At 63.2% G+C, this 56,607-nt stretch carries 52 protein-coding genes (1 of these 52 running past the window's edge); 25 read left to right on the top strand and 27 right to left on the bottom strand.

Annotated elements, in window-relative coordinates:
- The 5 genes from BSY16_RS08670 to BSY16_RS08650 all read left to right on the top strand — a co-directional run.
- Positions 1-220, top strand: partial view of a phosphatidylserine decarboxylase gene (locus BSY16_RS08670; protein ID WP_069059286.1) — the 3' end only. 479 nt of this gene lie to the left of the window's left edge; the window shows 220 of its 699 coding nt (coding positions 480-699); its start codon lies off the left edge, out of view; it ends in the stop codon at positions 218-220.
- A 118-nt stretch (positions 221-338) separates the two neighbouring features.
- The gene (gene pssA, locus BSY16_RS08665) at positions 339-1,190 is read left to right on the top strand and encodes a CDP-diacylglycerol--serine O-phosphatidyltransferase (protein ID WP_069059285.1); all 852 of its coding nucleotides are present in this window, start codon (positions 339-341) and stop codon (positions 1,188-1,190) included.
- 135 nt (positions 1,191-1,325) lie between these two features.
- On the top strand, positions 1,326-1,781 hold the full coding sequence (locus tag BSY16_RS08660; RefSeq protein WP_069059284.1) for a MarR family winged helix-turn-helix transcriptional regulator: 456 nt from the start codon (positions 1,326-1,328) through the stop codon (positions 1,779-1,781).
- Between the two features lie 110 nt (positions 1,782-1,891).
- Positions 1,892-3,466 (top strand): MFS transporter, encoded by a 1,575-nt coding sequence (locus BSY16_RS08655; protein ID WP_353652377.1) that lies wholly within the window; start codon positions 1,892-1,894, stop codon positions 3,464-3,466.
- Positions 3,467-3,471: 5 nt separating this feature from the next.
- A complete protein-coding gene (locus BSY16_RS08650; protein WP_069059282.1) occupies positions 3,472-4,509 on the top strand; it encodes an HlyD family secretion protein in 1,038 nt (345 codons plus the stop codon).
- 88 nt (positions 4,510-4,597) lie between these two features.
- Here BSY16_RS08650 and BSY16_RS08645 read toward each other — a convergent pair whose 3' ends face one another.
- Positions 4,598-5,704, bottom strand: coding sequence for a branched-chain amino acid ABC transporter substrate-binding protein (locus BSY16_RS08645; RefSeq protein WP_069059281.1), 1,107 nt, complete (start codon positions 5,702-5,704; stop codon positions 4,598-4,600).
- A 302-nt stretch (positions 5,705-6,006) separates the two neighbouring features.
- On the opposite strand from BSY16_RS08645, the gene BSY16_RS08640 reads away from it, so the two are divergent.
- Positions 6,007-6,579, top strand: a complete 573-nt coding sequence (locus BSY16_RS08640; protein ID WP_069059280.1) for a transglycosylase SLT domain-containing protein — start codon at positions 6,007-6,009, stop codon at positions 6,577-6,579.
- Between the two features lie 129 nt (positions 6,580-6,708).
- On the opposite strand, the gene BSY16_RS08635 is transcribed toward BSY16_RS08640, so the two are convergent.
- The 5 genes from BSY16_RS08635 to alr all read right to left on the bottom strand — a co-directional run bounded on the left by BSY16_RS08635 (position 6,709) and on the right by alr (position 12,548).
- The gene (locus BSY16_RS08635; RefSeq protein ID WP_069059279.1) at positions 6,709-7,449 is read right to left on the bottom strand and encodes an SDR family NAD(P)-dependent oxidoreductase; all 741 of its coding nucleotides are present in this window, start codon (positions 7,447-7,449) and stop codon (positions 6,709-6,711) included.
- Between the two features lie 11 nt (positions 7,450-7,460).
- On the bottom strand, positions 7,461-8,954 hold the full coding sequence (gene purF, locus BSY16_RS08630) for an amidophosphoribosyltransferase (protein WP_069059278.1): 1,494 nt from the start codon (positions 8,952-8,954) through the stop codon (positions 7,461-7,463).
- Between the two features lie 188 nt (positions 8,955-9,142).
- Entirely contained in the window at positions 9,143-9,772 is a 630-nt protein-coding gene (locus tag BSY16_RS08625; protein WP_069059277.1) for a CvpA family protein, read from the bottom strand.
- Between the two features lie 131 nt (positions 9,773-9,903).
- Positions 9,904-11,307, bottom strand: a complete 1,404-nt coding sequence (gene radA, locus BSY16_RS08620; protein WP_069059276.1) for a DNA repair protein RadA — start codon at positions 11,305-11,307, stop codon at positions 9,904-9,906.
- Positions 11,308-11,378: 71 nt separating this feature from the next.
- Positions 11,379-12,548 (bottom strand): alanine racemase, encoded by a 1,170-nt coding sequence (alr, locus tag BSY16_RS08615; RefSeq protein ID WP_069059275.1) that lies wholly within the window; start codon positions 12,546-12,548, stop codon positions 11,379-11,381.
- 100 nt (positions 12,549-12,648) lie between these two features.
- Here alr and BSY16_RS08610 point away from each other — a divergent pair, with 100 nt between their 5' ends.
- Positions 12,649-13,251 (top strand): hypothetical protein, encoded by a 603-nt coding sequence (locus BSY16_RS08610; RefSeq protein WP_069059274.1) that lies wholly within the window; start codon positions 12,649-12,651, stop codon positions 13,249-13,251.
- A 143-nt stretch (positions 13,252-13,394) separates the two neighbouring features.
- Here BSY16_RS08610 and BSY16_RS08605 read toward each other — a convergent pair whose 3' ends face one another.
- From BSY16_RS08605 to BSY16_RS08575, 7 genes are all read right to left on the bottom strand, one after another.
- Positions 13,395-14,894: a replicative DNA helicase gene (locus BSY16_RS08605; protein ID WP_069059273.1), complete on the bottom strand. Its 1,500-nt coding sequence runs from the start codon at positions 14,892-14,894 to the stop codon at positions 13,395-13,397.
- 186 nt (positions 14,895-15,080) lie between these two features.
- Positions 15,081-16,367 carry a cyclopropane fatty acid synthase gene (locus tag BSY16_RS08600; RefSeq protein ID WP_069059272.1) on the bottom strand — a complete coding sequence of 429 codons (1,287 nt, stop codon included), beginning with the start codon at positions 16,365-16,367 and terminating at the stop codon, positions 15,081-15,083.
- A 208-nt stretch (positions 16,368-16,575) separates the two neighbouring features.
- Complete coding sequence (gene rplI, locus BSY16_RS08595) at positions 16,576-17,151, bottom strand: 50S ribosomal protein L9 (RefSeq protein WP_069059271.1); 576 nt, start codon at positions 17,149-17,151, stop codon at positions 16,576-16,578.
- A gap of 22 nt (positions 17,152-17,173) precedes the next feature.
- Entirely contained in the window at positions 17,174-18,148 is a 975-nt protein-coding gene (locus BSY16_RS08590) for a YybS family protein (RefSeq protein ID WP_069059270.1), read from the bottom strand.
- A gap of 210 nt (positions 18,149-18,358) precedes the next feature.
- A complete protein-coding gene (gene rpsR, locus BSY16_RS08585) occupies positions 18,359-18,607 on the bottom strand; it encodes a 30S ribosomal protein S18 (RefSeq protein WP_069059269.1) in 249 nt (82 codons plus the stop codon).
- Between the two features lie 24 nt (positions 18,608-18,631).
- Positions 18,632-19,093, bottom strand: coding sequence for a 30S ribosomal protein S6 (gene rpsF, locus BSY16_RS08580; RefSeq protein WP_069059268.1), 462 nt, complete (start codon positions 19,091-19,093; stop codon positions 18,632-18,634).
- A 267-nt stretch (positions 19,094-19,360) separates the two neighbouring features.
- Positions 19,361-21,946: a tetratricopeptide repeat protein gene (locus BSY16_RS08575; RefSeq protein ID WP_150129904.1), complete on the bottom strand. Its 2,586-nt coding sequence runs from the start codon at positions 21,944-21,946 to the stop codon at positions 19,361-19,363.
- Between the two features lie 269 nt (positions 21,947-22,215).
- Here BSY16_RS08575 and BSY16_RS08570 point away from each other — a divergent pair, with 269 nt between their 5' ends.
- Together BSY16_RS08570 and BSY16_RS08565 are read left to right on the top strand one after the other, a co-directional pair.
- A complete protein-coding gene (locus BSY16_RS08570) occupies positions 22,216-22,581 on the top strand; it encodes a hypothetical protein (protein WP_150129903.1) in 366 nt (121 codons plus the stop codon).
- Between the two features lie 294 nt (positions 22,582-22,875).
- Positions 22,876-24,264, top strand: a complete 1,389-nt coding sequence (locus BSY16_RS08565) for a nucleobase:cation symporter-2 family protein (RefSeq protein ID WP_069059265.1) — start codon at positions 22,876-22,878, stop codon at positions 24,262-24,264.
- Between the two features lie 42 nt (positions 24,265-24,306).
- Here the strand turns inward: BSY16_RS08565 and BSY16_RS08560 are convergent, their stop codons facing one another.
- The gene (locus BSY16_RS08560) at positions 24,307-25,350 is read right to left on the bottom strand and encodes an aldo/keto reductase (protein WP_069059264.1); all 1,044 of its coding nucleotides are present in this window, start codon (positions 25,348-25,350) and stop codon (positions 24,307-24,309) included.
- A 192-nt stretch (positions 25,351-25,542) separates the two neighbouring features.
- Here BSY16_RS08560 and fabD point away from each other — a divergent pair, with 192 nt between their 5' ends.
- The 10 genes from fabD to gmk all read left to right on the top strand — a co-directional run bounded on the left by fabD (position 25,543) and on the right by gmk (position 35,829).
- Positions 25,543-26,487 carry an ACP S-malonyltransferase gene (gene fabD, locus BSY16_RS08555; protein WP_069059263.1) on the top strand — a complete coding sequence of 315 codons (945 nt, stop codon included), beginning with the start codon at positions 25,543-25,545 and terminating at the stop codon, positions 26,485-26,487.
- Between the two features lie 25 nt (positions 26,488-26,512).
- Positions 26,513-27,250 carry a 3-oxoacyl-[acyl-carrier-protein] reductase gene (gene fabG / locus BSY16_RS08550; RefSeq protein WP_069059262.1) on the top strand — a complete coding sequence of 246 codons (738 nt, stop codon included), beginning with the start codon at positions 26,513-26,515 and terminating at the stop codon, positions 27,248-27,250.
- A 283-nt stretch (positions 27,251-27,533) separates the two neighbouring features.
- Positions 27,534-27,770 (top strand): acyl carrier protein, encoded by a 237-nt coding sequence (locus BSY16_RS08545; RefSeq protein ID WP_018327362.1) that lies wholly within the window; start codon positions 27,534-27,536, stop codon positions 27,768-27,770.
- Positions 27,771-27,882: 112 nt separating this feature from the next.
- On the top strand, positions 27,883-29,142 hold the full coding sequence (fabF, locus tag BSY16_RS08540) for a beta-ketoacyl-ACP synthase II (protein ID WP_069059261.1): 1,260 nt from the start codon (positions 27,883-27,885) through the stop codon (positions 29,140-29,142).
- A gap of 224 nt (positions 29,143-29,366) precedes the next feature.
- Positions 29,367-30,548, top strand: coding sequence for an endolytic transglycosylase MltG (gene mltG / locus BSY16_RS08535; RefSeq protein ID WP_069059260.1), 1,182 nt, complete (start codon positions 29,367-29,369; stop codon positions 30,546-30,548).
- Between the two features lie 235 nt (positions 30,549-30,783).
- Entirely contained in the window at positions 30,784-32,367 is a 1,584-nt protein-coding gene (locus BSY16_RS08530; RefSeq protein ID WP_069059259.1) for an amino acid adenylation domain-containing protein, read from the top strand.
- Positions 32,364-33,848, top strand: a complete 1,485-nt coding sequence (locus BSY16_RS32325) for a hypothetical protein (RefSeq protein ID WP_069059258.1) — start codon at positions 32,364-32,366, stop codon at positions 33,846-33,848. The genes BSY16_RS08530 and BSY16_RS32325 overlap by 4 nt, the downstream gene beginning before the upstream one ends.
- A 1-nt stretch (position 33,849) precedes the next feature.
- Positions 33,850-34,101, top strand: a complete 252-nt coding sequence (locus BSY16_RS08520) for a phosphopantetheine-binding protein (RefSeq protein ID WP_069059257.1) — start codon at positions 33,850-33,852, stop codon at positions 34,099-34,101.
- A 177-nt stretch (positions 34,102-34,278) separates the two neighbouring features.
- Positions 34,279-35,166 (top strand): YicC/YloC family endoribonuclease, encoded by an 888-nt coding sequence (locus BSY16_RS08515; protein WP_069059256.1) that lies wholly within the window; start codon positions 34,279-34,281, stop codon positions 35,164-35,166.
- Positions 35,167-35,169: 3 nt separating this feature from the next.
- A complete protein-coding gene (gene gmk / locus BSY16_RS08510; protein ID WP_069059255.1) occupies positions 35,170-35,829 on the top strand; it encodes a guanylate kinase in 660 nt (219 codons plus the stop codon).
- 23 nt (positions 35,830-35,852) lie between these two features.
- Here the strand turns inward: gmk and rsmA are convergent, their stop codons facing one another.
- From rsmA to lptF, 6 genes are all read right to left on the bottom strand, one after another.
- On the bottom strand, positions 35,853-36,680 hold the full coding sequence (gene rsmA / locus BSY16_RS08505) for a 16S rRNA (adenine(1518)-N(6)/adenine(1519)-N(6))-dimethyltransferase RsmA (RefSeq protein ID WP_069059254.1): 828 nt from the start codon (positions 36,678-36,680) through the stop codon (positions 35,853-35,855).
- Complete coding sequence (gene pdxA, locus BSY16_RS08500; protein ID WP_069059253.1) at positions 36,680-37,714, bottom strand: 4-hydroxythreonine-4-phosphate dehydrogenase PdxA; 1,035 nt, start codon at positions 37,712-37,714, stop codon at positions 36,680-36,682. Before pdxA ends, rsmA begins: the two co-directional genes overlap by 1 nt.
- A 58-nt stretch (positions 37,715-37,772) precedes the next feature.
- Positions 37,773-38,711 (bottom strand): SurA N-terminal domain-containing protein, encoded by a 939-nt coding sequence (locus tag BSY16_RS08495; RefSeq protein WP_069059252.1) that lies wholly within the window; start codon positions 38,709-38,711, stop codon positions 37,773-37,775.
- Positions 38,712-38,832: 121 nt separating this feature from the next.
- Complete coding sequence (locus tag BSY16_RS08490) at positions 38,833-41,184, bottom strand: LPS-assembly protein LptD (RefSeq protein ID WP_069059251.1); 2,352 nt, start codon at positions 41,182-41,184, stop codon at positions 38,833-38,835.
- Positions 41,184-42,263: an LPS export ABC transporter permease LptG gene (gene lptG / locus BSY16_RS08485; protein ID WP_069059250.1), complete on the bottom strand. Its 1,080-nt coding sequence runs from the start codon at positions 42,261-42,263 to the stop codon at positions 41,184-41,186. The genes BSY16_RS08490 and lptG overlap by 1 nt, the downstream gene beginning before the upstream one ends.
- Positions 42,260-43,441, bottom strand: a complete 1,182-nt coding sequence (gene lptF, locus BSY16_RS08480) for an LPS export ABC transporter permease LptF (RefSeq protein ID WP_069059249.1) — start codon at positions 43,439-43,441, stop codon at positions 42,260-42,262. The genes lptG and lptF overlap by 4 nt, the downstream gene beginning before the upstream one ends.
- 267 nt (positions 43,442-43,708) lie before the next feature.
- Between lptF and BSY16_RS08475 the strand changes: the two genes are divergently transcribed.
- From BSY16_RS08475 to BSY16_RS08450, 6 genes are all read left to right on the top strand, one after another.
- Positions 43,709-45,199 (top strand): leucyl aminopeptidase, encoded by a 1,491-nt coding sequence (locus BSY16_RS08475; RefSeq protein WP_069059248.1) that lies wholly within the window; start codon positions 43,709-43,711, stop codon positions 45,197-45,199.
- A 7-nt stretch (positions 45,200-45,206) separates the two neighbouring features.
- Positions 45,207-45,656 carry a DNA polymerase III subunit chi gene (locus BSY16_RS08470; RefSeq protein WP_069059247.1) on the top strand — a complete coding sequence of 150 codons (450 nt, stop codon included), beginning with the start codon at positions 45,207-45,209 and terminating at the stop codon, positions 45,654-45,656.
- Positions 45,657-45,787: 131 nt separating this feature from the next.
- The gene (locus BSY16_RS08465; protein WP_069059246.1) at positions 45,788-46,525 is read left to right on the top strand and encodes a hypothetical protein; all 738 of its coding nucleotides are present in this window, start codon (positions 45,788-45,790) and stop codon (positions 46,523-46,525) included.
- Positions 46,525-46,908 (top strand): hypothetical protein, encoded by a 384-nt coding sequence (locus BSY16_RS32320; protein ID WP_069059245.1) that lies wholly within the window; start codon positions 46,525-46,527, stop codon positions 46,906-46,908. The genes BSY16_RS08465 and BSY16_RS32320 overlap by 1 nt, the downstream gene beginning before the upstream one ends.
- 40 nt (positions 46,909-46,948) lie before the next feature.
- Positions 46,949-47,392, top strand: coding sequence for a DUF4826 family protein (locus BSY16_RS08455; RefSeq protein ID WP_069059244.1), 444 nt, complete (start codon positions 46,949-46,951; stop codon positions 47,390-47,392).
- Between the two features lie 35 nt (positions 47,393-47,427).
- Positions 47,428-48,261, top strand: coding sequence for a DUF2199 domain-containing protein (locus tag BSY16_RS08450; RefSeq protein WP_069059243.1), 834 nt, complete (start codon positions 47,428-47,430; stop codon positions 48,259-48,261).
- Between the two features lie 16 nt (positions 48,262-48,277).
- On the opposite strand, the gene BSY16_RS08445 is transcribed toward BSY16_RS08450, so the two are convergent.
- The 7 genes from BSY16_RS08445 to BSY16_RS08415 all read right to left on the bottom strand — a co-directional run bounded on the left by BSY16_RS08445 (position 48,278) and on the right by BSY16_RS08415 (position 56,397).
- Entirely contained in the window at positions 48,278-49,204 is a 927-nt protein-coding gene (locus tag BSY16_RS08445) for a Gfo/Idh/MocA family protein (protein WP_069059242.1), read from the bottom strand.
- A gap of 92 nt (positions 49,205-49,296) precedes the next feature.
- On the bottom strand, positions 49,297-50,745 hold the full coding sequence (locus tag BSY16_RS08440; protein ID WP_069059241.1) for a TRAP transporter large permease: 1,449 nt from the start codon (positions 50,743-50,745) through the stop codon (positions 49,297-49,299).
- The gene (locus BSY16_RS08435) at positions 50,742-51,350 is read right to left on the bottom strand and encodes a TRAP transporter small permease subunit (RefSeq protein WP_069059240.1); all 609 of its coding nucleotides are present in this window, start codon (positions 51,348-51,350) and stop codon (positions 50,742-50,744) included. Before BSY16_RS08435 ends, BSY16_RS08440 begins: the two co-directional genes overlap by 4 nt.
- Positions 51,351-51,507: 157 nt before the next feature.
- Positions 51,508-52,617, bottom strand: a complete 1,110-nt coding sequence (locus BSY16_RS08430; protein ID WP_069059239.1) for a TRAP transporter substrate-binding protein — start codon at positions 52,615-52,617, stop codon at positions 51,508-51,510.
- 228 nt (positions 52,618-52,845) lie between these two features.
- A complete protein-coding gene (locus tag BSY16_RS08425) occupies positions 52,846-54,735 on the bottom strand; it encodes an ABC-F family ATP-binding cassette domain-containing protein (protein WP_069059238.1) in 1,890 nt (629 codons plus the stop codon).
- 99 nt (positions 54,736-54,834) lie between these two features.
- Positions 54,835-55,914, bottom strand: coding sequence for a GGDEF domain-containing protein (locus tag BSY16_RS08420; protein ID WP_069059237.1), 1,080 nt, complete (start codon positions 55,912-55,914; stop codon positions 54,835-54,837).
- A gap of 186 nt (positions 55,915-56,100) precedes the next feature.
- On the bottom strand, positions 56,101-56,397 hold the full coding sequence (locus BSY16_RS08415) for a hypothetical protein (RefSeq protein WP_069059236.1): 297 nt from the start codon (positions 56,395-56,397) through the stop codon (positions 56,101-56,103).
- Positions 56,398-56,607: the final 210 nt, after the last annotated feature.

Below are 56,607 nucleotides of genomic sequence, written 5' to 3'. Positions count from 1 at the left end.
CGGCCTCGTCGCACGCCGCATCCTGTGCTGGACCTCGATGAACGACAGCCTGGAGGCCGGAGAGCGTTTTGGTCTCATCCGCTTCGGCTCGCGTCTCGACGTGTTCCTGCCGGCGGGCGTCCAGCCGCGCGTCAGCGTCGGCCAGATGGCCATTGCCGGCGAGACGGTGCTGGCGGAATTTGGTTCGGACAAGGGCCCGGTCATCAGCCGTCGGGGGTAGAAGCTTGGGCGCGGACTGCGAATAGAGCAGGTCTGAGGATGCGAACGCCTCTTTGCTCTTCCCTATTCGCCAGCCGCTACTGATTGTTCACTCACTAAAACGAGCGAAGCGAAAAGACATGGACACTCCGTTTCCGCCCTATGAGCCGAATGGCCCGAACGACGAGGCCCGGGGCCCGCGCCTGCGCGAAATCCCGTTCCGCATCATCATTCCCAATCTCATCACGGTTCTTGCCATCTGCGCGGGCCTCACCGGCATCCGGCTGGCCTTCGAGAACCGCTACGAGCTGGCCGTCGGCATGGTGCTGCTCGCGGCCTTCCTCGACGGCATCGACGGGCGTGTCGCACGCCTTCTGAAGGCAACGTCGAAATTCGGCGGCCAGATGGACTCGCTTGCCGACATCGTCAATTTCGGCGTGGCGCCCGCACTCGTGCTCTACGTCTTCATTCTCGACCAGGCGCGCTCCTTCGGCTGGATCGCGGCGCTGATCTACGCCATCGCGGCGGGCCTGCGTCTCGCCCGCTTCAATGTCATGGCCGAGCGCGAGACCAAGGCGAAATGGCAGTCGGAATACTTTGTCGGCGTACCGGCGCCGGCGGGCGCCATGCTGGTGCTGCTGCCTGTCTATCTCGGTTTTCTCGGCATCACTCCAAGCCCGCTCTTCGGTTTCCTGGCATCCGGCTACACGGTGTTGATCGGCTTCCTGCTGGTGAGCCGCCTGCCGGTCTGGTCGGGCAAGTCGGAAGGCAGCCGCGTGCGCCGCGATCTCGTTTTGCCGATCATCCTGCTCGTCGTGCTCTATGTCGCCACCCTTATGAGCTTCACCTGGGAAACCATGGTGATCACCGTCGTCGCCTACCTTGCCACCCTGCCGTTCGGCGCCCGCTCCTGGCAGCGCAAGTATGGCGGCTGGAGCGCGCCGACCACCCACGGCGCAAGCGAATTCCCCGAGGAGCCGGACGGCTCCTAATCGCCCGATAATCACATCCGCGTGAGCCTGACAAAAGCCCTGTCCACAGTCCGTGGGCAGGGCTTGATTTTTTATTGCCTGTCGACTAATTAGTGAGAAAATAGATAGTAAGCTAATAATATTTGGACTAGCAAGATGAACGCTACCGATCCGCGCGAACGCCTCCTCGATGATCTCTCCCGCGTCCAGCGCAAAATGCGCGCTTTGTTCGACGCGCGGGTGAAGGAGAGGGGGCTGACGCTTCCCCGCGCTCGTGCGCTTTTGATCCTCGGCCGTGGCGCCGAGCTGAACCAGCGGGAACTTGCCGAGGAACTCGATATCGAGACGCCGACGCTTGTGCGCCTGCTGGACGGCATGGAAAAGCAGGGCTTCATCGAGCGCCGATCCGTCGAGGGCGACCGCCGTGCCAAGCAGATCGCCATGACGCCGCGCGGCGCCAAGGTTGCTGAAGAGGTGCTGGATCTCGCCAGGTCGCTGCGCGCCGACGTTTTGAAGAGCATCCCGACCGGCGACATGTCGACCACCGTCAAGGTGTTTGCCGTCATGTCTGAAAACATCGCCAAGAGCTGTCGCGAGAGCGTCGAGGCATGAGCACCGTTCCCGCCAACGAGCCGCGCGGGACGGAGGAAGAGGCGTCGGAGCTAGTCGAGAAGGAGCCTGTCGAGGACAAGCCGGCCGCCCCGCCGCCGGCTCCACCGCCGATGGCACCGCCCCGCGCCGCCGCCTACATGGCGGCGTCGACGTTGCTCGCCATGACGCAGGGTTTCGGGCTGAATCTCGTCGCCGCCAACATTCCGCAGCTTCAGGGGCCGTTCGGCGCGACGAGCGCCGAGGCGGTCTGGCTGATGGCCGCCTACATGGCGCCCAACGCCTCGCTGTCGATCATGCTCATCAAGATCCGCAACCAGTATGGCCTGCGTCCCTTCGCCGAACTCGGCATTGCGGTCTTCCTCGTCGTATCGGTGCTGCACATTTTCATCACGGACCTCCAGTCCGCCATCGTGCTGCGCTTCTTCGCCGGCATCGCTGCCGCCCCGCTGTCCTCGCTCGGCTTCCTCTACATGCTGGAAGCCTTTTCGCCGGCGCGAAAACTGACGGTCGGCATTTCGCTGGCGCTGACCAATATCGGCCTTGCCGCCCCGCTGACGCGCCTGATCTCCCCAACGCTCATCGAACTCGGCGGGGTGAGGGCGCTCCTCCATTTCGAGATCGCTCTGGCCATGCTTTCCTTCTCGGCGATCTACCTTCTGCCCTTGACGCCGCCGCCGCGGGTCAAGGTCATCGAGAAGCTCGATATCCTGAGCTACCTCTTCATCGCCGTCGGTTTCGGGGCAGGCGCCGTCATCCTGGTGACGGGGCGAACCTACTGGTGGCTGGAGGCGCAATGGATCGGCGAGCTGCTGGTGGTCATGGTCGGTGCGCTCACCATTGCCGCCGTAATCGAACTCAATCGCAAGACGCCACTCATCGACCTGCGCTGGCTCTTTAGCCGCGAAATGCTGCATTTCACCGCCGTCTTGATCCTGTTCCGGCTGATGCTCGCCGAACAGACCGCCGTCGCCGGCAATTTCTTCCAGATCACCGGGCTGTTGAACGACCAGCTGACTGGCCTCTACGGTTTCGTGGCGCTGGCGACGGCTGCGGGCGGTCTCGTCTGCGCGGCGATCATGAAGCCCGGCCGCGAGCCTGGCCTGCACATGGTCGCGTTGCTCCTGATCGGCTGGGGCGCCTTTCTCGACAGCCATGCGACGAACGTGACGCGGCCCGAACAGATGTATCTGAGCCAGGCGATGATCGCGGCCGGCGGGAGCCTGTTCCTGCCTCCGGCCATCGCCTCCGGCTTCACGCTGGCGCTGCGCAAGGGGCCGCAATACATCCTGAGCTTCATCGTCGTCTTCCTGGTGACGCAGAGCCTCGGAGGCCTTGCCGGTTCCGCGATCTTCGGTTCCTTCATCACGCTGCGCGAAAAATTCCATTCGAATATCCTCGCCCAGACGATGACGCTCGCCGATCCGCTGGTCGCCGCCCGCGTCTCGCAGCTTTCCGCCGCCTATGGTCACACGATCATCGATCCCGCCGTGCTCAAGGCGGAAGGCGTGGCGCTGCTCACCCAGCAGGTGACGCGGGAGGCCAATGTGCTCGCCCACAATGACGCGTTCTTCGTCATCGCGCTCCTGGCGGTAGGAGCCGCCACCGCCCTTGCCATCCACAGGATTATCGTTCGTATCAGAGAGGCCAGCACCCGCATCGGCGGCGAAGCGGCCGTTGAAGGTTGACTGCCATGAAGACATATATCCGTCACACCGCCACCACGCTCGCCGTGCTCCTCGGGCTCGCCGGTATCGTTGCCGTGCTCTACGCCTGGCACCTGCCGCCCTTTTCCAGCGAGGTCCAGACGACGGACAATGCCTATGTGCGCGGATACGTAACACTGATCAGCCCGCAACTGAGCGGTTATGTCACGGATGTCCCGGTGAAGGATTACGAGACCGTCAAGGCGGGCGCCGTGCTGGCGCGCCTCGACGACCGGATCTACCGCCAGAAGGTCGAGCAGGCGAACGCCACGCTCGCCAGCCAGAAGGCGGCGCTTGCCAATTCCGAGCAGCAGGAAAATGCCGCCAACGCCCGTATCGGTGCGAGCAACGCCGCCCTCGACAGCGCCAGATATGCCAGGCGCCGGGCGGAGGAAAACTGGAACCGTATCGAGGAGCTTTCCAAAAAGGGCATCGCCACCCAAAGCGACCGCGAACAGAGCCGCACCACGTTCGACCAGGCGGAGGCCGCGGTGTCGCAGGCCGAGGCAAACCTCGAAGTCTCGCGGCAGGATCTCCAGACGATCATTGTCGGCCGCGATTCGCTGCGGGCTGCCGTGGCCGGCGCGGAAGCCTCGGTGGAGCTTGCCAAGATCGACCTCTCCAACACGGTGATCACTGCGCCGCGCGACGGTGCCGTCGGTGAAGTGGGCGTCAAGCTCGGCCAGTATGTCGCCGCCGGCACGCAACTGATGGCCGTCGTGCCGCATGACACCTGGGTCATCGCCAATTTCAAGGAAACCCAGCTTGCCTATATCCAGCCCGGCCAGAAGGTCGAGGTCAGCGTCGATGCGTTGAAGCATGCGACGCTCACCGGCCGTGTCGAGCGCTTCTCCCCCGCCGCCGGTTCCGAATTCAGCGTCATCAAGCCGGACAACGCCACCGGCAACTTCACCAAGGTCGCCCAGCGCGTGCCGGTGCGCATCGCCATCGATGAAGGGCAGGACCTGGCAAAACACCTCGCACCCGGCCTTTCGGTCGTGGTGAGAACGGTGGTGGACGAGTAGGGCAATTCCAGCAAAAGCACGTAGCGGATCTGCACAAACAAAAACGCCGGGGCAAAACCCCGGCGTTCGCATTTCCGTCGCTAAAAGCTTACTCGGCGGCGACGATCTTGCCGTCTTCCCACTTGAACAGCGAGAAGCTCTGCGAGGTCAGGTCGCCGTTTTCACCATAGGTGAGCTTGCCGATGGCGGTCGGGACCGCTTCGCCGGACTTCAGAGCGGTGGCGACGGCAGCAGCGTCTTCCGCGCTGCCAGCCTTCTCGATGCCGGCCTTCAGCACTTCGACGGCGGCATAGGCGTTAAGCGTGAAGGCTTCCGGCGGAATGCCCTTTTCCTTCAGCACGGCCACGGCGGCCTGGGAGTCGGGGCTCTTCAGCGCGTCGGACGCGTTGGTGAAGAGCGTACCGGCAGCAGCTTCGTTGCCGATTGCCCAGTATTCGCTGTTCGACAGGCCTTCGCCGCCGATGATCGTTGCGTTGATCGAAAGGTCCTTCAGCTGGCGGGCGAGCAGGCCGCCTTCCGGATGGTAGCCGCCGAAATAGATGACTTCGACGCCGTCAGCCTTGAGACGGGTCAGGAGCGCGCTGAAATCCTTCTCGCCGGGGGTAACCGAATCATAGAGCGCTTCGGTGATGCCGCCCTTGTTGATCGCGGCCTTGAATGCGTCCGCCAGGCCCTTGCCGTAGGCGCCCTTGTCATGGATCACGGCGACCTTCTTGTCCTTGAACTTGGCAAGAACGTAGGCAGCGGCGACATCCGCCTGCTGGTCGTCGCGGCCGCAGGTGCGCAGCACGTTGGTGAGGCCGCGGGCCGTCAGGTCCGGTGCGGTTGCCGTTGGGGTAACCATCAGAATGCCGTTTTCAGCCAGCACGTCGGAGGCCGGGATGGCAACGCCGGACGTGACCGGTCCGACGACGAAGCGGATGCCTTCGCCGACGATCTGGTTGGCGGCCGAAACGCCCTGCTTGGGTTCGCCGCCGTCATCCGCCAGCTTCAGCACGACCTGCTCGCCGAGGATGCCGCCGTTCTTGTTGATCTGGGCGACGGCAGCTTCGGCGCCGTTCTTGACCTGGTCGCCATAGGCGGCGACCGGGCCGGTGAGCGGCGCAATGAGGCCGATGACGATGTCTGCGTGGGCGAGTGGCGCGAAGGCGACGGAAGCCGCGAGCAGGGCTCCGGCGAAAATTGGCTTCTTCATGATCTCTCTCCTGAGCTTGGGCCTTGGGGAAAGGCCCGGTCGCAAACGCTCACGCGCCCGGACGGCGCTGCCGTATTCCGATGCGGAGCGGGTTCTTTCACGGTCCGGAACAATCATGCGCGAAGGCCCGGCGTGCTGCAGATTGATTAGGCCGTAAGGCCAAAAAGCGCAACAAAATAATGCATTTGCATATTTGATGGGCGGATCACCGGCGTGAATGAGAGACGCTATCCGGCATTTGAATCAAAACGGATTGTTAAGATTTACGATTTATAAATATTCGCGAATTCTGAGGAACTGCGATGCGTTGCGTATTGATCGTCGTCCTCCTGCTGCTTGCCGGATGTGCGTCCGTGCCCCGCCAGACGCGGGACGCCTGTGCCATCTTCGAGCAGCGCGACGGCCTATTCGATAATTGGCGGCGAGCCGCCAACCGTGCCGAGCGGGAATACGGCGTGCCCGTTGCCGTGCTTATGGCGACGATCTACACGGAGTCCGGCTTCCGGCATAATGCGCGCCCGCCGCGCACAAAACTCCTCGGCTTCATTCCGTGGAAACGCCAGTCGACGGCGCTGGGCTTCTCCCAGGCGCTGGACGGCACCTGGGCGCGCTACAAGCGCGAGACGGGCCGCTGGATGGCCAAACGCACCGATTTCGGCGATGCGATCCGCTTCATCGGCTGGTACCACAGCGAGAGCCACCGCAAGAACGGGATAGCCCTTAACGACACCTACCGGCTCTACATCGCCTATTATCACGGCCATGCCGGCTACAAGCGCGGCAACTGGAGCGGCACGGCGAAGACGGGCGGGAAGCGGGCGGCGGATATGGCCGCCTTGTATACGCGCCAGCTCAAGAACTGCGGTTCCTGGTAAGGTCAGGCACCCGCATCGTCGTTCGGCGACTGCGAAGGCGGATGGAAAATCCCGTAAACCAAAGAGGCCTGGCTCGATTTCCCGAGCCAGGCCTCTTTGGTTTATGAGTGAGGGGTCGCGCGCTGCCGGTCACTCCGGCAGGCGGTAATCCAGCAGGCGGCCCTGGCGCATGTCGAAGAGCTTGCCGGTCTCGGTGTAACCCGGGGCGACGAGCGGCAGAATGGCCTTCGCCACATCCGACGGATGCTGCACGGTTGTCGGGTCTTCACCGGGCACGGCCTGCGCGCGCATGGCGGTGCGGGTGGCGCCGGGATCGACCGAGGTGATGCGCAATGCCGTGCGCTGCGTCTCGCCGGCCCAGGTGCGGGCCAGAGCCTCGACGGCCGCCTTGGAGGCGGAGTAGGGGCCCCAGAAGGGCTTGCACTTGTGCGCGGCGCTCGACGACAGGATGACGGCGCGGCCGGCGTCGGATTTCATGAGCAGTGGCTCAACCGAGCGGATCAGCCGCCACGTCGCGGTGACGTTGATGGTCATCACCTTTTCGAAAACCTTCGCCTCGACATGGCCGATCGGCGAGATCGTGCCGAGCACGCCGGCATTGGCGACCAGGATGTCGAGCTTGCCCCAGCGCTCGAAGATCGAGCCGCCGAGCTTGTCGATCGCTGCCATGTCGGCCAGGTCGAAAGGCACCAGCGTCGCGGAGCCGCCGACGGCCTTGATCGCATCGTCCAGTTCTTCAAGCCCGCCCACGGTGCGGGCGCAGGCGACGACATGAGCGCCGGCCTTGGCCAGTTCGAGGGCAGTGAAATAGCCGATCCCGCGCGACGCGCCGGTGACCAGCGCGATGCGGTCTGTGAGGTCGATGCTCATGCTGCTGTCAATTATCCGTTGCTTGCCATTACCGAAATCTTCCGTCCCATCGTCTCGCCTTCCTTGTCAAGGAGGCGCGTCGGATAGTCGCCGGTGAAGTAGTGGTCGGTAAACTGCGGACGGGCGTTGTTGCGGTCTTCGCCGCCGACGGCGCGGTAGAGGCCGTCGATGGAGATGAACTCCAGCGAATCCGCACCGATATGCTTCGCCATCGCCTTGACGTCGTTGTACTGGTTGGCCAGCAGCTTGTCGCGGTCCGGCGTGTCGATGCCGTAGAAGTCCGGGTAGAAGATCATCGGGCTGGCGACGCGGATATGCACTTCCTTGGCGCCGGCATCGCGGATCATCTGCACGATCTTTAGCGACGTCGTGCCGCGCACGATGGAATCGTCGACGAGGATAACGCGCTTGCCGTCGATCATCGCGCGGTTGGCGGAATGCTTCAGCTTCACGCCGAAAGCGCGAATCTGCTGCGTCGGCTCGATGAAGGTGCGGCCGACATAATGGTTGCGGATGATGCCGTATTCGAACGGGATGCCGCTCTGCTGGGCATAGCCGAGCGCTGCCGGCGTGCCGCCATCCGGAACCGGCACGACGACGTCGCCGTCGACCGGATGTTCCTTGGCGAGGTTGATGCCCATGTTCTTGCGCGCGACATAAACGCTGCGGCCGCCGACGACCGAATCGGGACGGGCGAAATAGACATATTCGAAAAGGCAGAGCCGTTCCGGCTGCGCATTGCCCGACTTCTTCGCCTCGATGGTGATCGAGCCGTCCGGCTGGATTTCGCAGACGATGATCTCGCCGTTCTCGACGTCGCGGATGTATTTCGCGCCGATGATGTCGAGCGCGCAGGTTTCCGAAGCGAAGATCGGCTTGCCGTCGAGTTCGCCCATGACGAGCGGGCGGATGCCCGTGGGATCACGGGCGGCGATCAGCTTGGTGCGGGTGATGCCGAGCATGGAATAGCCGCCTTCCATCTGGCGGATCGCATCGATGAAGCGGTCCGTCGTGGAGGTGTAGCGCGAGCGGGCGATGAGGTGGAGCACGACTTCCGTATCGGAGGTCGACTGACAGATGGCGCCGCCGGCAATGAGCTGGCGCCGCAGCGTCAGGCCGTTGGTGAAGTTGCCGTTATGGGCGACGGCAATGCCGCCGACTTCCAGTTCCGCAAACAGCGGCTGCACATTGCGCAGTGCGACTTCGCCGGTGGTGGAGTAGCGCGTATGGCCGATCGCCATGTTGCCGGGCAGCTTCGCGAGCGTTGCCGGGTTGGTATAGTGGTCGCCGACGAGACCCATATGCTTTTCGGTATGGAACTGCTTTCCGTCGAAGCAGACGATGCCCGCCGCCTCCTGGCCGCGATGCTGCAGCGCGTGCAGGCCGAGCGCCGTCAGCGTCGCGGCTTCCGGATGGCCGAGAATGCCGAAGACGCCGCACTCTTCATGAAGCGTGTCGCCGTCGAGATCGTCGTCGTGGCGGCCGGGAAACAGGAAATCGCTCATTGCTGCAAGCCTTTGCTCGGGACCATAGGAGGTTGCACGGTCTTCGTTGGGTCCGGCCCTGCCCATATGGGTATTGCCGAAAGCATTTGCCACCGAGGCCCGGAAGCGTCAGTGGCTGATATCTCATCCTACCAAAAAATCGGGGAGCCTGCCTTCATCAATTCTCGTGAGGCGGCTCCCCTGATCACTTATCCGTTCGTTGCCGGAACCTCTTCGGCCGGCGTCTGGCCCGTACCTTGGCCCGTGCCGCCGGTGGCTGCATCCGGATCCTCCGCGCCGCCCTCGGCCGGCGCTCCTTCGGCCGGTTTGCCGCGCAGGCGATCGATGATCGTCGCATCGGCATCCTCCGGCAGGAGCGCCACGAGGCGCGAGCCGAGATTGTCGAGCAGCGGCTTCGATTTCGCCGTGGTGACCCAGCCCGGCTGCTGCTGCGGTGCCACCAGCCAGTTGAAGAACAGCATGGCGACGACGACAAGCAGGATGCCGCGGGCGGCACCGAACAGGAAGCCGAGCGTGCGGTCGAGCGCGCCGATGCGGCTGTCGATGATGAAGTCCGCAATGCGCATGGTGATGAACGAGATCACGATGAGCGCGACGAGGAAGACGGCGGCGGCGGAGCCGACCATCGCGACCGTGTCACTCGTCGTGTAGTCCTTCGCGTAGGGCAGGAGGACCGGATAGAGGAAATAGGCGGCTGCCGCGGCACCCACCCAGCTTGCGACGGAAAGCACTTCGCGCGAGAAACCGCGCACCATCGCCAGCACCGCCGAGAACAGCGCGACACCGATGACGATACCGTCGAGAATTGTGATGGGCATATTCGTCCTACTCCAAACCCGAAATGTCGCCGGGCCCCACATCCGGGTCGGGGCACCTTAGCGGAAGGCGTGTTCACCGTCTCAGTTCGGCACGCGTTTCCCACAGGGCTTTGTCCACGCGCCGGAGGGCGTCAAACGTCCTCGTCTTCCCGCTGGAGGGCGCGCTTCGATCCGGCAATGCGCGCCACCAGATCCGGCAGGCTGTCGATCTCGTTCCAGCGGCCGCCAGCGCCTTTCGGCAGATCGGCGGAACCGGCGGGGAGCACGGCCTGCGAAAACCCCAGTTTTTCCGCCTCCTTGAGGCGCTGGGCGGTGTGCGCCACCGGGCGAATGGCACCCGACAGGCTGACTTCGCCGAAATAGACGCAATCGGCGGGAAGGGCAAGACCGGCGAGCGACGAAACGAGCGCAGACGCAACGGCAAGGTCCGCCGCCGGCTCCGAAATGCGATAACCGCCCGCCACATTGAGGTAAACATCGTGTTGCCCGAGCCGGACGCCGCAATGCGCCTCCAGCACCGCCAGGATCATCGACAGCCTTGCCGAATCCCAGCCGACGATGGCGCGGCGCGGCGTGCCGAGCGAGGTGGGGGCGACCAGCGCCTGCACCTCGACAAGAACGGGACGCGTGCCCTCCATGCCGGCGAAGACGGCGGCACCCGGTGACTTCGCATTACGCTCGCCGAGGAAGAGTTCCGATGGATTGGAGACTTCGCGAAGCCCCTTGTCGGACATTTCGAAGACGCCGATCTCGTCCGTCGGGCCGAAGCGGTTCTTGACGGTGCGCAGGATGCGGTAGTGATGGCCGCGGTCGCCTTCGAAATAGAGCACGGCATCGACCATGTGCTCGACGACACGGGGGCCTGCGATCTGGCCGTCCTTGGTGACATGGCCGACGAGCACCATGGCCGCACCCGTCTGCTTGGCAAAGCGGATCATCGCCTGCACGCCGGTGCGCACCTGTGTCACCGTGCCGGGCGCTGCCTCGGCCGTGTCGCTCCACAGCGTCTGGATCGAATCGATGATGACGAGGTCCGGCCGTTTGCCTTCACCGATGGTGGCGAGAATGTCCTCGACATTGGTTTCTGCGGCGAGCAGCACGTCGGTCTCGGCTGCTTGCAGGCGCTGCGCGCGCAGGCGCACCTGCGCGACGGCCTCTTCGCCCGAGACATAGATGACCCGGTGGCCACCACGGGAGAGGGCGGCCGCTGCCTGCATCAGGAGCGTCGACTTGCCGATGCCTGGATCGCCGCCGATCAGCACCGCCGAACCGCGCACGAAACCACCGCCGGTCGCCCGGTCGAGTTCGGAAATGCGGGTGTGGATGCGCGGCGCTTCCTCGATTTCGCCCGACAGCGCCGTCAGCGCGACCGGCCGGCCCTTCTTCGGCACTTTGCCGGGTCCGGAGCCGATGCCGCCCATCGGGTCTTCCTCGACGACGGTGTTCCACTCGCCGCACCCCTCGCACTTTCCGACCCAGCGGGAATGCGCGGTGCCACAGTTCTGGCAGATGAATTGCGTGCGGGCTTTCGCCATCTGGTCTTGCTTTCCGGAACACGTCTCAGGGATTCGTTCCGGAAGCCATTAGCACAAAGAGGGAACATGTCCTACTTTTTCGCCGTCTCGTAGCGTCGTTCGTAACGTCCGCCCAGACTGGTCAAGAGCTCGTAGTCGACGGTGCCGCCAGCGCGCGCCACATCGGCGATCGGCATGTGGTTTCCGAAAAGCTCGATGAAGTCGCCGGCGCGCACACTTCCAGCCGGCAGGTCCGTCACGTCGAAATGGGTGAGGTCCATGGTGACGCGGCCGATCAGCGGCACGGGGCGGCCATGCAGCACGCCGCTGGCGCCAGGAATGTTCGCGGTGCGCAGCGGCACGCCGGAGCCGGAAAGGCTGCGCATGTAGCCGTCGGCATAGCCGATCGCCGCGACCGCGATGCGGGTGTCACGGGTAAACACCATCGAAGCGCCGTAGCTGACGCTTTCGCCGGCCTTCGCCTCGCGCACCTGAAGGATGCGCGCCTCGGCGGTGACGACCGGTTTCATTGGGTTCGGCACGTCGTTGACGGCAGCACCGCCGTACAGCGCGATGCCGGGGCGGGTGAGGGTGAAGTGATAATCCTCGCCGAGGAAAATGCCGGCCGAGTTGGCGAGCGTCGCATCGATATCGTCGAAGGCCTCGACGACGCTACGGAAGCGCTGGAGCTGCTGGCGGTTCAGGGGATGGCTCGGGTCGTCGGCGCAGGCCAGATGGCTGAGCAGCATGATCGGCGAGAAGCTGGCCGGCCGCGCGGTGTCGCTGGCCAGCGCCAGCGCATCCTCGACGCGCAGGCCGAGCCGGCTCATGCCGGTATCGACATGCAGCACGCAGGGCAGGTCACCACCGTCGGCAACGGCCGACATGAAGACGACGAGCTGCTCTTCCGAGACGATGACCGGCACCAGATCGAACTCGAAGAACAGCCGCTCGGAGCCGGCCCACATGCCGGACAAAACATAGATGCGGACATCGGGCAGCAGGCCGCGCAGCGCAGCCCCCTCGGCAGGCGTGGCGACGAAGAAATCGCGCGCACCGGCCTGATGGAAGCTCCGCGCCGCCGGTTCCAGACCGATACCATAGGCGTCGGCCTTCAGCACCGCGGCGGTGCGGGCAGCACCCGAGCGCCGGGCCATGGCGCGCCAGTTGTCGGCGAGTGCCGAAAGGTTGATTGTCAGGCGGGCGTGATCTTCGCCGGCGACGGGCAGGGAGGAACGGGTGGAGGTATGGTGCGTGCTCATGGCTCTGAGATACAGCCTGTGGACTATGGCGGCAATGCGCTCGTCCGTCGCATTGCCGCCGGAAGGGGGCGTCTCTATGGTGCGGAAAAAAGGAAAGACCATGCGGCGCGCAGTAACAGCGACCATTGGGGCGATGGTGCTCGTCCTGGCCAGCAAGGCCGCAACTGCCGCGCATGACCTGCCGACGGATGCCGAGATGCGCGCGGCGCACGCCGTGCTGCTCGGCCTTGCCCAGGATGGTGCCGAGCCGGAGCGCGACAAGGGCGGCGACGTCTACTACTCGATCGTCGAAAACCCCAGTGCGCCGCGGCTGGTGACGCGGCTCGAAGTCTCCGGCGCCCCCTGTCGCGCCCGCACGACGTCAGCCCTGCAATTTCCGGAACAGTGGGCGACGCTGACGCTCGGCCTCGTCGATTTGAGCCGGGTCGCCACGGTTGCCGCCTATGCGTCGGTCGACGACATGATTGCCGAGACGAACCCGGTTCCCTTCGATTCGCCAGAGGCGGAGCAGATCGTCCTGACGGGCGAGGGCCTTTATTGTTCGAGCCGCATGTCGCTGTCCGGCCAGAGCAATGCGTCTGACGATATGTGCGCCGACAGGCTCGACCTGCCGATGATGGACGAGGCACAGCGCACGCGTGCACAGCGCGCGCTCGCCATCGTGGCACACTTCTGCAAGGCCCCGGCATTTGTGAAGAAGTAAGAGTCTCGGGGGAAGCCCCCTCATCCGCCTGCCGGCACCTTCTCCCCGCTGGGGAGAAGGGTAAACCCGAGACGTGGCATCCTCCATTCCTTCTCCCCAGCGGGGTGAAGGTGCCTGAAGGGCCGGGCCACCCGGCCGAAGTCTCAGTGCTCGTACTGCGTGAACGACGGGTCGGCGAGGTCGGTGAAGCGGGTGAATTCCGACTGGAAGGCGAGTTTTACCGTGCCGGTCGGTCCGTGACGCTGCTTGGCGATGATGACATCAGCCGTGCCCTTCACCGCTTCGAACTTCATCTTCCACTCTTCGTATTTCGGATCGAACTCGTCGCGCGGCTCCATGTTCTTCACATAGTATTCCTCGCGGAACACGAAGAGCACGACGTCGGCGTCCTGCTCGATCGAGCCTGATTCGCGAAGGTCGGAGAGCTGCGGGCGCTTGTCCTCGCGGCTTTCCACCTGACGGGAGAGCTGGGAAAGCGCGATGATCGGTACGTTCAGTTCCTTGCCGAGCGCCTTCAGGCCCGTGGTAATCTGGGTGATTTCCTGCACGCGGTTATCGCTGGATTTGCCCGAGCCGGTCATCAGCTGGATATAGTCCACCACGAGGCAATCGAGGCCGCGCTGGCGCTTGAGGCGGCGTGCACGGGCGGATAGCTGGGCAATCGAGATACCACCGGTCTGGTCGATGTAGAGCGGCACTTTCTGCATCATCTGGCTGCAGGCGACGAGCTTTTCGAAGTCGGTCTCGGAAATGTCACCGCGGCGGATCTTCGACGAGGAGACTTCCGTCTGCTCGGAGATGATGCGGGTGGCGAGCTGTTCGGAGGACATTTCGAGCGAGTAGAAGCCAACAACGCCGCCGTTCTTCGCCTTGTAGGATCCGTCCGCCTGGATTTCCGGTTCGTAGGAGGCGGCGATGTTGTAGGCGATATTGGTGGCAAGCGAGGTCTTGCCCATGCCGGGGCGTCCGGCGAGCACGATCAAGTCGGAGCGCTGCAAACCGCCCATGCGGCCATCGAGCGAGTGGATCCCGGTGGAGATACCCGACAGGCTACCGTCGCGCTCAAATGCCTGGCCGGCCATGTCGATTGCCAGCGCCACCGCGTCGTTGAACGACTGGAAGCCGCCGTCATAGCGGCCGGTTTCGGCCAGCTCGAAGAGGCGGCGCTCGGCGTCTTCGATCTGGGTCTGCGGCGGCATGTCGAGCGGCGCGTCATAGGCGATGTTGACCATGTCCTCGCCGATATTGATCAGCGAGCGGCGCAGCGCCAGGTCATAGATCGCGCGGCCATAGTCTTCCGCGTTGATGATCGTCACGGCCTCGGCGGCAAGGCGCGCGAGATATTGCGGGATCGTCAGGTCGCCGACCTTGCTGTCGGTGGGCAGATGCGTCTTCAGCGTGATCGTGGTGGCGATCTTGCCCATGCGGATCGTGTCGCCGGCAAGTTCGTAGATCTTGCGGTGCAGCGGCTCGTTGAAGTGGATCGGCTTCAAGAAATCCGAGACGCGGTAATAGGCGTCGTTGTTGACGAGAATGGCGCCGAGCAGGGCCTGTTCGGCCTCGACGTTGTTCGGTGCCTCGCGGTGGTGCAGCTCCGCATTCTCGCGACCGGCCTGGTTGAGCTTGCGCACGGCGTCGTTCATCGTCCCGAATCTCCCGTCCCTGTTTTAGAAGGTCGCTGGTGTCGTTCCTTTGCTGCCGGGGGTCAAGCGCTTCCGGCCCTGGCCATGCTTTAGGCCCAGTCTTAGACTTTTCCACAGGCGGCCAGGACACGGCAAGCCCGGATTCCGCCGGGCCTGCTCGCTTTCGGTTGACTCATGCGCCGAATCTCACAGCGACGCCTCCTGCGGGAACTGGCGCGCGCCACGCCGATCGCCCTTCGGGTTGCCCTCATGCGCCTTGAGGCAATCCTCGCCGCGCCCGATATATTCGCGCGTCAGCGGCACGGCCTCCTGATCATGTGCGAGCTGGAGCTGGAAGACGACGAGGTTCTGCCAGCGGAAGGCGCTTTCGGATGCGGCGAGGTAGAACTCCCAGACCCGGCAGAATTTTTCATCGTACAGCGCCTTGGCCTCCTCGCGCCTTGCCATGAAACGTTCGCGCCAGTGGCGCAGCGTCTCGGCATAGTGCAGCCGCAGGATCTCCACGTCCGTTACCGCAAGTCCGCTCTTTTCGACCGCCTGCATAACCTCGGAAAGGGCAGGGATGTAGCCACCGGGAAAGATGTATTTCTCGATGAACGGGTTGTTGGCCGAGGGCTGGTCGGTGCGGCCGATCGTGTGCAGCAACATCACGCCGTCGCGTTTCAAGAGCGACGCGCTCTTCTTGAAGAAGGTGAGGTAGTTCGGCCGGCCGACATGCTCGAACATGCCGACCGAGACGATACGGTCGAACGGGCCTTCCGTGTTGCGATAGTCCTGCAGCAGGAATTTCACCGCATCGGAAAGGCCGGCCTCGTTCGCCCGCTTTACGGAAAGCGCGTGTTGTTCGTCGGAGAGCGTTACGCCCGTCACCTTGGCGCCGAGCTGGCGCGCAAGATAGAGCGCCATGCCGCCCCAGCCGCTGCCGATGTCGAGCACGCTTTGGCCCGGCCGATTGATGTTGAGCTTGGCGGCGATGTGCCGCTTCTTGGCAAGCTGTGCCTCGTCCAGCGTCTGGTCCGGCTGCTCGAAATAGGCGCAGGAATACTGGCGGTCCCGATCGAGGAAGAGATCGTAGAGGGCGCCGGTGAGATCATAGTGGTGCTGTACGTTCCGGCGCGAACGCATGACGCTGTTCTGTTCGCGCGCCCAGCGGAAGAGATAGCGCACCCGCTCGAGAAGGTGGTTCCAACGGGAATCGTAGTATTTGAAATCCGGGTTGCCGGTGAAGACGGTTTTCAAGAGGCCGTACATGTCGCCCTCGATGATATCGATATCGCCGGTGCCGTAATGATGCCCGAGATAGTAGGCGGGATCGAATGCGATACCCCAGACCGCTTTGCGGGTGTTGAGACGCATGTGGATGGGATTGCCGGTGCCATCGCCAAAAGCCTGGATGGATCCGTCCGGGTAGGTGATCTTCAGATTTCCGGTCTCGACGAGGCGGGAAACGAGAGCCTGTACAATGAACTTCATTCGCTAAACTCCGTCGCGCTTTAAAAAGCGGCGGAACGGGTCGTGGTCGGAAACCGGCCTGGGAAGCGGCCCGACCGCCAATCCAGTCTAACGACATATAAATATTGATGCGAAAAACCGGATTTCAAGATGTGCTTTTTAGCCCTTGAAACGGCAACGGGCCGGCAGAGCCGGCCCGTCGTAGACGTTATTTGCGTAGAAGCCGATATCAGGCGTCTTCGTCTTCGCCTTCAGCTTCCGGATCGAAGAAGTCTTCCGGCTTCAGGGCGTCTTCGTCAACGCCGTAGATGGCGTCGGCCGACGTCAGGCTTTCGCCCTTCGTCTGGCGCTCGGCTTCATCGGCGGAGCGGGCAACGTTGACGACGATGCTGATCTCGACTTCGGCATGCAGGTGCAGCACGACCTTGTGCAGGCCAATGGCCTTGATCGGCGTGTTGAGTTCGACCTGGTTGCGGCCGACGTTGAAGCCTTCCGAAGACAGCGCCTCGATGATGTCGCGGGCGGCGACCGAACCGTAGAGCTGGCCGGTTTCGCCGGCGGAGCGGACGATGACGAAGGTCTTGCCGTCGAGCTTTTCGGCAACCGACTGGGCTTCCGACTTGCGCTCGAGGTTGCGGGCTTCGAGCGTCGAACGCTCGGATTCGAAGCGCTTCTTGTTGGCTTCGTTGGCGCGCAGCGCCTTGCCGAGCGGCAGCAGGTAGTTACGGGCAAAGCCGTCGCGAACCTTGACGATTTCGCCCATCTGGCCGAGCTTGGCGATGCGTTCGAGGAGAATGACGTTCATTTTCGAGTTCCTTTCTTGACGTTCAGGTATTCTGGTTTTTCTTCTCGGCCGGGCTGGCGGGCGTCAGCGCGATCGTGCGCCGCGTGTCCATCATGCCCAGGATGAGGATGGCGAAAATCGGTATCGTGAGAAGCAATACCGAGAGATAGGCGAACCACAGGGCAAAAAGCCGCCACGGCTTGCCGCGCGTCCTGAAATGCAGGCTCGCGAAGCCGGCAAGCACGAAACCGGCCCCGAAGGTGCCGCAGACGAGCGCGCCGATGATCGCCGGCACGCCACCCATGAAGGTGCTGACGAGACCGGCGAGGAAGATGAAGATCGCATTGCGGTGCATGCGCAGCGTCGACGGCATGTCCTCGCGCGGGCGAAGACCCTTGCCCGACAGGCGGACGATGAAGCTTGCAATGTAGTAGGCGGCAAACAGCAGGAACACCCAGAGCGCGCCCTGCACGAGTGGCAGCGCCAGCGCAAAAATGGTCTTCATCTGCGCGATCGACGCCGCATCCGGATTGTAGAGCGGCTCCTGCGCCTTCAGCGTCTGGATGACGATATCGACGAGCTGGCTGGCCATCGCGCTGTCGTAGCCGACGATCGCGCCGACCGCGATCATGCCGAGCGTCACCATAAGCGCGAGATGGACGAGAATGTTGGACAGCGGGTACCAGGCGAGCGCGCCTTCCGGGCCGCCGAGTTCGGAGGCGGGGCGCGCGAGGTTGGCCAGATTGCTGAGCCAGCCGGCCGGAATGAGCGTGATGATGACGATCATCAGCGCGAAATAGGAGGAGACCAGAGCGGACGCGACAGCGCCACCGGCAACGACGGCAATCAGCGCGCTGGCATTGCCCCAGCCGAGGCCTGCAATGAGAATGGGAAGCGCGGACGCAGCGTAAAGCACGATTGCAAACGACGACTGTGCGTTCGCGCTCAGCGAAAGCAGAGCGGCGGTCACACCGGCAATCAGGCCGGTCGCAATCGATGTCGGCGTCAAGGTCTTCACGGTTCGCTGTCCTGTCTGTTCAGACAGTTAGAGGAGTTTCCTGACACAGTGATTCAGGACCGTCTCCCCAACATGGGATTTTGGTCTCCAGGAGACCGGCGGCTCCGATCCGCGCCCAACGCGGAAGGGAAATGGGGAAGGCGGCAAAACCGTCTTCCCCGGAGTCAGGTGTCTCGCCCCGACGTCGAGTCAGGCCGCAGAGTCACTCGCTTACGCTACGACGTAGGGCAGCAGGCCGAGGAAGCGGGCGCGCTTGATCGCCTTGGCGAGTTCGCGCTGCTTCTTCTGGGAAACGGCCGTGATGCGGGACGGAACGATCTTGCCGCGCTCGGAGATGTAACGCGACAGAAGACGGACATCCTTGTAGTCGATCTTCGGAGCGTTTGCGCCCGAGAAGGGGCAGGTCTTGCGGCGGCGGTGGAACGGACGGCGTGCCGGAGCGGAGGAAGTATCAGCCATTGTCTTAGTCTCCTTCTGCTTCGATTACGCGCGGTCTTCGCGGGCCGGGCGGTCGCCGTCACGGCGCGGCGGACGATCGCCGAAGTCGCGGCGCGGGCCACGATCGCCGAAATCGCGGCGCGGGCCGCGGTCGTCGCCATCACGACGCGGACGGTCGTCACGGTCGCGCTTCTGCATCATTGCCGACGGGCCTTCTTCGTGGGCTTCGACAGCGATGGTCATGTAACGAAGAACGTCTTCGTTGATGCGCATCTGGCGTTCCATCTCGTGGATGGCAGCAGCCGGGGCATCGATGTCCATCAGGGCATAATGCGCCTTGCGGTTCTTCTTGATGCGGTAGGTCAGGGACTTGAGGCCCCAGTTTTCGATACGGCCGACCTTGCCGCCGAGCGATTCGATCACACCCTTGTACTGTTCGACGAGAGCGTCGACCTGCTGGGCGGACACGTCCTGGCGGGCCAGGAATACATGTTCGTAGAGAGCCATGTGGCTTTGCCTTTCTTGCGTTTACACCCGAAACCGGCGCCAAGCCTCAACGACAGTTCTTAAGGGCGCGAGGCCCGAAGCAAGAAAAGCGTTAATCCAGACGGTCGAGAGCGGAGACACGGGAGGCTGGAGCCCTTGGCTCCAAACGGCGTTCCTACAGGATCACCGGCCCTCCGTTCAGCCACCAGCCGATTGACCGGGTGTGTTGAACAGCGCGCTTATACGGATTTTTCGGCCGAACGCAAGGGGAGACATTGCTCGGTGTTATCATGCCGACGCGCCCGTCGCTTCGGCAAGCCGCTGGGCAAGATCCTCCGGCATCCAGGCATCCGCTGGTGTAAGTTTGCCTTCGGCAGCGAGTCGCTCGGCGATTGTGAGCGCTGCTGCATAGCGTGCGGCTGCGCTACTCGGATCAGCTTGTGCAAGCTTTACAAGGCTGATGATCAGGTCTCGTTGCCATAAGGCATTGTCTGGGTCTCGGTCAGCGAGGGCTTTTGTGATCTTTAGAGCGCGGACATGGACTTTTAGCGCAATTTCCACATCCCCCGTTTTACGTCGTATATCGCCGATTGCGTGGTAGCCTACCGCGAGGTCGCGCTGCCAGATGGCATTGCCTGGATCGTGTTCCACGAGAGTCTCTCGGATTTTGAGAGCTGCGTCGTAAGCCTCAAGCGCACCTTTCACATCGTCTTGTCCAAGACGTATGTCGCCGATCGAGTTGTAGCTAACAGAGAGATTACGCTGCCATATGGTGCTGCTCGGATCACGCTCGACAAGCGTAGTCGCGATTTTGAAAGCCTCATCAAAGGCTTCCAGTGCGGCTTTGGTATCGCCTCCAGCGCGCCGCATGTTGCCGATCTTATGATGACTCACGGCAAGATCGTGCTGCCATTCGGTGTTGCTTGGATCGAGGTGAGTAAGCGTCTTTGCTATTTTGAGCGCCTCGCCATAGACGTCTAGCGCACCTTGAGCGTCGCCCTCGTCACGCAGCATATCACCTATTCTGTTGTGGCTGACGATGAGGTCACGCTGCAATTCAGCATTGTGTGGATCTCGTTCAGCGAGCATCCGTGCAATTTGGAGAGCCTCCTCATATGCTTCAAATGTAGCTTTGGCATTGCCTTCAGCGCGCCGCATGTCGCCTATCTTGTGGTAGCTTATAGAAAGATCACGCCGCCACCCGGCATTGTTTGGGTCGCGTTCGATGAGGGTTTCCCGGATTTTGAGCGCGTGGCTATAGGCGTCGAGCGCACCTTTGGAATCGCCCTCCGCATGTCTCATGTCGCCGACCCTGTTGTAGCTAACGGAGAGGTCCCGCAACCATTCGGAATTGTCTGGATCGCGTTCGGCAAGAGCCTTTGCAATTTTCAGGTCCTCAGTGAAGGCGTCGAGTGCCGCCTTGGCATTGCCTTCAGCACGTCGCATGTCGCCTATCTTGTGATAGCTGATTGAGAGATCTCGTTGCCAATCGGTATTGTTTGGATCGCCTTCAGCGAGGGCTTTCGCGATTTTGAGGGCCGCACCATAAACGTCGGACGCGCCCTTGGCGTCGCCTTCGTCACGCCGCATGTCGCCAATCCTATTGTAACAAACGCCGACTTCGCGTTGATCTTGAGCGCTTTGACAGATCATAAGGGCCTTTCGATAATTCGCCTCGGCTTCGCGGCGGGCTCCGATGGTTACAAGCTCATCACCAAGCTGAAACCAGCGCCAGTGCATCTCGGCGTCCAACGCAAGCGCCGCCCGAAGCGCGGCGATCACCCCGACATGGTCGTAAAGCGGTGCGAGGATATCCGCCTCCTCGAAGAAAAGGCGCGCACGTGCTTTGTCGCGCATCTGGGCGGTTTGCTCTTCCGCCCTCTGCGCGGCGCGCACCGTCGCCAACGCGCCTTCGATGTCGAGGGTCTTCAGCTTCGCGCGCGAGAGGTTAATAGCGCGGTCGATGGAGGGCTCGTCGTTGTGCACGACGGCGAGCGTCTGCGATTGTGCCAGCATGGCATCGACGGCCTCGCCGAGCACGCGGCCGATCTGGTCGAGCGGGACGTCGGAATGGCCAAGCAGGCGTGTGAGGACAGGGCGCAGATCGGCGACCGACACGCCCTTTTCGCGAGCGGTTGCATCGAGGATTTTCTGCTGAAAAGCGAGATTCTCGCGGTGCCGCCGCTCGGCAGCCTCTTCCGTCGCATTCTGGCCAGCCAGCAACTGGTCTGTTTTACGATCGATCGCAGCGGTCAAATCAAGAAGCGCCCGGATGCGGTGATAGGAACCGGCCTGCAGCTCTGCGGACCAGATCGCCCCGAAGGCGGCATTGTCCTTCAGCCGTGCGCAGGCGGCGCGCACGAACAGGTCGTGCCAGCCATCCCGTCCTTCCGCATTGCCGTGAAATGCGGCGGCCAGGAAGGCGGGCAGATCATCGCCGATCTCCTTGGCGAGTCCCTGCACGACGGCCAATTCCATCTCGCGCCGCACGATGTTTGCATCCGCGGCGCTGCCGGTCCGTCCGGCAAGTGCCGTCTCGAAAGCGGCCGGAAGCGCGATGAGCACGCGGCGTTCTTCCGACCCAATGTCTTTTGCGGCTTCGCCGTCGAACTGCCGGGCATCCTTCGCATAAGCACGCAGAAGTGCGGAAATCCTTGCTCCCTCCGCCTTGCGGGCGGGGTCGATTTCCGATTTCCGGCCTGCATCGAAGCGATCCAGGATCGCGTTGAGGGCATCAAGGTGCGAGAGGCGCAGTGCGAGCACGATATGATGGTTGCGGTCGATCTCTGTGTGTCGACGCAGGAGGGATGCGCCGAGGGTGGGCCCTGCCTCCTTGAGGGCATCATGCATGAAGTTGCCGGCGACGCCTGACATGAGGCCACCCGCCACGCCGAGCGCCCGCGATGTCAAGCTGCCGACTGTTCCTGTTGGGTCGCCGGTTATCAGCGCACTTCCAACCGCCAGCACCACCGATCCCACACCCTTCGTTATGACCGACATCTCATCCCTCAGCACATTGCCCTCCCAATTTGAGGCACTCGCCGGGAAGCTGCAAGGGGAAGAGCGTTTACCATTTGAAGGAAATGGAACTTAAACACGAGTGGCGCGTTTTCCCGTCGATCCAACCATATGGAGTGACCGACATGCAAGACCCGAACCTTGTCAATCGTCCCCCGGAAGATCGTTATACGCCTCCGGTGGATGATCGTGGCCCGACCGTCGTCAATCAGACGACCGGCGGCAGCGGCACCGGCGGCTGGGCCGTCGCCGTGATCCTCGCTGTTCTCGTCGCCGTGGGCATCTTCTATTTCGTCGGCAGCGGAACGCCGGGTGACGGCGTCGATCCGAACGCCAATACATCGGCGATCGGCACGACCGATACGGCTCCGGCCGGTGGCGCCACCACCGATGGCCAGACGGGCGGCGCGACCGGCGGCACGCAGCCGCTGGAAGTCCAGCCGAATGGCGGCCAGACCGAAGGCGGTGGCGCAACCACGACCACCCCGTAACCATCGTCACCCAGCATGGGGCCTTGAGAAACCCGCCGTTTCGGCGGGTTTCTTTTTGCTTCAAGCCAAGCGCCAAACCCTTGCTATCGAGCGAAACTCTTTCGGGATTTTTTGAAGAAACCCCGGCGGCGAACTCGGCTAGCTTCTCCTGCCCGAAGTGGAGGCTTCGGATCGCCGCGTTCAAGCGGCATCAACCACGCCGGGAGGAGAAGCCATGGCAAACCATAGCGTTCGTGCGCAGGCACGACGGAGCGCGGCTGCGCTTGAGAGCGAAAACCGGATCGAGGTGCGCGCATGAACGCCCATACGCATCCGGATTTGCCGACATCAACGACAAACGACCTGGTTTTCGCGCTGGAGGACAAGCCGAAGCCGCCGATCGCCCTGTTGGCCGCGATCCAGCATCTGCTCGCCATCATCGTTCCGATCGTCACGCCGGGACTTCTGATCTGTCAGGCGCTCGGGGTTTCGGCCCGCGACACCAACATGATCGTTTCCATGTCGCTGGTCATTTCAGGCATCGCGACCTTCGTGCAGTGCCGGCGGTTCGGCCCGCTGGGTGCCGGCCTGCTGATCGTCCAGGGCACCAGCTTCAACTTCGTCGGCCCGCTCATTGCGGGTGGCGCGCTCATGGTGCAGCAGGGCGCGCCCGTCGAGGCGGTCATGGCCTGCATCTTCGGCGTGGTGATCGCCGGCTCGTTCATCGAGATGGGGCTGTCCCGTATCCTGCCCTTCGTCAGGAAGCTCATCACGCCGCTGGTGACGGGGATCGTCGTTCTGATGATCGGCCTTACGCTGATCAAGGTCGGGCTCATCAGCATGGGCGGCGGCTTCGGCGCGATGAAGACGGGCACGTTTGCAAACGGCGAAAACCTCCTGCTGTCCGGCACCGTTCTCGCCCTTATCATCGGCCTCAATCGTGTCCAGATCGTCTGGGTGAGAAGTGCCGCGATCATCATCGCGCTTGGCGTCGGTTATGCGCTTGCCGCCGCGCTCGGCCGTCTCGATTTCGCGGGCGTTCATGAGGCAGCCTGGTTCCAGGTGCCGACGCCGCTGCATTTCGGGCTCGATTTCTCCTGGTCGCTGTTCGCGCCGATGGTGGTGATCTATCTGGTGACGTCGCTTGAAGCGATCGGCGATATCACCGCGACCAGCAAGATTTCGCGCCAGCCGGTCGAAGGCCCGGTCTGGATGGAGCGGGTCAAGGGCGGCGTGCTGGTCAACGGGGCGAATTCGTTCCTCGCCGGCATCTTCAACACCTTCCCGAGCTCGGTCTTCGCGCAGAACAACGGCATCATCCAGTTGACCGGCGTCGCAAGCCGCCATGTCGGCGTCTACATTGCGGGCGTGCTCGTGCTGCTCGGCCTGTTCCCGACCACGGCCGGCATCATCCAGGCCGTGCCGGAGCCGGTTCTCGGTGGCGCAGTGATCGTGATGTTCGGCGCCGTTGCCGCTTCCGGCATCAACATCCTCGCGGGCATCCAGCTTGATCGGCGGGCATTGCTGATCATTGCGATCTCGCTGGCTCTCGGTCTTGGCGTGTCGCAGGTGCCGGAATTCGTTTCGCACATGCCGCGCTTCCTGAAGGACGTGCTGGAATCGGGCGTTGCGACGGGCGGCCTTTGCGCCTTGCTGCTGAACTGGCTGTTGCCGGAAACGCAGGAACCCAAACCCGTCCATTGATGGACAGTCCGGGCGGCCGAATACTCGGCCGCCCGGCTTGGCTTACATCGGCGCCGGATAAAGCCGGTGAATGCGGCGAATGCCGTTCATCACGTCGGCCGAGAGCGTGAGATCCGCCGCCCCGATATCCGTCTTCAACTGCTCCATCGACGTTGCGCCGATGATGGCGGAGGCCATGAAGGGCCGCGTCAGGCAGAAGGCGATGGCCATTTGCGCGGGGTCGATCCCGTGTTCCTTTGCAAGTTCCATATAGGCGCGCACCGCCGGCTCCTGAAGCGGCTGGTAGCGGCCGCCGAGGTCGCCGTTTTTCATCAGGCGCGAGCCTTCCGGCTTGGCGCCGTCGAGATACTTCCCGGTCAGAAGCCCAGCAGCGAGCGGGGAGTAGGCGAGCAGCCCGATATCCTCGTGGTGCGACAGTTCTGCGAGATCGAGGTCAAAGGTCCGGTAGAGCAGGTTGTACTCGTTCTGGATCGAGGCGACGCGCGGCAGACCCTTGTCCTCGGCGAGCTTCAGCATGCGCATCGTGCCCCAGGCCGTGTCGTTGGAAAGACCAAGCGCCCGCACCTTGCCGGCCTTCACGATATCGCCGATGGTTTCGAGGATTTCCGCAAGCTCCGCGGCGACCTTTTCGCGGTCCTGCTTGGACGGGTCGTAGCTCCAGGCGTTGCGGAAATGGTAGTGACCTCGGTTCGGCCAATGCAACTGGTAGAGGTCGAGATAGTCGGTCTTGAGGCGCGACAGGCTGTTGTCGATCGCTTCAAGAATGCCGGCGCGACTGATCGGAGCGCCGTCACGTATATAAGGACGGCCGGGGCCGGCGACCTTGGTGGCGAGCACGACCTTGTCGCGGTTGCCGCGAGCCTTCATCCAGCTGCCGATGAAGCGTTCGGTGTCGCCGTAGGTTTCGGGGGAGAGGGGAGTGGTTGGATAGAGTTCGGCCGTATCGATAAAGTTGACGCCCTGGGAGAAGGCGTAGTCGAGCTGGTCGTGCGCGTCCTGCTCGCTGTTCTGCGAGCCCCAGGTCATGGTGCCGAGGCAGATTTCCGACACGCTGATGCCGGTCCTGCCGAGCGGATGATATTTCATGGGAGGAAAAATCCTGTTGTGGGAACGGCGCGAATGTAGGCTGGCCGTCGTGAAGTGCAAGACGGAATAGGGCGATTCCCTGTGCGAAGGCCTTGGAAATGGCTGTTCCGAGAACGTTGGGTCTGGTTCAGTGCCTTGACTCGGCCGACCGGAATGTGAATGGAAAAGAAAACAGAAGATGGGAGACCCCCTATGAGCGTAGCATTCACCTTTCCCGGCCAGGGCAGCCAGGCCGTCGGCATGGGCAAGGATCTCGCGGAAGCCTTCCCGGAAGCGCGCGCCGTTTTCGCGGAAGTCGACGAGGCCCTCGGCCAGAAACTGTCCGACATCATGTTCGAAGGCCCGGAAGAGACGTTGACGCTCACGGCGAACGCCCAGCCGGCGCTGATGGCGGTGTCGATCGCTGTGATGCGCGTGCTCGAAGCGCGCGGCCTGTCGCTGAAGGATCAGGTCTCCTACGTTGCCGGTCATTCGCTCGGTGAATATTCGGCGCTCTGCGCCGCCGGCACCTTCTCGCTTTCCGATACCGCGCGGCTCCTGCGCATCCGCGGCAATGCCATGCAGTCGGCCGTGCCGGTCGGCGCCGGCGCCATGGCGGCGATCATCGGCCTGGAGCAGGCGGATGTCGAAGCCATCTGCCAGGAAGCCTCCAGCGGCGGCTCGTGCCAGATCGCCAACGACAATGGCGGCGGCCAGCTCGTCATTTCCGGCTCCAAGCCGGCCGTCGAAGTGGCCGCCCGGCTGGCGACGGAAAAGGGTGCCAAGCGTGCGCTGATGCTGTCCGTCTCCGCCCCCTTCCATTCCGCCCTGATGGGCCCGGCCGCCGATGCCATGCGCGAGGCACTGGCCGGTGTCACGGCGAAGGCTCCGGTCGTTCCGCTCATAGCCAATGTGCGCGCAGCACCGGTCAGCGACCCGCAGGAAATCGTGCGCCTGCTCGTCGAGCAGGTCACCGGCCAGGTGCGCTGGCGCGAGACGGTGGAATGGTTCGCAAAGAACGATGTCACCACGCTTTATGAAGTGGGATCCGGCAAAGTGCTGACCGGCCTTGCGCGCCGCATCGACAAGTCCGTCACCGGCATCGCCATCAACACGCCCGCCGATATCGACAGCGCGCTCGCTGCGCTCATCGGCTGATTTCTTTCACCAAAGGAACGGAACCATGCTTGATCTTACCGGCCGCAAGGCCCTCGTTACCGGCGCTTCCGGCGGCATTGGCGAAGAGATCGCCCGCATCCTCCATGCCCAGGGCGCCATTGTCGGCCTGCACGGCACGCGCGTCGAAAAGCTGGAAACGCTTGCCAACGAACTTGGCGAACGCGTCCATATCTTCCCGGCTAATCTCTCCGACCGTGCCGAAGTGAAGGCACTCGGTGAGAAGGCGGAAGCCGAGCTCGGCGGCGTCGACATCCTCGTCAACAATGCCGGCATCACCAAGGACGGCCTATTCGTGCGCATGAGCGATGACGACTGGGATGCGGTCCTGGAAGTCAACCTGACGGCCGTCTTTCGCCTGACGCGCGAACTGACGCATCCGATGATGCGCCGCCGCTACGGCCGCATCATCAACATCACCTCCATCGTCGGCGTTACCGGCAATCCGGGCCAGGCGAACTACTGCGCCTCCAAGGCCGGCATGATCGGTTTCACCAAGTCGCTGGCGCAGGAAATCGCCACCCGCAACGTAACCGTCAACTGCGTGGCACCGGGTTTCATCGAAAGCGCGATGACCGGTAAGCTGAACGACAAGCAGAAGGACGCCATCATGGGTGCCATTCCCATGAAGCGCATGGGCACCGGCGCGGAAGTTGCATCGGCCGTCGCATACCTCGCTTCGTCGGAAGCCGCCTACATGACGGGCCAGACGCTGCACGTGAATGGCGGCATGGCGATGATCTGAGGATGGGCCAAGTGCCCGACGGAACGGCATGAATTGCATGTTGACCGCTGGAGCACCGGCCATTTTCACACTTTGCGACAGACTTAAACCGTGTTAATCGGGCCATGACTGTCAGCAGTCGGCCGGCAAAGGCCTGAGCGATCAGGCGGTACGGGAACCGTATCGCCGTTGCCGCATTGCCGGTTGAAGGGTTTGCCGGATGTGTTCTTGAGGCACATCGGGCGCGTTGAGTGTCCGGTGCCGTGACAGGCACCGATCAAAAACAAAGGTCGAGGAATCCGACATGAGCGACGTAGCAGAACGCGTAAAGAAAATTGTCATTGATCATCTGGGCGTTGACGCCGAAAAAGTCAGCGAAGGCGCAAGTTTCATCGATGATCTTGGCGCGGACTCGCTCGACACCGTCGAACTGGTCATGGCGTTCGAAGAAGAGTTCGGCGTCGAGATCCCGGACGATGCCGCTGACTCGATCCTGACGGTCGGCGACGCCGTCAAGTTCATCGAGAAGGCCCAGGCCTAATCATTGATGCCGGGATGGGCTGCTTTTCAGCGGCCCGTCCCAGCCTCCCCTCCAGGAGGCCTATCTCCTCATGGAGAAACGACATAGAATTCTATAGGGTGGATTACGAACGATGAGGCGTGTCGTTATCACTGGTACCGGCATGGTATCTCCGCTTGGCTGTGGCACCGAAGTGACCTGGAGCCGGCTTCTCGAAGGCCGCAGCGGCGCCGCCAGGGTCACCACCTTCGAGGTCGACGACCTCCCCGCAAAGATTGCCTGTTCCATTCCGCTCGGCGACGGTTCCGACGGCACCTACAATGCTGACCAGTGGATGGAACCCAAGGAACAGCGCAAGGTCGATCCGTTCATCGTTTATGCGGTGGCCGCTGCCGACATGGCGCTTGCCGATGCAGGCTGGCATCCGAAGACCAACGACGACCAGATCGCGACCGGCGTGCTTATCGGCTCCGGTATCGGCGGTCTCGATGGCATCGTCGAAGCCGGCTATACGCTGCGCGACAAGGGTCCCCGCCGCGTTTCGCCCTTTTTCATTCCCGGCCGTCTGATCAACCTGGCCTCCGGCCATGTCTCGATCAAGCATAAGCTGCGCGGACCCAACCATTCGGTCGTCACGGCCTGTTCGACGGGCGCGCACGCCATTGGCGATGCCAGCCGCCTGATTGCGCTGGGCGACGCCGACGTCATGGTGGCGGGTGGTGCCGAATCGCCGATCTGCCGTATCGCGCTTGCCGGTTTTGCCGCCTGCAAGGCGCTGTCGACCGACCGCAACGACGACCCGACCGCAGCCTCGCGCCCCTATGACAGGGACCGCGACGGTTTCGTCATGGGCGAGGGCGCCGGCATTGTCATTCTGGAAGAACTGGAACACGCCAAGGCCCGCGGCGCGAAGATCTATGCCGAAGTTGTCGGCTATGGCCTGTCCGGCGATGCCTTCCACATCACCGCGCCGTCCGAAGATGGCGACGGCGCGTATCGCTGCATGCAGATGGCGCTGAAGCGCGCCGGCATTCCGGCCAGCGAACTCGACTACATCAATGCGCACGGCACCTCCACCATGGCCGATACGATCGAGCTTGGTGCGGTGGAGCGCCTTGTCGGCGATGCGGCATCGCGCGTTTCGATGTCATCCACCAAGTCGGCGATCGGCCATCTGCTTGGTGCTGCCGGTGCCGTCGAGGCGATCTTTGCAGCCCTTGCGATCCGTGACAATATCGCGCCGCCGACGCTGAACCTCGACAATCCCGCCGTCGAGACGGCGATCGATCTGGTGCCGCACAAGGCCCGCAAGCGCGAAATCAACGTGGCGCTGTCCAATTCGTTCGGTTTCGGCGGAACGAATGCATCGCTGGTTCTCAAGCGCTACGCTTGACCCGGTCCAGGGCTTTGGCCCCGGCGCGCAGCACACACCCAAGCGAGAAGAGCGGGTTCATCCTGTTTTTGCCGTATTGCTCTGCTGAGAGACGACGACAGCGCCGCGTTATTCGTGACGCGCAAGACACGGCGTAGCATTTTAAATTTCTGCCGAATTCGTTAAACCGGTGTCGATTTAACGCGTTATGCAGGGGCAATGCCCGAACATGATGAGGACAGTCCGTGAGCGACACGAACGATTCCGGCGAGACGCAGTTTGGCCGCGGTGAGACATCCGGCCAGCCGCGCATCATCCCCAAGTCCGCCAACGAGGCCCTCCGGCCGGAACAGGTGCCGCAGCCGCCGAGCCGCCGCCGCTCGCGCAAGGCACGCAGCCAGCTCGTCATCTTCCTGAATTTCGTCATGACGGTGGTCGTCTTTGCAACGATCATCGGCGTCGGCATCTTCTACTACGGCGTCAAGAGCTACGAAGAGCAGGGGCCGCTGACCGCCAACACGAACTTCATCGTGCGCGCCGGCGCCGGCACCAATGAGATCGCCGCCAATCTCGAGCGCAACAACATCATCACCGACAGCCGCGTCTTCCGCGTGCTGTCTCGCGTCTATCTCGATGGCCAGACGCTGAAGGCCGGCGAATACGAGATCAAGTCCGGCGCCACGATGCGCGACATCGTCGAGCTGCTGAAATCCGGCAAGTCGATCCTCTACAGTGTTTCCGTGCCGGAAGGCCTGACCGTCAAGCAGATCTTCAAGCGCCTCAAGGACGATCCGGTTCTCGAAGGCGACCTGCCGGCCGATCTGCCGGTCGAGGGTACGTTGATGCCTGATACCTACAAGTTCTCGCGTGGCACCAAGCGCGCCGATATCCTGCATCAGATGCAGGATGCGCAGAAGGCGCTGATCGACCAGATCTGGGAGCGCCGCGACGACGACCTGCCGATCGCGACCCGTGAAGAATTCGTCACGCTGGCCTCGATCGTCGAGAAGGAAACGGGCAGGGCCGATGAGCGCTCGCGTGTCGCCTCGGTCTTCCTGAACCGCCTCGACAAGGGCATGCGCCTGCAGTCCGACCCGACGATCATCTACGGCATCTTTGGTGGCGACGGCAAACCGGCCGAGCGGCCGATCTACCAGTCGGACCTCGAAAAGCAGACGCCCTTCAACACCTATGTCATCAAGGGCCTGCCGCCGACGCCGATCGCCAATCCGGGCCGCGCGGCACTCGAAGCCGTCGCAAACCCTTCGCGCACCACCGATCTCTACTTCGTTGCTGACGGCACGGGCGGCCACGTCTTTGCCGAGACGCTCGACGAGCATAACCAGAACGTCCGCCGCTGGCGCAAGCTGGAGGCGGAGAAGGCTGCCGAGGCTGCAAAAGCAGCGGGGGCCACCGGTTCGCAATAACGGGCTCTCCGGCAGTGGGCTGATCTTACAAGCCCCACGCATCGCAAAACATGGCAGACGGCCCTGGCGAAAACCGCCGGGGCCGTTTCGTTTTCAGCGGCGTTAAAGAGTTGGAAAGCCTGATGCGAAGCTGACCCTGCACAGGGCTGGATTTCGGGTGTTTTGGGAGGCGAATGTAAAGAAATAAGGCCTACAACCGGCGGATGCGATCAATCGACGGGGTTCGAAATACCCGATGCCTGCTGCGATGAACATTGCCAGCCACGTCTTCCGGCACAGCCATGCGCGCCCGGATGCGCTCGCGCTTTCCGTGGCGGGCGTGGACCTATCCTATGAGGCGCTCGCGGCCCTGTCCCGTCGCATCGCTGGCTGCCTTGCGCCCGCCCGGCGCACCGGCCGCGTCGGTATCCTGGCCTCCCGCAGCCTCGCGGCCTGCGCCGGTATTCTGGGCACGGCCTGGTCCGGCGGCACCTATGTTCCGCTCAATCTGAAACTCCCGGAAGAGCGGCTCGTCCAGCTTCTCGACACGCTTGACCTCGATGCGCTGGTGGTGGATGCGCGCGGCGCGGCGATGTTGACCCCGGGCGTCGAAGACCATCTTCCGGCAACGATCCTGCTTGCAGCGGACGCCCGCCCGCCCGCTGCCCTCCACGGTCGAACCGTGTTCCGCCTCGATGCCCTGCCGGATGGTGGACCGGCCGAGCCGGCGGACATTTCCGACGACCACCTTGCCTATATCGAGTTCACCTCCGGCACGACAGGCGTTCCAAAGGGCGTCATGGTGCCGTCGAGCGCCGTCGACCACTACCTCGCGGTCATGCAGGCCTGGTTCGGCTTCACGCCGGGGGATCGTGCGGCGGAAACCTGCGACATCACCTTCGACCTCTCGGTGCACAACATGTTCCTCGCCTGGCAGGCAGGCGCCTCGCTGCATGTGATGACGCCGCTCCAGATGGTGGCACCGGCGCGCTTCATCCGCGATCGGCAGATCACCACCTGGCTTTCCGTGCCGTCGGTCATCGCGATGATGCGGCAGAACCGGACGCTCCAGCCGGCCTCGCTGACGAGCCTGCGCATCTCGATGTTCTGCGGCGAGCCGCTGCCGGTGGGCGCTGCGCGCGCCTGGGCGGAGGCCGCACCCAACAGCATCGTCGAGAACATCTATGGTCCGACCGAAGCCACCATCGCCTGCCTGCGCCAGCCGGTCGTCGAACCCGTCGTCGTGACGCCCGCACGCGAGATCGTGGCGATCGGCTACGCCTATCCCGGCATGCGGGCCGCGATCCTGGACGCGGAGTTGAAGCCGGTCGCGACAGGCGCTGCCGGGGAAATCGCGCTCTCCGGCAAGCAGCTTGCGCACGGTTATTTCGGGCAGGAAGAGCTGACCGCAGCGCGCTTTCCACTCATCGGTGGCGAACGCTGGTATCTGACCGGCGATCTCGGCATGGAGGCAGAGGACGGCACGTTCCACCATCTCGGCCGCATCGACAATCAGGTGAAGGTCATGGGCAACCGTGTCGAGCTGGAGGAGGTGGAAATGCATCTGCGCACCGCCTCCGGGTCGGATCACGTCGCCGCCATCGCCTGGCCCGCGAGCGCCGGCTCGGCCAGCGGCATCGTCGGCTTCGCCGTCGGCGCGGCGATGGAAGGGCCTGCGATCCGTGACGCCCTGCGGGCGAAACTCCCGGCCTACATGGTTCCCTCCGCAATCCACCTCATCGAGACCCTGCCGCTGAACAGCAATGGCAAGGTCGACCGCAAGTCACTCTTCGCCGACCTCGACGCAGGCCACTTTGCCACGCGGGAGGACGCGGCATGAGCGAGACCGCGTCGTCGCAGAGGCAGGTCCGCCCCGGTCTTCTCGGGCTGGCGCTGGCGCTGCGTGCCGCCTGGCTCGGCATGGACAAGGCGCCCGCGGCCATCGCCTTCGCGACAAGCATGAAGGGCATCGTGCTGCTGCATGTCGCGGTCTTCCTCGTCTTCTGCACCACGCGGCCTGGCCCCGGCAGCATGCTGATCGTCGCTCTCGGCCTTGCCGGCTGCGCTGCCTTTCCGGCCCGGCGCACGCTGGTCATCGGTCTCACGACGCTGTTTTTCATCATGCTGCGGCCGACGCGCTCGGAGGAGCTCAGCGATTTCCTGCGCCGGGAGATGGATCTGGTCGGCACCATCGACCAGCGCATCCTGATTGCCGGCGCAGGCATTGCCTTCCTCGCCTTCGGCATAGCGGCGCTGCGCCTGCAATCGACCTTTCGCACGACGGCGCCGGGCCGCCATCCCGTCCTGACGATGATGCTTATCTTCTTCGCTGTCCTGGCGGTGCCGCTCTCCGGTCTTCTGCCCGTGAAATTCGCCGCGGAGGTCTGGCTGTTCCTTGCGGCGCTCGCCTCCGGCTTCTGGTGCATCGCCTATGCGCTGGCCGACCAGAAGGTGAAGCAGACCACCAATCCGCTTCCGCGCGTCGCCTTCTTCCGGCCGTTCTGGGAGGGACCGACGCTGCCGATCGGCAAGGGTGCCGGTTTCCTCGCGAAATTCGAGGCGAAGGACGAGACCGCACTCGCCGTCACCCGCCTCAAGGGGCTGAAGCTTATCGTCTGGGGCGCGTTGCTGGCCGGCGCCGATGTCACGGCCCGCAACGTTCTGAACACGGAAGCCGGCGTGCCGGTCCTGGCCGATGCCATGGCCGCCGCCGCCAAGGGCGCGCCGCTTCCGGCCGCCCTATCCTGGGCCTCGCTCGTGGTGCACTATCTCCTCGATATCCTGCACCTTGCAGCCTGGGGCCATATCGTCGTCGCGCTCATCCGCGTCGCCGGCTACGGCATTCCCCGCAATACGGTACGCCCGCTTGCCGCGCGCAGCCTGGCGGAGTTCTGGAACCGCTACTATTTCTATTTCAAGGAACTGCTGGTCGATTTCTTCTTCTATCCGGCCTTCCTGCGCTGGTTCAAGAAACACCCGCGCCTGCGTGTCGCTTTCGCCACCTTCTGCGCGGCGTGCGTCGGCAACTGGCTTTTCCATTTCATGGGCCGCATCGACATCCTCGCGGTGAACGGGGTTCTGCCGGGCCTGCGGGCCTTCGAAAGCTATCTTCTCTATTGCGTCGTGCTGGCCGGCGGGCTGATCGTGTCACAGCTTCGCAACCGGCGGCCGAAGCCGGAAGACGGATTTCTGCGCTACGATGTCCTGCCCCGTCTTCAGGTCGGCCTGTTCTTCTGCCTGCTCACCATCTTCAACGAACCCATCGACGCGTTCACCATCGGCGAACGCTTCGCCTTCCTTTTCAGCCTGTTCGGAGCCTGACATGAGCCTTTCCACCGTGGAACGACTTCGCACCGCCGTCACCGGCCTGCTCGCAGCCCGCGGCGACCGCGATCCTGTGCGCGATGACGAATCCCTGTTCATCACCGGACGGCTGGATTCGCTGGCGGCGACCGAAATGATCATGCTGCTGGAACAGGATTTCGAGCTGAATCTCGCCAGCGCCGATTTCGACGTCTCCGCCCTCGACACGATCACCGACATCACCGATCTCATTTCCCGCGCCCGCAATTGACGCCGCGGCGGCTGGCAGCGTCGCTTTGATGTGGATCGCTGTCGTTCCGTCGGTTCTTGCCGTTTCCAACCCCGCGAAAGTGCTTCACTTTGGGGGATGAATTCGCGCATCGCGCGTTCCGGCTGACCCATTTCCGATTTGATTCATACCGCGGTGGGGCGCCGACTGGAGGATGACATGACATTACAATCGATGACCGGCTTCGCACGGGTCGAGGGAACGAGCGGACGCAGCCGCTGGGTGTGGGAGCTGCGCTCGGTCAATGGCAAGGGCCTCGATCTTCGGCTTCGCCTTCCCCCCGGCCTCGAAGCGCTGGAGGCCGATGTGCGCCGGCTTGCCGGCGAAGCCTTTTCACGCGGTAACCTGCAGATCGGCCTTGCGACGAGCGTCAGCGAAGCGCAGGTCGAGGCCGTGGTGAACCAGGGCGCGCTTGCCGCCGTGCTGGCATTGCGCGATCAGCTCACCGGTATCGTGGATCCGGCGCCGCTGAAGCTCGATACGCTGCTCGCCGTTCGCGGAATCGTCGATTTCCGCGAGGCGGAGGAAAGCGAAGCGGAGCGGGCCACGCGTGACAAGGATATCAAGGCAGGCCTTGCCGAAGCGATCCGCTGTCTTGCCGACATGCGCGGCAAGGAGGGCGCGGCGCTCGCCGAGGTGCTGCTGGGGCAGGTCGCGCGCATCGAGGCGCTGACGCAGACCGTCGAGGCCGATCCTTCGCGCAGCGTATCGGCGATTGCCGAACGGCTTTCCGCGCAGGTGGCCGTGCTCATGCAGGGCACGACGGCGCTCGATCGTGACCGGTTGCACCAGGAGGCGGCGCTGCTTGCCACCAAGGCGGACCTGCGCGAGGAGGTCGACCGGCTGAAGGCGCATGTCGCTGCCGCACGCGAACTCATCGCCGAGGGCGGGCCGATCGGCCGCAAGCTCGATTTTCTCGCACAGGAATTTAACCGGGAATCGAATACGATCTGTTCCAAGTCGAACGCTGCTGCTGTAACGGCAGCAGGTATCGAGCTGAAGGTCGTCATCGACCAGTTCAGGGAACAGGTCCAGAATCTGGAGTAGGCCATGGCCGAGCCGTCGAAACATATCCAAATCGAACGCCGCGGGCTCATGCTCGTCATTTCTTCGCCGTCCGGGGCCGGCAAGTCGACGATCGCCCGCAATCTGCTTGAGGCCGACCCGGGCCTCAGCCTCTCGGTGAGCGTGACGACGCGCCAGCGCCGCGCCAGCGAGATCGCCGGCCGCCATTACCATTTCATCAACCACCGCGAATTCGAGCGTCTGCGCGATTCCCAGGCGCTTCTGGAATGGGCGGAGGTGCACGGCAATTTCTACGGCACGCCGCGCGAGCCGGTTGAGGAGGCCATGTCCACTGGCCGCGACATGCTCTTCGACATCGATTGGCAGGGCGCTCAGCAGCTGCAGGAAAAGATGCCGGCGGACGTCGTCTCCATCTTCATCCTGCCGCCGTCGATGACCGAGCTGCAATCGCGCCTGCATCGCCGCGCCGAGGATACCGAAGAGGTCATCCAGACGCGCCTTGCCAATTCCTGCGCCGAAATTGAGCATTGGCGGGAATATGACTATGTCATCCTCAACGACGACCTCTCGGTCGCCTTCGACGCCGTACAAAGCATCGTCAAGGCCGAACGCCTGCGCCGCGACCGTCGCCACGGGCTCTTCGAGTTCGTGACCAAGCTGGTGACGGAAAAGCCTGTTCTATAGGTGAGGAGAGGCGGGCGCCTCGTTCAGAGCGCGTTCGCCAGCCGCACGAATTCTTCCACGCTCAGCGTTTCGGCCCGCCGCTGCGGGTCGATTTCGGCACGTGCAAGCAGGGCCTCGCCGCCGAGCGATTTTACGCTTTGACGCAGCATCTTGCGGCGCTGGCCGAAGGCGGCGTGGGTGACGCGTTCCAGCGCGCTGACATCGCAGGCCAGGGGATTGGCGATGGGCTCCAGGTGCACGACGGAGGAGGTCACCTTCGGCGGTGGCGTGAAGGCCTGCGGCGGCACGTCGAAGGCCATGCGTGCGTCTGTACGCCAGCCGCAGAGCACGCCGAGGCGGCCATAATGGTCGTCATTGTCCTCAGCGACAATGCGAAGGCCGACCTCGCGCTGGAACATCAGCGTCAGTGAGTCCCAGAAGGGTGGCCAGGTCTTCGGCAGCAGCCAGTTGACCAGCAACTGCGTACCGACATTGTAGGGCAGGTTGGCAATGATGCGTACGGGCTCGCCCGGCGCCAGCGCCTCAAAGTCCGTCTTCAGCGCATCGCCTTCAATGACCGTCAGGCGACCGGGATAGTGGTCCGAGATTTCCGCGAGCGCCGGCAGGCAGCGCGCATCGCGCTCAATGGCAATGACCCGCTTGGCGCCGAGCGCAAGGATCGCGCGTGTCAGACCACCGGGGCCGGGGCCGACCTCGATGACGGTATGGTTTTCGATGGGGCCGGCCGTGCGGGCGATTTTCTGCGTCAGATTGAGATCGAGCAGAAAGTTCTGCCCGAGCGCCTTCTTTGCATCGAGTCCATGGCGCTGGATGACATCGCGCAGCGGCGGCAGTCCGTCGAGTGCGGCCATTATGCGCGTTCCCTTGTCGTCCGCTCGTGGGTGCCAAGCGTGTGGGCGAGCCGGATGGCGGCCAAAAGGCTGTCCGGCTTGGCAACGCCCTTGCCGGCGATTGCGAAGGCGGTGCCGTGGTCCGGCGAGGTGCGGATGAAGGGCAGGCCCAGCGTTGCATTGACGGAATCGTCGAAGCCGAGCGCCTTGGCCGGGATCAGCGCCTGATCGTGATACATGCAGATCGCCACGTCATAGGTCGCGCGGGCGGCATCGTGGAACATCGTATCGGCGGGCAGGGGGCCGACCGCATCGATGCCGGCAGCCTTCAGCCGCTCGACAGCCGGGCGCACGATTGCCTCGTCCTCCAGTCCGATGGTTCCGGTTTCGCCAGCATGCGGATTGAGCCCTGCAATGGCGAGCCGCGGGCGGGCAATGCCGAAGCGCTGGCGCAGGTCCCGCTCGGTGATCGTCGCGGTTTCGACGATCAGTTCCTGTGTCAGGACCGTTGGGACATCCTTCAGCGGAATGTGAATGGTGACAGGCACGCTGCGCAGTTTTGGTCCGGCAAGCAGCATGACCGGAAGCGCTTCCTTGCCGGTCGCCTTTGCCGCAAGATCGGCCAGGAATTCCGTATGGCCGGGAAAGCCGAAGCCGGCATCATAGAGCACGGCCTTGGCGATGGGGTTGGTGACCACCGCAGCCGTGCGGCCGGCGAGCGTCAGCGCGACTGCCGTTTCGATGGCGCCTGTAATGGCCGCTGCATTGCGGGAATCCGGCCTGCCCGATGTGACGGTTTCGCTGCAATCGCAAGAAAGGACGGGAAGTGCGTCGGAAAACAGCCGGGTGGCCTCTTCTGGCGTTGCGCTCGCGACAGTGATGTCGAGACCGAGCACTTTGGCGCGCTCACGTAGCACCTGCGCATCACCGACGAAGAGAAAGGGCGGCAGCGAGAGGGCATGACGGTTCGACCAGAGGGCGAGCGTGATATCCGGTCCGATCCCCGCCGGATCGCCCATGGTGAGCGCCAGCGGAGGCATGTTCGTCATCGTCATGGGACCTTGCCGTCAAGCGGTTGCGAGGGGCGGCGGGTGGCCGCCCGTCAAGTCGGGATCAACGTTCGGTGATGGTCGCTTTCTTGCGCAGCTCAGCGAGGAACTTCTTGCTGTTTGCGTCTTCCTCGCCGCTCTTCTCCTTGCCGATGTCCTCGGCACGGAAGACCGTTTCGGCCGCCACGTCGTCATTGACCTCCCGCTTCTTGCAGATCGCGAGATATTCGACGCCGCGTTCCGTAACGCGGGTGCCGGTCGTCATGCCGTCAGTCTTTTCGATGAGCGGCTTCCAGTCGGCGGGCATTTCAGGCGCGAGCACGCGGCCGAGGTCGCGGATCGAAACATCCCGCATCGTCGCGGCAAAAACCTTGGCCTGGTCGCAGCCGGGGAACTTCGAGCGCGAGGCTTCCGCCTCCTGCTTGCGCTTGCCGAGAATGGCGTTGCGCTTCTTCTCCGGCACGACGAAGATCACCTGCTTGAGGAAGTATTCGGTGGTGACGGGCTTCTTGCCGCCATTTTCCTGCATGCGCTGCATCAGCGTCTTGTCGTCGGCGCCGCGACCGTAACGGGCGTTGACCAGGCGTGGCCAGCTCATCTGCACGGCGATATACTGCTTGAAATGGTCGACGCCGACGCCAGCCTGGTTGAGGATCTTGGCCATCTGCTCCGGCGACATCTTGTTGGACGCTGCAAAACGCGCGAAGGCAGTGTCCACGTCGCTCGTGCTGACGGACGCCTTCGCACGCAGGATTTCACCGCGCTTCAGGGCGTCGTCGATCATCTGCTCGCGGGCCAACGCCCGCAGATTACCCTTCGCGCGCTGCAGCTTCAGAAAGTTGGCGCGGCTTTCGACATCACCAGAGGTGATCGGCGTGTTGTTGACGACGGCGACGACCGAGCTTGCGGCCTGGGCGGTGCCGGCCGGAAGCGTCAGCGTCACGGCGGCGGCCAAGGCCACGCCCATCATCATGGAACGTACCAGAGATTCTCTGCCCATCATGCCAGTCCCTTTCCCAAACCCATTTCCACAGCCGTCAGCGTACAGGCACGCTTCCGGCAGTGTCTCTCCCGGATGTGCATAATACATGCGGCCAAACGATGACAAGAGTGGAGCGATGCCCTTACTCGAAGCCGGTCAGCGTCGTATCGCCGACATGGATGTCGCCCAGCGTGCGGAACATCAGGCGCGCGCCGATCGACCAGTCGTTTGCCGTGCTGCTGGATTTATCGCGTGTCTGCTCGTAGACGATCGAGAAAACGGTGTCCCGGTCGTCATAGGAAAAGCCGATGCCGTTGCGCGACAGGCTCTTGCGGTTGAGATCGTAGGTGAGCGAGCCGAAGACTGACCAGTAGTCCTTGAACTTGAAGGCCGCCGCACTTTGCAGCTCGCTGGCGTTATCCGCCAGGCCGTATTCAGGCTGTGCAGCGATGCGCGTATAGGTGAGCTCGGTCTCGAAGCGGGCGCCATCGAAGCGTAGTGACGTATCGGAGCGGCGGACCGACAGGTCGTCCTTGTCAAGCCGGGCGCTGGACGCGACCGAGAGGCCGTTCGGCAGATCGATGCCGGTCATGCCGACATAGTCGGACGAATCTGTCTCGAGGCCGGAATTGGCGCCGGCATGGACCAGGTCGTCGGTCGCGAACGAGTTTACGCCGCCGAGATGGAAGGACTGGCCGATGATGCTGCGCAGCCGCACGCCGTTGTCGAACGTGCCTGTGTAGCGTAGGCCAAGATTGGCGCGCGATCCACCCTCGATACGATCGAATCCGGAGAACTTGTCGCGCTCGAACAGGTTGGTGGCGTCGAAGACGAAGCTCTGCGAATCCTCGTTCGGCAGCGCCCCGGCAAGGTCTTCGTCCGGGCGGACATAGATCTGGGCGATCGGCTCGAAGAGATGCGTGCTGTAATCGGTTGTCGCCAGGATCGGGTAGCGCGCTTCAAGGCCGGCGGTCAGCATCGCCCGGGTCGCACTGTTGTCGTTTTCATAATTACCGGCGTATTTAAAATCACCGGCGTAACCGTCGGGCGCCGTCATGTCGAGGCGATGTATATCGCCGCGCGCCGCCAGCAGCGGTGTCAGCACCAGGCCGCCGGGTACGATGAACTGGCGCTTCCATTCCATTTCGCTGGTCAGCCGTGTCGTGCCGCCGGCGAGCCCGCGAAAGCGATCATTGTTGCCTACGCTGTATAAATCCTCGAGGTCACGCTGGACGTTGGTGATGTTCGTCGTGATGCTGAGTTCGCCGCCAAGCACCGGCTGCGGTACGATATATTCGTGGTCCAGCGTCTGCGCGATTGCCTGCTTGCGCTCCAGCTTGTCCACCGGGTCGGCGTCCTGCACGTCGAAATAGAAGGCGCGCATGTCGAAGCTGTTACGGCGGCCAAGGCCGGACAGGTAGAACTGGTTGGCATGGATGCGATCGTCCAGGCCATCCAGATCATAGGTGCGCGAGAAGTTGTTGTCGGTCTGTACCATCACATCCCAGCCGAAGGCCCAGCGGGGATTGATCTTGAAGTTGCCCTGTGAGGCGACCATGCCGCGGAAGTCTTCGTACCGGTCGCTCGTGCCACCCGTGAAAACGCTGGGGTTCGTTTGCTGGATGCCGGCGGCGCGCAAGGTCACCTGGCCGTTATGAAAACGCTTGCGGAATTCACCTTCGAGCAGAAAACCTTGGCGGGTCAGCACGGTGGGCGAGAGCGTCGCATCCATGTCCGGTGCGATGGCGAAGTAGTAGGGCGTCGTAACGCCGAAGCCGAGCTTCTGCTCATAGCCGAACTGCGGAAACAGGAAGCCGCTCTTCCGCTTGACCGTATGGTCCGGCACTTCCAGCACCGGAATATAGGCGATCGGCCTGCCGAACATCTCGAAGCGGGCACGCTCGAGCCGGATCGTCTTGGTGCGGCCGTTCTGCACGACGCGCTCGGCCTTGATCTGCCAGAGCGAGCGATGCGTCGGGTTCGTGGCGCAGGGCGTGCAGGCGGTATAGACGGCGTGGTTGAGGATCATTTCCTCGCCGTTGACGCGCTCGCCGCTGGTCGCCGCAAGTTTGGTGAGGTCGGTGGTCTCGATGCGCAACGCATTGACGAAGCCGTTGGCGAAATCGTCCGACAGGTCCATCTCATCGCCATAGATCCGGTTGCCGGTCGGTTCGATGAGTTCGATATTGCCGTGCGCCGTCAAGCGGCCGGTGTTCTGATTGTATTCGACCTGGCGGGCGACGAGCCTGTAACCGCCATAGTTGATCTGCACCGCGCCGCGGGCAATCACCTTTTCCGTGTCGTTATTATAGACGAGTTCGTTGGCAGCCAGGATGAGCTTGGCGTCATCCGGAATGTTCGGTTCCATCGTCCGGATGTCGGGTGCCTGGGCCTGCGCGGGCAGGGCAACGGCGGACACGAAGGCGCCCATGGCCGCACCTGCAAGCAGGGCGGCTTTCGACCACCAATTCGTTTTGCGGGCGCCTGCCGCCACTAGCCGTCCTCCTGATGCAGAAGAATAGTCGCACCCAACGACATTGCGACGACCACTGGGAGCCAGGCCGCAACAAACGGAGGAACAACACCGCTGCTTCCAAATGCCTTCACAAGCACGGTGACGACATAAAGCATGAAGCCAGACAGGATTCCACCCAGAATCACCGCACGCGATTGATTAAACCGGCTAAATTTCAATGATACACAGGCCGCGATCAGCGTCATCGCAACCAGGAGAAGCGGCAGCGACAGCATGGAGTGGAACTGCGTTTCCATGGCGTTTGTGGGGAAACCGAACGACTTTGCCGCCTCGATCTTCCGTCCAAGGCTCAAAAATGGAATGGATTCAGGCTTTTCGAGGCTTTCCTGAACGAATTCCCGTTTCAGGTTGGTACGAAGCTGCGCCTCCTTGAGACGGACCGGCAATTCTCCAATCCGCGTTTCGTTGACGTTGTTAAGCAGCCAGTAACCATCTTCCAAGGTTGCCGATTCGGCATCCTGGCGCAGTGCGATGCGGCCGTCGGTATCGAAGTGGATGACCGTGACGTTCAAAAGCCGTGTGCCGTCGTCAAGCAGCGCCTTGGCGCCGATGATCGCCTGGTCGTCGCCATAGATCTGGCGGATCCACGGTACGGCGTTTTCCGTACGCGAGACGGTGGCGCCCCAGCTTGCTTCGACTTCCTGTGCCTTCTTGCTGCCCCAGGCGGCGATCGGGCTGATGATCAGCACCGCCAGCACCCCGAACAGGAAGGCGCCGACGACGAAGGGACGCAGGAACTGCCAGACGGAAATGCCGGCAGCACGCGTGACGACCAGCTCGTAGCGCCGGTTCAACGAGATCAGCGCCGCCATGCCAGCAAAGAGCGCCACGAAGGGCACGGTCTGCATCAGGATCATCGGAATGCGCAGCGCGGTGACGAGCAGGCCGCTGGTCAGCGTATAGCCCGGCAGCGAGCCGATGCGGTTCGACAATTCGCTGAAATCGATGATGAAGATCAGCGAGAAGATGCCGAGCAGGAACCAGATGGTGGTGACGATGTAGCGGCGGAAGAAGTAGAGGCCGAGGGTCGGGATCATGGCTGGCCGCCTCCGGTGGGTGTCGAGCCCGCCCGCGTGAAGCGCGACAGCACTCGGTCGCGCAGGTCCGTGAGCCGTTCGCCCAGCGTCATCGGGATGTCAAGGCTCTTGTTGCGCCCAAGGAAGCGGATCGCCAACGCCGCGGTGACGATTGGAATGAGATACATGACGGGTATGAAATAGACGGACTCTTCGGCGTTGTTGGATGCGTAGAAGCTCAGCCAGCGTACGAAGAGTGCCGTCAACAGCGCCGTCAGCATCGGATGCACCCGCGCCTCGCGATGCGAGCGGGCATCGGCGCTGACGACGAGCGCGATCAGGCCGAAGACGGCGGGCAGCAGCCATTCTGTGAAGCGACGGTGCAGCTCGGCGGTAAAGGTGCCCGGATTCTTCTCGAACTGTGGGTCCTTCGGATCCGGGTCCAGCAGGTAGAACAGGTCGCGATCCTTGGCGCGGATGTTCGATTTGCCGAGGCTCTGCGTAAGGTCGGTGAGGTCGAAGGCATAGGAATCGAACTTGATGATCGAGACATCGCCGTCCGGCAGCTTGCGATGCACCTCGCCGTCCTTCATGACGAGCGCCGAGCTGTTTTCGTCCACCGCACCTTCGCGGGCATAGTAGACGAGTTCGAAGCGCGGATCACGGGTATCGGCAACGAAGAGGCCGCGCAGCACGCCGCCGTTGCGGCGCTCCGCCACCTGCACATAGAGGCCGTCGGCAACCTTGCGGAAGGTATTTTCCTGCACGACGGCGGAGAGCATGTCGGCATGGGCTGTGGCGATCATCTTGCGCACGGCGACACGCGAATAGGGTTCGGCGAAGTTGTCGACGGCGAAGGACACGAAGCTCATCGCGATCGCGAGGATCATGACGGGGCGGATGATGGTGACGCGCGAGGCACCGGCCGAATTCAGCACCGTCAATTCCGAATCGGAATTCATCACGGTCAGCGTCTGCGACACGCCGATGACGAGCGCGAAGGGCAGGATGATCGGGATGACCGAGGGAATGATCAGCGTCGCGAGCTTCAGGAAGGCGAAGATTGACTGGCCGCTGTCCGTAACGAGGTTGACGCTGGCCAGCGCCTGCGTGACCCAGACGATACCGAGCAAGGGCACGAGCGTGGCGACGAACATGAGCGACGCCCGCCGCAGGATATAGCGCTCGATCAATTTCATCGTTTCGTCCGCGTTTCCGACAAGCGGCTCCGGTGTCGTGCTGGGGCACCCGTCGGAACAGCCATGGGCATATAAGCTTTCTTCAGCCGGATGCTATAGCCAGGAGTCTCCACTCCGATGGAAAATTTATGGCGAACAAGCATGCTTAACCTTCTGTAAACAAGGTGACGCATCTTGCCAAGCGCCGCAAAAGCGACAAGGAATTGATGCGATTTGCGGGCTCCCAGGCGGGATGACAGGCCCGCCGGCTGACATTCGGAGTAAGTCATGGCTTCCAGGTTCGACATCGGTTTCGCAAAGACGGCACGCGCTTCGGGTGGTCTCGCGATTCTTCTGCAGATTGCCGGCGGTGAGGCGGCCGGCGTTGGTGAGGTCGACCCGGAAGGTGTTGTCGCGCGCGCTGCAGCGGTCGCGAAGTTCACCGGCAAGGCGCTGAAAAGCCTCGACGTGTTGGCGCCGCATGGTGCGCCGGTGGATCGTATCCGCATCCTCGGCCTCGGCGAGGCCGACAAGCTCATCGCGCATGATTGGCTGAAGGCCGGCGGAGCCGCGGCTGCCAAGATCGCCGGTGTGGACAAGGCGGTGATCTACCTCGATGCGCCCGGTATCACCGTGACGGCGAAGAATGCCGCTGACTTTGCCCTCGGCATGCAGCTCGGCGCCTACAGCTTCGATATCTACAAGACGAAAAAGGGCGAGGATGACGAGGCAAAGGCCGGCAAAGCGACCAAGGTGACGATCGTCACCGCTACCGCCGCGGCTGCAAAGAAGGCGAACGACATTTCCGATGCCATTGCGGAGGGCGTGATTCTCGCCCGCAATCTCGTCAACGAGCCCGCCAACGTGCTCGGCCCGGTCGAATTCGCCGACAAGGCCAAGGCACTGGAAAAGCTTGGTGTCGAGGTGGATATCCTCACCGAGCGCGAGATGAAGAAGCTAGGCATGGCGGCGCTGCTCGGCGTCGCGCAGGGTTCTGTGCGTCCGCCACGCCTCGCGGTCATGCACTGGAAGGGCGGCAAGGAGAAGGACCGCCCGATCGCCTTCATCGGCAAGGGCGTCGTCTTCGATACCGGCGGCATTTCCATCAAGCCGGCGGCCGGCATGGAGGACATGAAGGGCGACATGGGCGGTGCCGCCGCGGTCATCGGCCTGATGCACACGCTCGCCGCCCGCAAGGCGAAGGCGAATGTCGTCGGCATCCTCGGCCTTGTGGAAAACATGCCCGATGGTAATGCCCAGCGCCCCGGCGACATCGTCAAGTCGATGTCCGGCCAGACGATCGAGGTCATCAACACGGATGCCGAAGGCCGCCTCGTGCTCTGCGATGCGCTCTGGTATTGCAACGAGACCTTCAAGCCGCAGTTCATGGTCAACCTCGCGACCCTGACCGGCGCGATCACCGTGGCGCTTGGCAGCCACCATGCCGGCCTGTTCTCCAACGACGACACGCTTTCCGCACGCCTCACGGCCGCCGGCCTTGCCACCCACGAGCGCCTGTGGCGCATGCCGCTCGGCCGTGAATACGACAAGATGATCGACAGCAAGTTCGCCGACATGAAGAACACTGGCGGCCGCCTGGCCGGCTCGATCACCGCTGCGCAATTCCTGCACCGTTTCGTCAAGGACACGCCCTGGGCCCATCTCGACATTGCCGGCACCGCCATGGGCTCGCCGACCGACGAGATCAACCAGTCCTGGGGCTCCGGCTTCGGCGTGCGCCTGCTCGACGAACTGGTGCGCGCGAACTACGAGGGGTGACCGGCAGGTGAGTGAAGTCCTCTTCTACCACCTGACCGAATCGAAGCTTGAGGACGCGCTGCCGCCGCTCCTCGACAAGAGCCTCGAGCGCGGCTGGCGCGTCGTCGTCCAGGCGGGCGACGCGGAGCGGCGCGATGCGCTCGACACGCATCTGTGGACCTTTCGCGAGGACAGTTTTCTGCCGCACGGCACGGACGAGCAGGGCTTTCCCGCCGACCAGCCCGTGCTGCTGACGACAACGCCGGACAATGCCAACGCGGCCAATGTCCGCTTCCTGATCGCTGGTGCGGAACCACCGCCGCTCGATGCCTATGAACGCGTCATCTTCATGTTCGACGGCTACGACCAGGCTGAAGTGGAGAGGGCGCGCGAACACTGGAAACGCCTGAAAGGCGAGGGGCATCAGCTGACCTATTGGCAGCAGAACAGCGACGGGCGCTGGGTCAAGAAGGCCTGAGACCCTGCGACCGGCAGTGCAGGGCAATTGGCGCTCCTCCCGATTTTTCCGGCAAGCCGGGACGCACCATCCGCAAAATTAACCCGTTTTCGCTAACTACGGTGCCTTCGGGAGTGATGAGGTGATCGCCAATGGCGGAATACCGGATCGCGGATGCGTGTGAACAACTGAGCCTGACCATAGAGGCCGAAAGCGACGCCAGACTGCGCATGCGCCAGTGCCGGCAGGCGCTTGGGCTGGGCAGGCAGGCGGTTCTGGGCGCCGAGCGTCTCACGGATGCGGACATACAGGCCCTCCAATCGGTGCTTCGTCTTGCCCGGCGCGCGAGCAACGCTTTTTGCGACACCAATACCCTCATGACGCAACTCGCAGCGATCCGCATGGATCGGCTTGGCTTTTCCAAGCTTCCCGTCCTCGGGGAGACGAAGGCGAAACGTGTGCGAACCGAAACCGCGTCGCTTGCCGTTGCCGACGGGGCGTTGCCAGAAGGCTGGTGGGACATGCAAGCCGCCCTCGATGCTGCCAATGCGGGCCGGTATCTCATCGCGGGAACCGGCGCTGATGGGCCCTGTTCCGTGGCCTTGCGGCACCTGGATTGCGACGAACCTTTCCTGGTTCCGCGGGAGTACAAAAGGGTCATGGAGACGCTGCCGCCTTTCCGGTTGACGGTCGCCACCGGGCGCGTCCTTTTCGGCGCGGCGGAGAACCTCGGCGCTGGGGTGACGTTGCCGATCGGGAACGGGACCTATCTTGGTCAGCTCGTTTCGCTGCGGTCGGGCGGCGGCCTGAAAATTGTCGCGACACTCGTCCGCGACAGCGGCCCGGTCGATCCGTTTCATCAACTGCCGAAATTTCGGGAGGTGTCGTGATGCCCCCGGCGCAAAAACCCGTGCAGGCGCAATCGGCCTATCTGCATCCCTATGCCTGCTTTTCCTGTCGCGTGAGCTTCAAGCGATCCAGTAAAGCTGCCGCCGTTCTGCCTTGTCCAAGTTGTGGCGGCCCGAGCATAGGGCTCGGCCGCAAGTTCAGGCCGCCCAAGCGGTCCGATGTCGGGCAGTGGGCCAAGGTCGAAGCCCTGGTCGGCCACGGCTTCCTGTTTTGGAGCCTGGGCGAGCCCTATCCGGAAACGTTGAAGGATGTGGCGGCATTCGCCGACAGGCATGCGGACTTCCTGCGTCGCGAGCGTGAGTATGCGCCCGAAGCATTCGCCGAGATCGATGCAGCCCTCAAGGCTTCCGTCGAGAAAAGATAGGCATCCGACCCGCCGGGCGGAAGGATCGAAGAGGTTCGGGATGGATGAGGACGAGCAGAAGTTCGAGCTTTGGTGTGACAGCCAGCGAAGAGGCGTGCTCGACTATCTGGGTCGCCAACGCCTCGCACACGGCGAGGTCGGCGAATGGCCGGCATGGGACGTTTATCCGCACGCCGCGCTGTGGGCGGTGGAGAGCCTCAAGCGACCAGGCTTCGTCGGCTGGTGGGCGATATCCGGCGACGACGTGCCGAACGACTACGTTACCTGCGGGCCGCAGCGCCACCCGCGCGAAGCGTTACGCGGCATCGGCAACCGCTGGCTGGCCGCCGCCGTGGCCCTGCTCGACGGACGACAGCCGGAGAGCTTCACCCTGGGCTTGCCCGACGCTGTCCCGAAAGCCGACCTTGCCGCGCTTCTCTCGTTGAGGGGCGGGATGCTGCTGTACTTCGCCGATGATGACGATATGTGGCGCGAGGAGCCGTGATGCGACCTGCCCCCTGTCTTTCTAGGAGCGATGAGATGAGCGGCCATTTTGTTTGCGCCACCTGCGGGCAGTCCCACGACGGGCTGCCGACGGATTGGGCGTTCAAGCTTCCCGACGATGTGTGGGCGATACCGGCGCCCGGGCGTGAAGAGGCGGCCCGCTTCACGGATGACTTGTGCCAGTATGGCGAACGGCATTTCATTCGTGGGCTGTTATCGGTGCCGTTGCCGGACATGGGGAGCGATTTCGGCTGGGGTGTCTGGGCCGAGGTCGATGTCGCGGTCTTCCAGCGCTATCTCGAATTTTATGATGCTGACGGTTCGTCTGAACCGCAATACTCAGGAACGCTGGCCAACAGCCTGCCCGGCTATGTCTCGTCGCTGCACGCGCCGGTCGACATCCAGTTTCGCAACGCGACGCAGCGCCCGCTCTTCAGGCTTTCGGAGCGCGACCAGAGCACGCTCGCGATCGAGCAGCGCACCGGCATCGATAGTGCCCGATACCACCAGATTCTGGATGCGTTGCCAGCGTATGATGCGGCGTCCCGCCTCGGGGAGCAGGAGGAGCGGGAAGGTGCTGCGCCGGACCGAAGCACCCTGTGCATTTCCTGCACGCATGTCGTTGAGGATGGCGACAGCGTGTTGGTCGTGTCTCGCAGCGGCGGTGATTGGGTCTTGCTGTGCGGCCATACGGATCACAGCCACGATGAAGACGACGAGACGCTGCGCATCCTGCACTGGCGGCATCTCGTGGACCGCGATCCCTCCCTCGAGGACGTCATTCCGGCCCTTGAGGTCGATTACTCTGCCGAGCGAACTGCGGTTGGTGGGGAATGGCGCAAATTCTTCGATCCGGATACGGATGATTGAACGTGCGCGCCTGACGTCAATCGTGAAATGCTTCGACGAACTTGCGCCGTCCCAGCATGAAGGCATCGGCGACATGGCGCAGCGGCGCGAGGTCGACGTCGGATTTTCCGGCCTTCACGATCTCGGCGAAGCGCTTGTAGAGCATGGGATATTCCTGCTCCGGCTCGTCGTGCACCAGCTTGCCGTCGATGGAGAGTTTTGCGCCGCCTTCTGACAGCACCATTTCGCCCGCTTCGGTCTGGGCGACGATGTCCCAGCTCTGCTTGCCCGTCTGGCGCCAGTCGAAATCCGCCTTGAGGTCGAGGCCCTTGGCGTCGGAGAAGGTGATCGAGGCGGCGATCGGTGCGTCGCGGTTTTCCGGGAATTCCAGCGTGGCGGCGGTGATGAAAGCGGGGCGCGGCAGGATGTGGGTAACGATCGACAGCGCATTGATGCCGGGATCGAAGACGCCGAGACCGCCGGCCTGCCAGATCCATTCCTGGTTCGGGTGCCAGTGGCGCACGTCTTCCTTCCAGATCACCTGCATGGCGCGGATCGTCGTGCCGGCAAGGAAGGTTTTGGCGGCTTCCACGGCCGGCGCGTAGCGTGAATGCCAGCTTGCGAAGAGCGAGAGCCCCTTCGAATCAGCAAGCGCTTCGAGATCGGCGACTTCGGAGAGGGTCGCGCCGGGCGGCTTTTCGAGGAAGACATGTTTTCCGGCGGAAAGCGCCTTCTCGGCGGCTTCGTAGCGATACTGCGGCGGCATGCAGAGCGATACGGCGGCGATATCAGGCGCCGCTACCAACATCTCGTCGATCGACTTGAAATTGTCGATGCCATTCACCGTGCCATGGCGGCTAGCCGCGGCGATCAGCCTGTAGTCGCTGTTCTTTGCGACGGCCGGAAGATGCTGGTCGCGCACGATCTTGCCGACGCCGACGATTGCGAGATTGATCGGGGACATGGCTCCACCCTCATTTGTATGATGATTTACTCCTCTAGCATAAACGGCGCCGCTGGCAAGCGGCGCCGTTTGTCTGGAGCGGGTGAGGGGCGTTACTGCCCGAACTGCGGCGGTGAATCGAGGCCGAAGCTCGGAGCGCTGTCGAGCCCGCTGCCACCTTCCGTGCCCGGCACCAGGATCTGGATGCTGTCGAGATCCTGCACCACGTCCTTGTCGAGGAAGTAGGTCACCATTTCCGGGAAGGCGATCAGCAGGCCGACGAGGATGAGCTGCAGGATCAGCCAGGGGATAGCCCCCATATAGATATCCCGCGTCTTCACCGTCTTCGGCGCTATGCCCCGCAGGTAGAACAAGGCGAAGCCGAAGGGCGGGTGCATGAAGCTCGTCTGCATGTTGGCGCAGATCATCACGCCGAGCCAGATCAGGTCGATGCCGAGCGCCTGCGCGGCGGGCGCAATCAGCGGCACGATGATGAAGGCGATCTCGAAGAAATCGAGGAAGAAGGCGATGATGAAGATGAAGATGTTGACGAAGATCAGGAAGCCGACGACGCCGCCCGGAAGCGAGGTCAGCATTTCCTCGATCCAGTGGCTGCCGCCGACACCCTGGAAGACGAGCGAGAAGACGCGCGCGCCGAGCAGGATGAAGACCACCATGGCGGTGAGCCGCATCGTCATGTCCATGCCCTGGTAGATGAGCTTCCAGGTCAGGCGCCCGTTCATCCAGGCAAGCAGCATCGCGCCGACGACGCCCATGGCGCCGGCTTCCGTCGGCGTGGCAAGCCCCATGAAGATGGTGCCGAGCACGATGAAGATCAGCGCCAGCGACGGCACCATGCCACGGATGCACTTCCAGTAGAGTGGCCAGCCGCGCAGCGTGCGGGCTTCCGGCGGAAGGGCCGGAACATAGTGCGGCCGGAAGATGCTGAGGATGAAAACCCAGCCCATGAACAGCAGCACCTGCACGATGCTGGCCCCGGTCGCACCGATATACATGTCGCCCGGCGAGCGCTGGAGCTGGTCGGCGAGAACGATCAGCACGAGCGAGGGCGGAATGAGCTGCGTAATGGTACCCGAGGCCGCGATGACACCGGTGGCGTGGCGGATGTTGTAGCCGTAGCGCGTCATCACCGGCAACGAGATGAGGCCCATGGCAATGACGGAGGCGGCAACGGTGCCGGTGATGGCGCCAAGCACGGCGCCAACGAGGATGACGGCATAGGAAAGGCCGCCGCGCACGCCGCCGAAGAGCTGGCCGAAGCCGTCGAGCAGGTCCTCCGCCAGCCCGCACCGTTCCAGGATCACACCCATGAAGGTGAAGAAGGGGATGGCGAGCAGCAGGTCGTTCGAAAGCACCGAGAACAGCTGGTAGGTGAGGTTGCCGAGGAAGTCCGGCGCGATCACCCCGAGTTCGATCGCGACGAGGCCGAAGAACAGGCCGACCGCCGCGAGCGAGAAGGCCGCCGGATAACCGATGACCATGAAGAAGATCAGGCCCACGAACATCATGGGCGCCATGTAGTGGATGATGAACTGGATCATTGCAGCGGCTTCTCGTAGGCGAATTCGCGGACGTAGCCGTGCGTGAACACGAGAACGCATTTGATGATTTCGGCGACACCTTGCAGGCCGACGAGAGCAAAGCCGAGCGGGATCATCAGCTTGGCCGGCCAGCGCGGCAGGCCGCCGGCATTGTTGGAGCCTTCGTTGGTGACCCACGAATCGACGAACCACGGCCAGGTGAAATAGATCATCAGCGCGCACATCGGCAGAAGGAAGAAGACGCCGCCGAGCAGGTCGATCCAGGTGCGCGTGCGCTCGCTGACCGAGCCGTAGACCAGGTCGACGCGCACATGCTCGTTGACCTTCAGGGTCCAGGCGCCGCCGAGCATCACCATGCCGGCGAACATGTACCACTGCGCTTCCGACAACGTATTGGAGTTGTTGCGGTAGAGGTTGAGCATGAATTCGAAAATGCCGACGCCGCCGACATTGCGCTCCATCCAGAGGATGCCGTCGGTGGAATAGCGGAAGATTGCGTTGAAGGCCGCAGTCAATGACGAAAACAGCACGAGCCAGATCGCGATGATCGAAACCCGCCGGCTCAGTTCGTCGATGACGCCGGTGATACGTAAAGCGAGAGCCAAGTTCCCCTCCCTCCGTTTTCAATGAACGGATTGTCCGGTGCCGGAGCCTGCAGCGCTTCGCGTCCTTGATGCGCGACAGTCGCTGCAGAATGATGCATTTTTGCTCCGGATGAAACGAAGACGGCGGGATCATGGATCCCGCCGTCTGAATGCCAGCTCAGCCGAGCTTGCCGGCGCGCTGTAGCTGCATCATGAAGGTGTCGTTGGTGTACTCCGCCACCTGCTGCCACAGGAAGGTTTCCTTGCGGAAGGCCTTGATGGAATCCCAGATCTTCTTGAAGTTGGCGTTGCTGCCTTCGATCTCGGCATAGGTCTTTTCCGACTGCTCGAAGCAGGCGGTCAGGATTTCCGGGGTGAAGGGCCGCAACTGTGCGCCGGAGGCGACGAGCTTCTTGATCGCCGTCGGGTTCAGGTAGTCGTACTTCTGGAGCATGTTGGCGTCGGTCGCCTGCGCCGCCGTGCGCATCAGCGACTGGTAGTGCTTCGGCAGCTCGTCGTACTTCGCCTTGTTGAACATCAGGTGCACGGTCGGGCCGCCTTCCCAGAAGCCCGGATAGTAGTAGTAGGGCGCGACCTTCTGGAAGCCGAGCTTCTCGTCGTCATAGGGACCGACCCATTCGGCGGCGTCGATCGTGCCCTTTTCCAGTGCCTGGTAGATTTCGCCGCCGGCGATCTGCTGCGGGATGACGCCGAGCTTGGCGACGATCGCGCCGGCAAAGCCCCCGATGCGCATCTTGAGGCCCTTGAGGTCCTCGACGGTCTTGATTTCTTTGCGGAACCAGCCGCCCATCTGCACGCCAGTATTGCCGCCGGGCAGGGCGTAGATGTTCTGCGTGGCGAAGAATTCGTTGCAGAGGTCGATGCCGCCGCCATGGTAGTGCCAGGCGTTCATGCCACGCGCGTTGAGCGCGAAGGGAACAGCGGCTGCGAGCGCCCAGGTGGGGTCCTTGCCCCAGTAATAGTAGGCGACGGTGTGGCAGGCCTCGACCGTGCCGGCGGAGACGGCGTCGGCGGCCTGAAGGCCGGGCACCAGTTCACCGGCCGCAAAGGGCTGAATCTCGAAATTACCGTCGGTCGCTTCGGAAAGGTACTTCGCGAAGGTCACCGCGCCGCCATAGATCGTGTCGAGCCCCTTGGGGAACGACGAGGTCAGGCGCCAGGTGATCTTCGGATTGGTCTGCGCAATTGCCGGCGCTGCAAGTATGGTCGCGGCTGCACCGCCCACGCCGGCAACACCGGCCTTCTTGATGAATGAACGACGATCCATAGATTTCCTCCCAATGGCGAGCAGGGCTCCTCTCCCTGCTCTCGTGTCATCACGCGGGAGCTAATCATGTCGGGTTAGGGGTTTCAAGCCAAGGAGGGAAAGAACGGGCAAAGGCTTCCCTACGACTTTCGTCTTAGGGAGCGTTTTCAGCTATCTGCCTGTTTTTTGTGCGTTTCTTGAATTGGAGCGACGGGTTTCGCTGCCGCGATAGCGCCTGGGCGGGATTTATTACCCGGCCATCGCCTCTTCGTATTCGGCCGACAGCTCCAGCCATTGCTCCTCGGCGTCGTTCAGCTTGTCGACGGCCATAGCGCGAAGTTTTGCCTTCTCGGCGGCCTTCGCCGGGCTCTTTTCGTAGAGCACCGGGTCCGCAAGTTCTGCGTCAAGAAGCTGAATCTGCTTGTGCAGTTTCGCCGTCAGCGATTCGATTTCGTTGATCTTTTTCTTGAGCGGCGCGAACTGGGCGCGCCGGTCCGCATTGGCCTTGCGCTGGTCCGCCTTGTTGGCCGTATCGCCGCCGTTGGAGGCTGCCTTGTCCTTGTCGTCCTTCTTGCCAGACTGGACGATAATGCTGCGATACTCCTCCATGTCGCCGTCGAAGGTCTTCACCGTGCCGTTGTTGACCAGCCACAGCCGGTCGACGGTCGCCTCGATGAGGTGGCGGTCATGCGAGATCAGGATGACGGCGCCTTCGTAATCGTTCAGCGCCTCGATCAGCGCGCGGCGGCTGTCGATGTCGAGATGGTTCGTCGGTTCGTCGAGGATCAACAGGTTCGGCGCGTCGAAGGCGGCAAGGCCCATCAGCAGGCGCGCCTTTTCGCCACCGGAAAGGTCCTTGGCGGGTGTGGACATCTTTTCCGTGGCAAGGCCCATCTGCGCCACACGCGCACGCACCTTGGCCTCCGGCGCCTCCGGCATCAGCCGGCGCACATGTTCGACGGGCGACTGCTCGGGCACGAGGTCGTCGAGCTGGTGCTGTGCGAAGAAGCCGATCTTGAGGCTTGGCGCCCGCTTGACGGTGCCCGATTCGGCCTCCAGCCGGCCCGAGATGAACTTGGCGAAGGTCGACTTGCCGTTGCCGTTCGAGCCGAGCAGCGCGATGCGGTCGTCATTGTCGATGCGCAGGTTGATCTGCTTGAGGATCGGCTGGCCCGGCGTGTAGCCGACGGCGCCGCCTTCGATGGCGACGATCGGCGATGCGGGCTGCTTTTCCGGCTCCGGAAAGGTGATCGGCTGCACATGCGTCTCGATGACGGCGGCGACCGTGCCCATGCGCTCCAGCGCCTTGACGCGGCTCTGCGCCTGCTTGGCCTTGGTGGCCTTCGCCTTGAAGCGGTCGATGAAGCTTTGCAGATGTTTGCGCGCGGCCTCGTTCTTGGCCTTCGCCTTCATCTGAAGTTCGTCGTTCTCGGCCTTCTGCCGCTCGAACTGGTCGTAGGAGCCACGATAGAAGGTCAGCTTCTGCTGGTCGAGATGCACGATGGCGTTGACCGCGGTGTTGAGCAGGTCGCGGTCATGGCTGATGATGATGACGGTGTGCGGATAGCGCCGCACATAGTCTTCCAGCCACAGCGTGCCTTCGAGATCGAGATAGTTGGTCGGTTCGTCGAGAAGCAGCAGGTCCGGCTCGGAAAATAGCACGGCCGCCAGCGCCACGCGCATGCGCCAGCCACCCGAAAAGCTCTTGGCGGCCCGCTGCTGCGCCTCGTGGTCGAAACCGAGGCCGGCAAGGATGCTTGCGGCCCGCGATTCGGCCGAATGGGCGCCGATATCGGTGAGCCGCGTCTGGATTTCGGCAATGCGGTGCGGGTCGGTCGCGGTTTCCGCTTCCTTCAGCAGGGCGGCGCGCTCCTTGTCGGCGGCCAGCACGATCTCGATCAGCGATTCGTCCGTGCCCGGCGCTTCCTGTGCCACCTGGCCGATGCGCGCATTCTTCGGCAGCGAGATGCTGCCGGCCTCGGAGGCAAGCTGGCCGGTGATGATGCGAAACAGCGTGGACTTGCCGGTGCCGTTGCGCCCGACGAGACCCACCTTCACGCCGCTCGGCAGCGAAAGGGATGCGTTATCGATGAGGAGACGCCCGGCAATGCGGGCGGTGAGGCCGGAAATCGTGATCATGCCGGGTCTATAGAGCAATTCCTGCAAAAGTGCGAAGCGGTTTTGTGCCCGCAATCGCGTCAAAAAGGCTGGGGTCGGGTGGCCCCCGAAGGCATGCCTTCAGGCGGCGGAATTGCGATAGCCGCGACCAGCCCGATCTGCCACCTCTGCGGAATAGATGCGCAACGCAATGTCCGTCTCCGCGGCATAGGCGAGCGCCTGGTCGGCCTGATCGTAGAACATCATCGGTGAATTGGCCGAATCGCTCATGGAAATGCCGGCCGTCAGCGTGAGGAAGCCGGCAGGCAACTCGCGGTTCATGAAGGGAAACGGCTTTTCCGCAACGCTGCCCGCGATGCGCCGTGCGATGGTGACCGCAATCTCGCGGCTGACATCGGAAAGCAAAAGACAGAACAGGTCCGGCCCGGTGCGGGCGACGAAATCGTCCTTCTTGACGGAGCGGCGGAAAATGGCGGCAAGCCGTTTCAGCGTCTTTTCGGCGGCACCCGCCGGGTGCGTCTCGGCGAATTCCCGCAATTGCTCGACGCGGAACAGGAGGAGGGCAGACGTGCCGTCGGCGGCTTCGGTCTGGAAAAACACTTTCAGCCGCCCGAGCAGCGCGGCGTGGTTGGCAAGGCCCGTCACCGGGTCGTGCGTCAGCGCCTCGCGGCTGACGGCGAGGCCGGAACGCAGGCCGTCGAGATGGGCTTGGAGGTCTTCGATCCGCGTTGCGGCGGAGCGGTCGGTGCCCAGAATATCGCGCAGGATGGATAGCAGGCGGACCGTGTCACTGGCGAAATCAGAAATGCCGAGCACGGGATCCTTGCCCATGCGCGCGGCGATCTCTTCCAGTTCCTGTATGGCGGCCGCGCGCTGCCGGCGGCTCGACTCGGTGGTTTCCGCGACTTCGGAGAGCACCCGCACGGCCTCGCCCGCGGCCTGGCCGGCGGCGAGCACATTGTGGCTCGGCAACGAATGGCGCAGCGCAATCGAATCGAGCGCAGCCTGCTCCGGCGCCTTGCCGAGTGCCGCGATCTCGCGTGCGACGCCGGCGTTGCCGCTCAGCGCCTCGAACAGCAGTTCATAATTCCGCGGCAGCCCGGCAATGCCGAGATTGGCCATGACATGCGCAATGCGCGCCGTGATCGGCGGAACGGTCGCCTGCGGATCTTTCGGGGCGGAGGTGGGTTTGCTGCTCATGAAACGCCGTTACATGGAGCGCAGCGGCGGGTGCGTGCGCTCGGGTTGAGTCAATCGGCGTAACTATCGGATTGCGCGGTTAATTTTGCGTGTGCTGAAAGAAGATTGAGCCGGAGTGGACAAAACGCAAAGGCGCCTGTCGCTCCGGCGTGCGGCGGCGCGCATCCCTGCCGCCGCCAGGATTGGTCAGGCCGTCCGGCGGGCGAGCGGGATGACCCGCATCATCTGCCCGATCATCGTTGCGCGCGCAGGCTCCCGGGCAGGCTCCTTGGTGCGCGGCGCGCGGTTCTGCTGAAGCTCGCGCATGGCGGCCGCATAGCCCTCGGCGCGCGCCTCCTTCAGCGCCACCTCGAAGGTCTTCTCGATTACCGGATAGCACTCCTCCGGCAGATAGGCATTCGGGGCATCGGTGCCGTAGACCCGTGCCATCTTGCAAAGCGTACTGCCGAGCAGGGCTGCCCACTCTTCGGTCGTTCTTGCCATTGTTTTTCCTCTCTCAGGTGAGGCCGGCGCCGTTCGGCGTTAGCCCCAATGGCAGCGACTATCTCATCACCGATCGCCCGTGCCTGTCACTTTGGTAACAGGACGAAGCAGCCCCCAAGATCGATGCCGAGCGCTTCCATATCATGCGACTGTATCACTCCTATTGCAGGAACCGGAAGTACCACTCGCCCTAAAATTTAGGGGGTGTTG

Source organism: Sinorhizobium sp. RAC02 (assembly GCF_001713395.1).
Lineage (GTDB): Bacteria > Pseudomonadota > Alphaproteobacteria > Rhizobiales > Rhizobiaceae > Shinella.
This window is presented reverse-complemented; position numbering and strand designations above follow the sequence as displayed.

What these genes read in the sequence shown, in the direction of transcription:
- pssA (WP_069059285.1), top strand. Translation starts at nt 339, where the DNA reads ATGGACACTCCGTTTCCGCCCTATGAGCCGAATGGCCCGAACGACGAG.
- BSY16_RS08660 (WP_069059284.1), top strand. Translation starts at nt 1,326, where the DNA reads ATGAACGCTACCGATCCGCGCGAACGCCTCCTCGATGATCTCTCCCGC.
- BSY16_RS08655 (WP_353652377.1), top strand. Translation starts at nt 1,892, where the DNA reads ATGGCACCGCCCCGCGCCGCCGCCTACATGGCGGCGTCGACGTTGCTC.
- BSY16_RS08650 (WP_069059282.1), top strand. Translation starts at nt 3,472, where the DNA reads ATGAAGACATATATCCGTCACACCGCCACCACGCTCGCCGTGCTCCTC.
- BSY16_RS08645 (WP_069059281.1), bottom strand. Translation starts at nt 5,704, where the DNA reads ATGAAGAAGCCAATTTTCGCCGGAGCCCTGCTCGCGGCTTCCGTCGCC.
- BSY16_RS08640 (WP_069059280.1), top strand. Translation starts at nt 6,007, where the DNA reads ATGCGTTGCGTATTGATCGTCGTCCTCCTGCTGCTTGCCGGATGTGCG.
- BSY16_RS08635 (WP_069059279.1), bottom strand. Translation starts at nt 7,449, where the DNA reads ATGAGCATCGACCTCACAGACCGCATCGCGCTGGTCACCGGCGCGTCG.
- purF (WP_069059278.1), bottom strand. Translation starts at nt 8,954, where the DNA reads ATGAGCGATTTCCTGTTTCCCGGCCGCCACGACGACGATCTCGACGGC.
- BSY16_RS08625 (WP_069059277.1), bottom strand. Translation starts at nt 9,772, where the DNA reads ATGCCCATCACAATTCTCGACGGTATCGTCATCGGTGTCGCGCTGTTC.
- radA (WP_069059276.1), bottom strand. Translation starts at nt 11,307, where the DNA reads ATGGCGAAAGCCCGCACGCAATTCATCTGCCAGAACTGTGGCACCGCG.
- alr (WP_069059275.1), bottom strand. Translation starts at nt 12,548, where the DNA reads ATGAGCACGCACCATACCTCCACCCGTTCCTCCCTGCCCGTCGCCGGC.
- BSY16_RS08610 (WP_069059274.1), top strand. Translation starts at nt 12,649, where the DNA reads ATGCGGCGCGCAGTAACAGCGACCATTGGGGCGATGGTGCTCGTCCTG.
- BSY16_RS08605 (WP_069059273.1), bottom strand. Translation starts at nt 14,894, where the DNA reads ATGAACGACGCCGTGCGCAAGCTCAACCAGGCCGGTCGCGAGAATGCG.
- BSY16_RS08600 (WP_069059272.1), bottom strand. Translation starts at nt 16,367, where the DNA reads ATGAAGTTCATTGTACAGGCTCTCGTTTCCCGCCTCGTCGAGACCGGA.
- rplI (WP_069059271.1), bottom strand. Translation starts at nt 17,151, where the DNA reads ATGAACGTCATTCTCCTCGAACGCATCGCCAAGCTCGGCCAGATGGGC.
- rpsR (WP_069059269.1), bottom strand. Translation starts at nt 18,607, where the DNA reads ATGGCTGATACTTCCTCCGCTCCGGCACGCCGTCCGTTCCACCGCCGC.
- rpsF (WP_069059268.1), bottom strand. Translation starts at nt 19,093, where the DNA reads ATGGCTCTCTACGAACATGTATTCCTGGCCCGCCAGGACGTGTCCGCC.
- BSY16_RS08575 (WP_150129904.1), bottom strand. Translation starts at nt 21,946, where the DNA reads ATGTCAGGCGTCGCCGGCAACTTCATGCATGATGCCCTCAAGGAGGCA.
- BSY16_RS08570 (WP_150129903.1), top strand. Translation starts at nt 22,216, where the DNA reads ATGCAAGACCCGAACCTTGTCAATCGTCCCCCGGAAGATCGTTATACG.
- BSY16_RS08565 (WP_069059265.1), top strand. Translation starts at nt 22,876, where the DNA reads ATGAACGCCCATACGCATCCGGATTTGCCGACATCAACGACAAACGAC.
- BSY16_RS08560 (WP_069059264.1), bottom strand. Translation starts at nt 25,350, where the DNA reads ATGAAATATCATCCGCTCGGCAGGACCGGCATCAGCGTGTCGGAAATC.
- fabD (WP_069059263.1), top strand. Translation starts at nt 25,543, where the DNA reads ATGAGCGTAGCATTCACCTTTCCCGGCCAGGGCAGCCAGGCCGTCGGC.
- fabG (WP_069059262.1), top strand. Translation starts at nt 26,513, where the DNA reads ATGCTTGATCTTACCGGCCGCAAGGCCCTCGTTACCGGCGCTTCCGGC.
- BSY16_RS08545 (WP_018327362.1), top strand. Translation starts at nt 27,534, where the DNA reads ATGAGCGACGTAGCAGAACGCGTAAAGAAAATTGTCATTGATCATCTG.
- fabF (WP_069059261.1), top strand. Translation starts at nt 27,883, where the DNA reads ATGAGGCGTGTCGTTATCACTGGTACCGGCATGGTATCTCCGCTTGGC.
- BSY16_RS08530 (WP_069059259.1), top strand. Translation starts at nt 30,784, where the DNA reads ATGCCTGCTGCGATGAACATTGCCAGCCACGTCTTCCGGCACAGCCAT.
- BSY16_RS32325 (WP_069059258.1), top strand. Translation starts at nt 32,364, where the DNA reads ATGAGCGAGACCGCGTCGTCGCAGAGGCAGGTCCGCCCCGGTCTTCTC.
- BSY16_RS08520 (WP_069059257.1), top strand. Translation starts at nt 33,850, where the DNA reads ATGAGCCTTTCCACCGTGGAACGACTTCGCACCGCCGTCACCGGCCTG.
- BSY16_RS08515 (WP_069059256.1), top strand. Translation starts at nt 34,279, where the DNA reads ATGACATTACAATCGATGACCGGCTTCGCACGGGTCGAGGGAACGAGC.
- gmk (WP_069059255.1), top strand. Translation starts at nt 35,170, where the DNA reads ATGGCCGAGCCGTCGAAACATATCCAAATCGAACGCCGCGGGCTCATG.
- rsmA (WP_069059254.1), bottom strand. Translation starts at nt 36,680, where the DNA reads ATGGCCGCACTCGACGGACTGCCGCCGCTGCGCGATGTCATCCAGCGC.
- pdxA (WP_069059253.1), bottom strand. Translation starts at nt 37,714, where the DNA reads ATGACGATGACGAACATGCCTCCGCTGGCGCTCACCATGGGCGATCCG.
- BSY16_RS08495 (WP_069059252.1), bottom strand. Translation starts at nt 38,711, where the DNA reads ATGATGGGCAGAGAATCTCTGGTACGTTCCATGATGATGGGCGTGGCC.
- lptG (WP_069059250.1), bottom strand. Translation starts at nt 42,263, where the DNA reads ATGATCCCGACCCTCGGCCTCTACTTCTTCCGCCGCTACATCGTCACC.
- lptF (WP_069059249.1), bottom strand. Translation starts at nt 43,441, where the DNA reads ATGAAATTGATCGAGCGCTATATCCTGCGGCGGGCGTCGCTCATGTTC.
- BSY16_RS08475 (WP_069059248.1), top strand. Translation starts at nt 43,709, where the DNA reads ATGGCTTCCAGGTTCGACATCGGTTTCGCAAAGACGGCACGCGCTTCG.
- BSY16_RS08465 (WP_069059246.1), top strand. Translation starts at nt 45,788, where the DNA reads ATGGCGGAATACCGGATCGCGGATGCGTGTGAACAACTGAGCCTGACC.
- BSY16_RS32320 (WP_069059245.1), top strand. Translation starts at nt 46,525, where the DNA reads ATGCCCCCGGCGCAAAAACCCGTGCAGGCGCAATCGGCCTATCTGCAT.
- BSY16_RS08455 (WP_069059244.1), top strand. Translation starts at nt 46,949, where the DNA reads ATGGATGAGGACGAGCAGAAGTTCGAGCTTTGGTGTGACAGCCAGCGA.
- BSY16_RS08450 (WP_069059243.1), top strand. Translation starts at nt 47,428, where the DNA reads ATGAGCGGCCATTTTGTTTGCGCCACCTGCGGGCAGTCCCACGACGGG.
- BSY16_RS08445 (WP_069059242.1), bottom strand. Translation starts at nt 49,204, where the DNA reads ATGTCCCCGATCAATCTCGCAATCGTCGGCGTCGGCAAGATCGTGCGC.
- BSY16_RS08440 (WP_069059241.1), bottom strand. Translation starts at nt 50,745, where the DNA reads ATGATCCAGTTCATCATCCACTACATGGCGCCCATGATGTTCGTGGGC.
- BSY16_RS08430 (WP_069059239.1), bottom strand. Translation starts at nt 52,617, where the DNA reads ATGGATCGTCGTTCATTCATCAAGAAGGCCGGTGTTGCCGGCGTGGGC.
- BSY16_RS08425 (WP_069059238.1), bottom strand. Translation starts at nt 54,735, where the DNA reads ATGATCACGATTTCCGGCCTCACCGCCCGCATTGCCGGGCGTCTCCTC.
- BSY16_RS08420 (WP_069059237.1), bottom strand. Translation starts at nt 55,914, where the DNA reads ATGAGCAGCAAACCCACCTCCGCCCCGAAAGATCCGCAGGCGACCGTT.
- BSY16_RS08415 (WP_069059236.1), bottom strand. Translation starts at nt 56,397, where the DNA reads ATGGCAAGAACGACCGAAGAGTGGGCAGCCCTGCTCGGCAGTACGCTT.